This is a genomic window from Massilimicrobiota sp. SW1139 (assembly GCF_012027715.1).
Taxonomy (GTDB): Bacteria; Bacillota_I; Bacilli_A; order Erysipelotrichales; family Coprobacillaceae; genus Allocoprobacillus; species Allocoprobacillus merdigallinarum.
This window is the reverse complement of sequence record NZ_SJOR01000013.1, coordinates 1-54,717: the sequence shown is the minus strand read 5'-3', so window position 1 is coordinate 54,717 and position 54,717 is coordinate 1. Positions and strand designations below refer to the sequence as shown.

The following is a 54,717-nucleotide window of genomic DNA, read 5'->3' as shown; positions in this document are numbered from 1 at the left end:
AAAAAAAGAGATTTCCCGTAAAACTTATTCGTTTTGGGAAACCCCGTGACTTCTTAGACTATCTATTTTTTATACAATGATATGAAGTAGTATATAGACTAAAAAATAAAATTAAGACACAAAAATAATGAGATACACCATCATATTTTTTATGTGATGCCCTATATAGATTGTGATTATTGATTGAAAATGTCATAATATTATTAAAGACAGAACTGTAAATAGGAGGAATATTTATGTCAGTAGAAAGAGGTGTAGCCATTGCTATTGGTTTTATGATGATTTGTGTATCAATCTATTATTATTTTTCTAAAAAACCTGTAACTATATATAACAATTCAAATCCGCCAAGAATAGATCAGATAACGAATATTCGATCATATAATCATGCAACATCACGTTTGATGTTGATTTATGGTATGGTTTTCATTTTTGAAGGATTGATGATTCATGACAAGTTAATCTGTTTCTTTCTTGTTATTTTGACAGTCATGCCAGGAATAGTCATAGTCATAGCTATCTATGAAAGTGTTATTTTAAAAAAATATTTAAAAAGACGATAATGAGAATGAAAAGTTTGCATGTAAAAAAAGAATATAAAAGATAACACAAGAAAAATTATGATGTCATGATTTTTTTCTAAAAGTATCCTAACCCTTGAAATGTTTCCTGTTCATTATTTTTATATCACATTATAATAAATATGAAGGGAGAATGGTATTATGGATCAAGAAAAAATAGGAAGATTTATTGCTGAATTAAGGAAAGAAAATAGTTTAACCCAAAAAGAATTGGCAGAAAAATTAAATGTATCTGATAGAACTGTGGGGAACTGGGAAAGGGCAGAAATCTACCTGATCCTTCATTGTTCGTTCCATTATGTTCGATATTAGGTATAACCCTAACTGAATTATTCAATGGAGAAAGAATTGAAACAGAACATATTATTGAGAAAACAGATAAAGTATTAACAAATGTTATTGAAGAGAATAAAATGTATAGCATTATACTCATTATTTCTTCAATCATAATGAGTATAAGCATAGTCATATTTTTTATTCCAGTATTGATGGCGTTAGATAAGACACCATCTATCATTATCATATCAATCGGTTTATTTTTACTGATGCTAGGTTGGTCATTAAAACTGACTGTATGGAAAAGAAAAAATAATAAGGTTATAGAGAATACTGGAATGGGATTTTCTAGTGCATTGACATTAGTATTCATTACTTTAAAACTGACAAACTATATTAACTGGCCATGGATATGGGTGTTTTCACCATTATGGATTGGTATAGGTTTAATAATACTCTTTTTTATGGTAATACTGATAATTGGAAGAATAAAAAAAGGAAAATGGTGGTAGCTTTTATGTAACAATAATAATGACTGTTATTTTATCAATAAAATGTATATGGAATAGATTGATAGTATGCTATTTGAGGAGTTTCATAGATATATGAAGACTCTTTTTTTGTTGTTATAGGATTTTATGAAATCAAGAGAAGATATTTATTATAAAAAATTGCTTTTAGCATATAAAAATAATTTGCTCTATGCTATAATTTTATATATCATATATGAAAGGAGATAGCCTATGGGCACATGTATTAATATTGTTGATAAAAGTCGAGGTATACCAAAAGAAAAGCAAGAAGAATTTAAAGAAAGATTGATAACATTGTTTCGTCAAGGAGGTATGATGGAACAACAAATACAGTCATTATTTGGTAAAAAGATCATCACAATCAATCCAGTAAAATATGATAAATATCAAAATATTGATTTTATCTATAATTATTTTGAAGACTCATTATGGGAAAACTCTGGTTTTAATGGGAAGACTGGTCATGTTTATTCACGTAAAGTAGGATGGAGTTTTTTTAATTTTGTCATGGAATCAGCATATGTATTAGAAAGTTTATACAGTGATGGTGATTTTGTTATTCTTGAAAATGGCGATCCATTAATAAATGAAGAAAGAGATTGTATTGCCTGGATTAATTCATTGTTTAATGAAAATTATGCCTGGAAAAACTGGGATTTTATTAAAGTATGGAATTTAATAAAAAGTGATGAAAATGATTATGATACATATTTGAAAAGATATAGAGGATTTGGTTATGAATATGATCCGTTTGTACCATGGTTAGAAATGCGAGCATTAAAATATGGAATTAATAATATGAGGGAAGATGTAGATGAAGAGAATCAGAAGTTTGTTGATAGACTGATATTTTTTTCACAAAAAAATAAAGAAGCAGTTCAAAGTTTTAAAGACAATAGTACAGAAACAGAAAAACAACAAATCCAAAGATTGATTCATATGATAAATCACTTTATAAATCATCATGATGAAGATTATCCAAAAGAGAAAAGCTTGTTTCATTTTGTAGTATCATTAATATGGATGAATTCTCCTTATTTAGCACTTTTGTCTATATCAGAAGTTTATGACATTGATTTTTTTGAAATATATCAGTTATTAGATCATTATAATAGTGTTATTATTTCTGGAATGAAAGATATGATGTGTTCTGTTTCTGCTAGAGAATTATCAGATTTCTTTGATATTTATCCAGAGAATATGATTTATTTTTGGAAAGAAAGTCAATTTCAACAAATACCATCTTATCTACAAAATTGGTTTTTGCAATTAAAAGAAATGTATAATCATTATATGCAAAACTCGATAGATATAGAAAATCCACTTTCATGGATTATGGACATGCTTGTTTATGCTGAAAATAATTATTACCAAATTTATGTATTTTCTGATTTTTTTGAAGAAAGTATTGAAAACATAAATGATCAAAGATATCTGATATTATGGAAAATATTTGAAGATATGATTTATAATGAAAAATTTTATAAAATAGGAGAAGTCATATTTGAATCAGAAAATAAAGAATACCTTAATAATGATTGGACACTCATGTCTAAAGATAAAAAATGGAATAGCGCAAGATTGAAATTAAGAGGATATTTAGGATTGATTGCTAATAAAGAATTGAGAAGAAAAGTATTTGGTTTTTAATAAAAATAAAAAGGAGATCTGATAATCATGAAAAATTATCAAGAAAAGATGTTGAAACTTCAAAAAGAACTTCTGGAAGTGGAAAAAGATAGAATGAAAGGGAATCAAGGATATTCTATAAAAGAGATTGTTCAAATGATGGACAACGCTATTAATGAAAAAGTAGATGCTGTTTTTATAAATATAGAAGTATCTGAAAGAAAAGAACAGTTACTAGATTTACGTGTAAGTGTCTTAGAAGCTGAAGAAGAAAGACTAAATGGAGAGTGTAAAATAAATATTTCTGAAGATAGAAAAGCTCTTGTAAATAGAAGAAACATATTACGTATAGATAATAATCAATAGAAAGAGGTGGCATTGTCATCTCTTTCTATATATAATAAATTTAGTGTATATATTAGATAAAGTTAATGAAGGGATATGGTAAATAATGGAATTTGATTTTAACAAATTAGAATGGACTAGGAAACCTCAAAAATATGATATTCAAGATCAGAAGATTATCATAACAACAGAACCTGAAACAGATTTATGGCAAAGAACATACTATGGTTTTAGAAATGATAATGCTCCTGTATTACAGATGAAAACAAGTGAAAAATATTTTTCATTTATTGTAAAAACTGAATTTAATAGTAAAAGAAGATTTGATCAATGTGGTGTTGTCATGTATTTAAATAGTGATAACTGGTTAAAAGCTTCTATTGAATATGAAAATGAAGAGTTTCAAAGACTAGGGAGTGTTGTAACGAATCATGGTTATTCAGATTGGGCCACAACAGACATTGATGCTTCTATTCATTCTATGTGGTATCGTTTGAGTCGAAGAGAATCAGATTATTGTATTGAATGTTCAACTGATGGCGTGCATTTTAAGCAGATGCGTATTTGTCATATGTGGGAAGGGACAGATGAAATTGAGTTTGGTATTTATGCATGTTCACCAGAAAACTCATCTTTTGATGCTGTATTCTCTCATATGGAAATGATAGAATGTCAATGGCAAAAACATCAATGAGGAGGAAAATGGTATGAAAGATATTGAATTGGTACTTGTGGATATAGATGGAACATTATTGAATGACCAGGGAATGGTGACACCTCAAACAATTGAAGCTATCAAAAAACTTAAAGACAAACAGATTTTATTTGGGATTGCAACAGGAAGAACACCATTTGCAGTCAAACATCTCATTAAAAAGTGGGAAATTGAACCTTATGTGGATGTGATTATGGGATTTAATGGTGGATGTTATTTAGATATGAGAACACAAAAGATGTCATCTTGTTATTTGTTGGATGGAAAGTTTATTCCTGTTATACTAGAAGCATTTCAAGAATTTGATTTTAATGCAGGCATCTATGATCAGGAGTCCTTCCATGTTTTAAAAGAAGATCATTTTGCGATTGAGATTGCGAGAAAGAATCAATTACCATTGGTTGTAGATGGCTTAACACCGTATTATCATAAACAAATAGAAAAGATGATTTTCATGGCTGATAAAGAAGAAATTCAAAAGATCAGTCAACATTATCATCATATTGACCATCCACATTATCGAGGAGTGCAATCAACACCGATATTATTTGAATTTTTAAATCCTGAACTTTCTAAATCAAAAGGTATTGAAAAAATGTGCCAAGAATTAAACTTATCTACAGATTGCATTTTAACATTTGGTGATGAACTCAATGATTATGAAATGATAAGAGATTATATTGGAGTGGCCATGGCAAATGCAAATCCAAAAATTAAAGACATTGCGCAATATATAACAACATCTAATAATGAAGATGGTATTGCAGTATTTTTAGAAAACTATATTTTATAAAAGAAAAAACATGAGATTTTTCTCATGTTTTTACATACTTTTTTTAAAGATTTGAATGATTTCATCATGATTAAGAACTTTATAACCACCTTCAAGAACAATTGTTGATCTTGCAAGACCTTCTAACATATCTTCAGTAACACCTAAATCAGTGATATTCATGACAAGCCCTAATTCTTTCATCCATTCTTCCATTGCATCAAGTCCAGCTTTCGCAATGTCTTCTTTTGATTTTCCTTCTGGATTGACATTCCATACATTTGTCGCAAATCTGACAAATTTATCTAATCCATAAGGCATAATATAGCGATAATATGGTAATGAAACGGCAGCTAATGTCATACCATGAGTGGCATCTGTATAAGCTCCAACAGCTTGACCTAACATATGCACCATCCAGTCAGTAGATTTCCCTTTCGCAATTAATGTATTTAATGCCCAAGTGGCAATCCACATGATGTTGCTTCTTGCTTCATAGTTTTGAGGATCTTTAATCGCAATACGACTAGAATGAATCAATGATTTCATTAGACCTTCACTGATATAATCACTTGTATTATCATCATCACCAGAGAAATACTGTTCACAGATATGATTCATAATATCATAGAAACCAGCAACCATCTGATAATGTGGTAAAGTTAAAGTATATTTTGGATTCAAAATAGAAAATTTAGGCATCACATTGTCACCGAAAACATGACCAATCTTTAATTTCTGTTTTGGATTTGTAATAACAGCACCACCATTCATTTCTGAACCAGTACCAACCATAGTTAAAACACAACCGACAGGAACGATTTGACATGTTGGTTCTTCCATTCTTAAATAATATTTATCCCAAGGATCTTCATCACAATGGATAGATACAGAAACAGCTTTGGCATAGTCACAAACAGAACCTCCACCAACAGCTAAAATAAAATCAATTTGATTGTCTCTAGCGATTTGTACACCTTCATAAAGTTTATCAATAGTTGGATTAGGCATAACTCCTGAAACTTCAAAAACGTCTTTGTTATTGTCTTTTAAAATAGTGATGACTTCATCATAAATTCCATTTTTCTTAATAGAACCACCACCATAAATGAGTAAAATACGAGAACCATATTTTGGTAATTCAGTATTTAAATATTTTAATGATTCATCTCCAAAATACAGTTTTGTTGGATTGCAAAATTCAAAATTTCCTAACATTTTTATTCCTCCTTTAGCTATCATTATTATATGAAAAGAATAATGATATATCAAATACCTATAATCAATGGATAGTTATGCTTTTTGAGTATAGTTAAAAAGTATTTTTCATCATACTTGGAAAGTATTGGACATAGAGATGGAAAAAAATTAAAATAAACCTATATGATAGGAGGTGTTTATTCATGATAGAAAAATTGAATGTTTATATACAGCCACTTGAATCGTGGCGTACTATGCATATCTATTTACCTCAAAATTATCATAATAGTGATGAAAGATATCCTGTTATGTATATGTATGATGGACATAATCTCTTTAATGATCAGGATGCAACTTATGGAAAATCATGGGGACTAGGTGAGTTTTTAGATCGTTATGATAAGCCATTTATTATTGTAGGAATGGAATGTAATCATGAAGGAAATGAAAGATTAAATGAATATTGTCCATATGATGTTGAAAATGGATTTTTTGGTCCTATTACTGGAAAAGGTCAAATCTATATGGATTGGGTTGTGAACGAATTAAAACCTATGATCGATCAAAAATATCGTACTATTCCTTTTAGAGAATGTACTGGTATTGGTGGAAGTTCTATGGGTGGATTAATGGCTTTTTATACTGTCATCCATTATAATCAACTCTTTTCTAAAGCAGCCTGTTTATCTCCGGCACTTTCTTTATGTATCCATCAACTACAAGAAGAAATGAATCATCATGATTTGAATAAAGATACACGTGTTTATTGGAGTTTTGGAACAGGTGAAGTTTCCAATGTTCAATATTTCTTAAAAAACATTCAGTTATTTAATGATGAAATTGTCCGCCGCGAGGCTCAAAGTTATATACATATAGTGAGAAATGGTGGACATAATGAAGCAACTTGGGGAAAACAAAATCAATTGTACTTTGATGTGTTGTGGAAATAATTATGTGGAGCCTGTTGATTGGCTCCACATATTTTTTCTTTATAGCTATATGTTTTTATTGACTCAATTCTTGAATGGTGTCTTGAACAATATTTAAGAAATATTGAGATGCTCTTGTGAGAATTTGATATTTTTTCCATATAAAATAATAAGGAACTTCAATATGTGGAGAAAGTGGTCTAAAACAAAGTGAAGAATCTCCAGTTGTATTGATAAGTTTATCAAAACAAATAGCGTATCCGAGTCCATCTTCTACCATTAATGAAGCATTATACAACAAAGTATAGGATGAAATAATATGAAGATGTTCAATATCGTTATGTAACCATTCAACCAAATCTGATATCTGTTGTAGTTCTTTAGATACAATCAATGGTTTATCTCGAAGATCTTCAAATGTAATACTTTCTTTTTGCGCTAATGGATCATCTTTCAACATAAGGACACCCCAATGATGTGAAAGTGGCAATAACATATGATTATAATCATTAATCTTAGAATTGGGTGTCAATAATGCAAAATCAATCAAACCATTATCTAATTTTTCTATCACATCAGGAGCATTACCACTATGTATATGAAATTGAATATCAGGATATTGGGCCTGTATCTTTTTGATAGCTTTAGTAATGATTTTTAAAGCGTGAGATTCACCAGATCCAATATAAATTTCACCTTTTAAATGAGAATCAGTAGACATTATTTCCAGTTCCGTTTTATCTACCAGATTCACAATTTCTTCAGCACGTTGACGGAGTATCATGCCTTCTTCTGTTAATGTGATTTTTTTATTACTTCTTACAAATAAAGTTTTCCCTAGTTCATCTTCTAATTCTTTGATTTGACGAGATAAAGTGGGTTGTGTGATATGTAATTGTTGCGCTGCTCCTGATATTGTTTCCTCTCTAGCAATAGCTAGGAAATATTGTAAAACTCGTAATTCCATAATTGTTCACTCCTTTAGCTATATTATAACACTATATGCTTAGTAAGCATATAACTATATAAAATATAAGTATTTGTTATAGGGGAGAGGGAGTGATATGATACAAATAGGAAAAGAGGGAAGAAGAATGCGTCGAATACTTATTGTTGTTGGAAGTGGAAATATAAATGGACATACGGATCAGTTGGCTAGAGCTTTTGAAAAAGGAGCTATTCAGGCTGGGCATGAAGTGAAACGAATTGTATTATCAAAAAATTTACAGGGATGTCAAGGATGTGGTGCTTGTCAGATCAATCAACATCACTGTGTCATTCAAGATAGTATGCAGGAATATTATGCCATGTTTGAATGGGCCGATACATTGGTACTGGCTTCACCCCTTTATTTCTGGTCTATTTCAGGAAGATTAAAGTGCTTTATTGATCGTTTATATGCGATTTCTCAAAACGATGAATATCCATATCAAGAAACATTCTTATTGATGAGTGCTGGGGATGATCATTTTTGGACTTTTGAACAGGCCTTATCTTTTTATTCTTTTTATACAAAGGCACTAGGCTGGAAAAGTTTGGGATCTGTTCTCGCTGGAGGTTGTCATGATGAATCACATCAACCCTATATTCCACCTTTAAAATTACAGGAAGCATATGAAAAAGGTTTATCTTTATAAAGGCGTTTTGATATAAACGTCTTTTCTTTTTATGATAAAATAAGAATAGAAGATTTACACAAATTTTACACAAGTTCTTTTTATGATAAAAGTAAAGAAGGTGGGAGTATGTATCAGGTATTGCTTATTGAAGATGATTTTGATATCAGGCATATCATAAAAACTTATTTTGAAAAGCGAGAAATCCAGATTATTGAAGCCTGTGATGGACATCAGGGATTATCACTTATGAATTCTCAAATTCAGCTTGTTTTATTAGATATTATGATGCCTGGTATTGATGGTTATGAAGTTTGTCAACAGATTCGCTATCAATATCAATGTCCTATTATTTTTATAAGTGCTTTAAGTGAGGAAGACAATCAGCTTCAAGCGTATCAGTTAGGTGGGGATGATTATATAACCAAACCATTTTTACCATCTATTTTGTATGCAAAATGCTTAGCTATCTGTAAAAGACAAGATCCACAAGCATCCAATATCAAAACTTTTCATCATTTACAGATTGATTATACCAATCATCAAGTTTACATTGATAGTCAACACATAGAATTCACTCATAAAGAATATTTATTATTAGAATATTTAACGAAAAATCCTTATCGTTTATTAGAAAGAGAACAAATTTTAGATGCTATATGGGGATATGATTACTATGGAGAAGCGAGAGCCGTAGATACATATATCAAGAAAGTAAGAAAAAAGTTGGGAAAATATCAATATTATATTCAAACAGTTTTTAAGGTTGGATATTTATTTAAGGATGGTGAAGAAAATGAAGACAAAGATTAGTGTTAAGATTTTTCTTTTGATCATGTTGGCTTTTATTATGATTTTAGCTGTATCTGCTAAAATGAATATTCAAAATCGAATTGATTCTACAAATCATTATCTTCTTCAACGTATCATTGATTTTGATGATCTTGATAACCTCCAACAACAATTAGGTATTGAATATGATAGTTATCCAGAATATGATGAAGTGATTCAAAAAATAAATTCTATTGATTATATCAGTGAAAACGACAATCTTTATCAATGCATTATCAGACAAAATGATGAAGTTGTTCGTTGGCTATCTCCGAGCCCATATTTAGATAATTATATTCATATTTATGATGAAACATCAATTTACATATCTATTGCTGATTTATCTATACAACAAAGACAAAGTTTAAAGACATATCTGATGCAAAAATTAACTGATTATCGTTATTCTATTCCTGGTGAAGCTGAAGTCAAATATGTATTAGACGATGAACAATTGATTTATCTTCAATGGGGTGAAGACAGTTATGGTCAATTGGATCAGCATCAAGTCCAATCAGCAAATGTTAATCAGTTTTGTATAGATGGTGAAAAAACAATACAGAGTCAATATGATTCTCAATTGTTTTTAAGCCAACAAAAAGATCTTGAACAAGTCCTTCAACTTAAACACCATGGGTACATGATGGCCTATTACACAAGCTATCATGGACATTACTATTATATTGGTATGACAGGACTCACAGATTGGGAAGACCAAGACCAGGATTTATATGCAGTCCTTATTGGAGTAGAAGATCAGGCACATATAGATAGACTTATGGCACAACAGTATTTTGAAGACAATTGGGGATTGTTTTTAGGAGCACTAGTCATAGTTGTGTGCATATCTTTATTGGTATCTTGGACGATCAGTAGACCTATCAAGCAATTGGATAAAGTCGCTTTAAAAATCAAAAATAACCAGTTTGATGAAGAAATCAATATCCATTCCCATGATGAAATTGGTTCATTAGCGAAAAGTATTCAAAGTATGTCTTCTCAGTTAAAAAACACAATGGAACAGTTGAATCAGGAAATTGAACATGTTAAAAAGCTGGAAGGATTGAGAAAAGATTTTGTGAATCAGTTTACGCATGAAATGAAAACACCCCTAGGTATTATTAATGGTTATAGTGAATTAATTGAAGAAGCAACAAGTCAAGAAGAAAGAGAAAAATATTTATCAATCATTCATCGAGAAACAGAAAGATTGAATCAGCTGATTCAATCCATGTTGTCACTTTCAAGACTTGAAGCTGGAAAAGTAGAGCTTCATCAAGAAGAATTTGATTTAGAAAATAGTGTAACGGAAATTGTTGATGAATATGAAGTCTTATTGATGAAAAAGCATATTCAAGTGGATATCAAAGTTCTACATCCTATGATTCAAGGTGATCGTAAGCTATTAGAAACAGTGATACATAATTTTTTATCCAATGCTTTAAAACATACTCCAGAACAAGGACATATTTATATAACGATTGATCACGGATTTTCTATCATCAATGAAGGTTCACATATTGATGAAGAACACTTATCAGATATCTGGTATACTTTTGTGACACATGATCATCAGGGGAGTGGTTTAGGTTTAGCTATATGTCAGGCTATTTTACAGCTTCATCATTATGATTATGGTGTTCAAAATGTTGAATCTGGTGTAGAGTTTTATTTTTCAGATTTAAAGTATGATTGTTGATAGTATATAAAAAGGAAACAAGAATATGCATTTTACATATTCTCATTTCCTTTTTTCTTTTTCTTTTCAGGTAAGACTAAACTTAATAATAATGATACAACAAAGACTCCTGCAACTGCATTTCCATTAAAGATTTCTCCAACAACTGATGGGAAACATGTAAAGAAATTTCCTGAAGTTTGAGTGACACCAACCCCAATACAAAAGGCAAGTGAAACAATGATCATTGTACGTTCATCAAAAGTATTATCTTTTAACATTTTAATACCTTCATACATGATAGAACCAAACATCATCACTGTACATCCACCTAAGACTGATTGAGGTAATGATTGAAAGAAAGCCCCTAGAGGTGGAAATAATGATGCAAGTATAAGGATTAAAGCTCCCATGAAAATAGTAAAACGGTTGATGACTTGTGTCATTGTGACTAAACCAACATTTTGACTAAAAGATGTTAAAGGGAGACAACCAAAACATCCAGAAATAGCACTTGAAAATCCATCTACAGCTAATGAACCTTGAAGTTCTTCCATTTTAATATCACGATTTAAAGCTCCTTTACAGACAGCTGTTGTTGCGCCAGTCGTTTCAGCAGCTGAAACTAAAAAGACAATCGCAATAGTAAAGAAAGCTCCTAAATCAAAGACAGGCATATGTTCTGTAAAGAATACTAATTTTGGAATACTGAAATATCCAATTTGATGAATTGTTTCCGCAATATTAGAAAAGTCCACCATTGGCGCAATTCCTGTGACTGTCAAAATAACAGATAATAAATATCCAAAAATTAAACCAACAAGAATATTTAAGTTTTTATAAATACCTTTTAAACGATAATGTGATATTAAACATACAACAAGAGTAAAGGCCCCAACAAGAAGATGGTACCAGGCACCAAAGTCTTCAACACCAGAACCACCACCCCAAGAATCCATTCCTACTGATAGCAGTGATAGCCCAATCGCAATCACGACACAAGCTGAGACAACAGGTGTTAAAAATCTTTTCCAGTATTTTGCACTTAATCCAACTAACCCTTCAAAAATACCACCAAGAATAACAGCGCCAATCATACCTTCATAACCTAAAGATGGATTTGTTGATATGACTAATAAACTTCCTAAGAATGTAAAACTCACTCCCATGACAATAGGTAATTTAGAACCAATTTTCCAAACTGGATAGAGTTGCATACATGTTCCTATACCAGCCGCAAATATAGCACACTGTAAAATAGAAGTAATTTCAGCTGATGTCAAATGCTCACCAGAACCTCTGACAACAGCTGCTCCACAAACAATAATAACAGGCGCAAGATTTGCGACAAACATAGCTAAAACATGTTGTAAACCAAAAGGAATAGCTTTTTTAAGTGGAACACGTCCATTAAGCTTATAAATATTTTCATCACTTACAGTCGTTACATTTTCTTCTTTATTCATTTTTTCCTCTCCTCATCTATTAAAACGTCTTGATTTTAACATAAATTGTCATAAAATGTCACGTTTTTGTGAAGACTTATAACATTTATATTTTCGATTCCACTTCAATTCCACAAAAGCATGTTAAGATGAAGCTGAGGTGAAAAAGATGTATAAAGTACTAATCATCGAAGACGAATTTCATATTCGTCAGATTATAAAAGATTATTTTTCATTAAAAGGCATTGAAGTCGTTGAAGCAACACAAGGTTATGAAGCATTAAGTATGATCAATGAGACGATTGATTTAATTTTACTAGATATTATGATGCCTGGTATTGATGGTTATGAAGTTTGTAAACAATTAAGATTAAAAACAGAAAAACCTATTATTTTTATGAGTGCTTTATCACAAGAGGAAAATCAGCTGATGGCATATCAGTTAGGAGCAGATGATTATATCATCAAACCATTTCAATTATCATTACTGCATGCCAAAGTTATCGCAATGATTAAACGTGATCAGAAAAAAGAAGAAAATATATTAACTGTTGGCCATCTTCAATTAGACCGTATCAATCGTATTTTAATTATAGATCAACAAAAAATCACATTAGCACATAAAGAATATGAATTGTTAGAATATTTATGTATGCATGTAAACCAGTTATTGACACGTCAACAGATTTTAGATCATATATGGGGATATGATTATTATGGAGATGGAAGAGCGGTTGATACATATATCAAAAAATTACGTAAGAAATTTGGAAAATATGCTTGTTATATTCAAACTGTCATCAAAACAGGATATATGTTAAAGGTGGTGAACGTCAGTGAGAAAGATACTGAGATGGACTTTAGGTAAAAAGATTTTTATATTGATATTATTGTGTTTTAGCTTGATTCAAGTTTTGAATGTGACTCTTGATTTTCATCGAGAAAAATCTCATATTTATACTCAAAATGATAATATATATAATATTGATGTTTTAAGCCAGCAATTATCTATTCTTTATAATCAAAAATATAATGATTTAAATTCTTCATTTTATGAAGATATAGAACAGACTTTAGAAGCAGAAGATGGTTATAAAATAGACTCAGTCTTTGTATTGAATCCAGATTTAGAGATGGTCTATAATCTACGTGAACACAATACTCCTTATTTAACGTTAAGAAATGAAAATGAGGGAATAACAACTTATCTCCAAATCAATCTCTCTCAAATTCCTATAGATCAACAAAAACAAATAGAAAATATTCTTCGACAACATGTCGAAAATAATCAGCTCCCTGTGGATATGGCTTCTCCTATATATGCTCTTCAAGATAACCCCAATGTTTCTATGACGATTGAAGATCTTTCTTATTTGTCTATTAATGGCCAGATTTTCTTAGATCATAGACAAAATAATGAAAAGATTCACACAATGCATTTTGAATCGTATGAAAGTGCGAATTGTCTTTTATCTGCCCAGGGATTGTATTTAGATGAATATGATGATTCTCATGAAGATAATTATCAAAAACATGATGCGTTTATTAGAGATTGTGTATCTTCGATGTTTCCTCAACAGGGTGAAACCTTTTCATCAGGTATAAGTAGCTTGGAGGAAAAAGATGGCACTTTTTATTCTATTCATTCTATACCATTAATTTCTAAAAATGCCAAACCAGTTGAGGCGGATATGTATGAAGAATATGACGTTCAAGATGTAGATGGATATCTTGTTTTCTATACACATGAGCTTAATGCAATTAGCAGAATTACACAACAGGTTATTTATTCTAAAATGATTATTTATGTGATATCTTTTATTGTCTGTATTGTAATATCTTTACTGATTTCTTATATACTGACAAGACGTATTAAGAAGATTAATCAATGTACTTTGGCTATTGCGAATAATGATTTTGATATTCATCTCAATGAAAAATCTAAAGATGAATTAGGTGTATTATCACATAATATTAATCAGATGAGTCAACAATTAAAAACAACAATTCAACAGTTAAATGATGAAATAGAATATGTTAAAAAATTAGAAGGTATGAGAAAAGAGTTCATTGCGAATTTTACTCATGAAATCAAAACCCCATTAAGTATTATTAATGGTTACATAGAATTAATTGAAGCAGGGAAAGATGATCTTAAGAAACAACAATATTTGAGTGCGATTCATCAGGAAATAGAACATATTAATCAATTGATTATGGCAATGTTAGATTTATCAAGATTAGAATCTGGTCATGTTGAATTACATAAGGAAGATATTGATTTAGAGGATTTATTAATGTCAATTGTAGAAACATTTGCGCCTATTCTAAAAAAGAAACATATTCATGTTGTGATGGAAGATGAATTTCCACATATTCAAGGAGATATCAAAGAACTTCAAACTGTTTTTCAAAACTTTATGAGTAATGCAATAAAACATACACCACAAAATGGACATATTTATATTAAGTATCATCAAGGTATTTTAAGTTTTGAAAATGAAGGAAAACCTTTGAGTCATGAACAAAAAGAAACAATTTGGGATACTTATGTTTCAAGTGATCGTCAAGGAACTGGGTTAGGTCTTGCGATATGTCGTTCTATTTTAGAATTACATGGTTTCCAATATGATGTGTGTAATAGTGAAAAAGGCGTTGAATTTCAAATTCATATTCTATAATTATAAAGAAGGAAAAAGACTTCCTTCTTTTTTGATGAAAAGATGATAGACAAGTAGAACTCTTTTCACATCTTAGACTTGAAACGACAAGATATGTCAATTATAATGATAGAAAAGATGAGGTGTTTGGGATGAATAAAATTTTAGGGATGGTTATACCATATATCATCATTATAGGTGTTATTTTGATGCAAAGTGTTGTCATGGAAGAAATTATTGTGGCTATTGTTATAGGATTGTTAATTGGGTTAGAATTTTTAAGTTTAAAAAAAACTGAAGGAACAGTGCTTATGAAATTTGGTAAGATTCTTACTATTTGTATTTTTGTAGTTGCTTTCTTATTAGGACTATTTAATCAGCATTTAATGATTTTGCCTGATTTGATTCGTGTATTGGCTTTACTTATACCTATAGAGTGTATAAATCTTTATATGATTTATCAAAATCATCCTCGTTATACAATGACATATAAGTATTCATTTAGAAATAAAAGAAGAAGATATTTTTAAAATAATAACAATCTTTATAGAAGAATCAACCAAGTATATATTGAATTGATTCTTTTTTTATCAATGAAATTCATTTGATCATGAATGACCAGCACAAGAAATAATATTGAAAGAAAGCCAATTTTATATTAAAATTATATATATACATTATATTCAGAAAGGGGCTTGACAAGAATGGAAGCAAGAGTGATACTACAAGCAAGCAAGCAAGCAAGCAAGCAAGCAAGCAAGCAAGCAAGCAAGCAAGCAAGCAAGCAAGCAAGCAAGCAAGCAAGCAAGTTAGTATAACTGCGCCCATTTTTTTGTTAAGCATCAAACAACATAATATTTTAAGGCGTATTCTGCTCTTTTTTATAAATGGGTAGGGTACGCCTTTTATATTTGTTGACTGAAAAATTATAAACAGAAAGGGTGAGAAAAGTTATGAAAACAAAAGCAAAAAGTAAAGTGCTGGGAGTTTTGCTTGCTTGTATGCTTGTCATTGGTTTATTTCCAACAACTGTTTTGGCTGTGGGTGGTACAAGTGTCAAAATTAATGGGCAAGAATTAAAAAGTGGAGAATCGTATCAATACGGCGAAGGAACAGCGTTGTTTGACTCTCAGACTAATACATTAACGTTGGAAAATGCCACAATTGAAGGAAATGGTGTTAAGCTCGGCGTCCTTAGAATAAACGGAGATTTGACGGTTGAACTTAAAGGTAACAATACAATAAGTTCAACTGATGAACGAGTAATTTATGCGGGAATTTCTTCTGGCGGTACTGCGGATATTACAATTAAGGGGACTAATGAGGATAAACTAACCATTACATGCGATTCGGCTGCCATACAGACAGATGGTGGTAATATTACCATTGACGGCTGTACTTTAGATGTAACGTCACATAATTGGGGAGGTATTGGAGCATATGAAGTAAATAACGGCAATGATATAGTCGGTGGGAAACTTTCCATACAAAATCATGCGAATGTAACCGTCAACAGTAATGAATTGGCGCTTGTGGGTGAAAAGGGTATTAGCATTAGTGATAGCACAGTGGTGGCTACTGTAAATGGACAATCCAATGCGTTGTATTCAAAAAACAATATGATTGATATTAGTAATTCCACAGTAGAAGCATATGCTGTTTCCGACAATTCATATCCTGCTATTTGGGCAAATGCACTGACGGTTTCAAACAAAAGTAATGTGACTGCGGACAGCAACGGGAGCAACGGTATATATATACTCAATCAATGTGAAATTTCGGATTCTACTTTAAAAGTCCAAGGATACTATGATGCTATTTTCGGAGACAATGATATTAATATTGTTAATAGTAAAATAGAATCTACTTCTACTGGAAACCAAAGTAATTATGCTATTTACTCAAATGATCACATAATTTCTGTTACTGGAAACTCGGATATTACTGCAAATGCTGGTATGGATGCTGACCAGATTGTCATCTCTCCAACCACAGGACAAATGCTAGAAGTAAAAGTAGGGAATATGGCTGAAGGAGAAACAGGCGCAGAACATTTTAATGATTCGCCATACACGGAACCTGCAACCTTTACTGGTGCTGACGATTTATGGACATACACATATGTACACATTAAACCACATACTCATACAGGAGGGACAGCGACTTGTACAGATCCAGCAATATGTGACGATTGCGGTAAACCATATGGAAATGCGCTTGGTCATAAAGCAGTAAAAACTGAAGCAAAAGCCCCAACCTGCACTGAGGACGGAAATATCGAATACTGGTATTGCGACGCCTGTGGCAAGTATTTCAGTGATGAAGCATTGACAGAAGAAATCATCAAAGAAAAAATCGTTATCAAAGCAACCGGACACGGCGAAACAGAGTTGAAAAATGCCAAAGAAGCTACTTGCACAGAAGAAGGCTATACTGGCGATAAGGTCTGCAAAGTGTGCGGTGAAGTGCTTGAAAAAGGTACAGTGATTGAAAAGATTGCACATACCTTTGGCGAATGGACGGTAACAAAAGAACCGACTGCAACGGAAAAAGGAGAAAAACAACATACTTGTACGATTTGTGGATATGTCGAGAAACAGGAAATCCCAGCAACTGGAACACCAACGAATCCTTCTGAGGGAAACGGAAATTCTCCAATAGGAACAACAGATCCAAAGGATCCAACTACTGATAATCAGACTGTTTCGGATACTAGCAACAAGACAAATAACAAAGATGTCTTGAATACGGGTGATGATAGTAGTATTGCTCTTTGGGTAACTGTTATGTTAGGTGCTGGAGCAATCTTAACAGGTACAGTTCTTTATAACAGAAAGAAAAGATACAATAAATAATGGATAGTTTTATGCTCTGTGTGAAAAAACACAGAGCATTATTTGATTAAAGAGTGAGAATATATAAATAAGTATAAAGAAAAGGTCATCATTGAGATGACCTTATGAGATGATTATGATTTTTAAAATTCTACACCATGGTTGATATGTAAATAATAGACAATAGCTTTGACATCTTGATGGTACATATCCATCAAGACTTTTTTATAATAATCTAATTGAATCTGATGTTTTTGTATTAAAATATCATCAGCACTATTTTGTGAAACACGGTCAGTCTTATAGTCTAAGACATAAATTTGATTTTGATAAATAAATACTAAGTCGAAAATACCATGAATGGTTTGTTGGAGTGCTTCATCATAATAGGCAAAATGTTTTTCTTTATAGATATAATCTGCTTTTTGAATCATTTGATAATAAGGGCTATCAATGAATCCTTGTATTTTATCTTGATATTGATCAAGTATATCTTTTCCATCATCATCAATTAATTTTTCTAGATAAAGTTGTTGAATCAATGTTTCGATATGATCTTCTTTGAATGTCAGATAACTTAAAAGTAAGTGAACTAATGTTCCTTTATCACTGGCACTCATAGAAAAGCTTTCATTGTCGTCTGTTATTGAAGCGTGACTTTGATCTTGAATATGAGGGAGTTTTGTCACTGCTAGAGTTAATGGTTTGCTTGTATCATAAGGGTATTGGAATGATTGATATCGTTCTTGTATTTGACTATCAATCATTTCATTTTGTTTGGATGTTTGAATTATTTTTTCTTCAATGTCTTGATCATTTGTTAGTGTCAAGGAGAACATAGCATGTTCAGTTGAATCAAAAGTCAGATATTTTTCAAAATGATATTGTTGAAGTTTTGTGGCTAAAGGCTTTAATTCCTCATGATTGAAGCATTGTTGAATGATTTGAGGATGACGGAAAATAGCAGCTAAAATCCATGAAAGATAATTGTTTGTTTTACGCATACGATTATAAAGTAGTACATGTTCAGCATTTTTCTTATGATAAATATCAGGATGTTCATTGATGATTAATTTGTTCATTATATCTTTGATTTCATTAATGCTTTTGATGACACCAGTTAAAATGAGCTTTTGAGAAGCACGAGTCAAAGCAACATATAAAATACGCATCTCTTCATTGATAGATTCATCTAATTGATGTCTGGCAATCATATTACGATAACAGTTTTCATATTCAACTGTGATTTCTCCATATTGTTCACTTGGAACACGACATCTTGGTTTTACTGCAATACCTAATTGTTTATCAATCATAAAGCGTTCTTTACTGTCTTGTGTATTAAATTGTTTGTGTGTCTGACAGACAAAAACAATCGGAAATTCTAAACCTTTAGATTTATGAATTGTCATGAATTCAACATAATCATCATTTTGTGAAGCGACAATAGCTGGTGCTAAATCAGCTGATTGTTCAAACATATCAATGATATCATGAAGATAAGGATATTGTTGTTGATATTGTTTTACAACTTCCAATAATAACTGTAAATTTGCTTTTCTTTGTTCACCATTGACAAGCTGACAGACAAAGAGTGGATAGTCTGTGACTTCATAAATCTTTTTCAATAAATCATAAGGTGAATGTTGATAGCTAAAAGCTCTGAGTTCTTCAAAGACTTCTAAAAATTGGATGATTTGTTGATCAGATGATAATTGTAATGTTTCATAAAGAGATATATCTTTATGGTTTGCACGTAATGATGCAATCTGATCTAAAGGAATATAGGAACATGTATAAGGCTGATTGAGTACGCTTAATAAGGCAATATCATTGCGAGGATTATCAAGGGCCTTTAAAAATGTCAGCATATTTTCAATTTCATTTGCCTTTAAAAATCCTTGTGATAAAACGATATGATTAGGGATGTGGTATTGATCAAAAACTTTTTTAAATGTTAAAAAGGAAACTGTTGATCGCATTAAAACAACCATATCTTTATAAGATACTCTTTTTCCATCTAAACGCATCGTTTCTTTAAGTTGCAATATTTTCTGTGCAACCATATGAGCTTCATATTGTTCTTTATCTAAAGAAGATTGAGAATTATAGATATCAATCAATACTTCTGTTTGACGCATATCATCTTGAAAGAAACGTTCACGTGCTTCTTTTTGATGTCCTGCTTCTTTGCCATCATAGTCATAATTTAAACGGGCACTGTCATCTAAATAATATTCCAAACCACCAATTTGTGTATCCATAATTTGATTAAAAATAAAATTAATGGAGTCTAAAACAATTTTAGAAGAACGATAATTAAAGACAAGATCAATTCTTCTTGTTTGACTATTTAAACATTCTTCATCAGTTAATGAAAAATGATTATATTTATCAAGAAAGATTTGAGGATCAGCTTGTCTAAAACGATAGATAGACTGTTTCATATCACCAACCATAAATAGAGGAATATAAGGTTTTTGATATTTAGAAATCAGTGAAATGAGTGATTCTTGAATCTGATTGGTATCCTGATACTCATCAATCATGATTTCTTTTAAGCGATGATACAAAATATCCACAATACCATATTCAGGCAATAACAGCTGATGTGTATAACTTTCCAGATCAGCAAAATCTAACTGATTAAGCTCTTTTTTTCTTTGTTGATAAGCTTGTTGGAATTGATCCAACAGTTGACCTTTAGAAAGCAACATATCAATAGCCTGATAGCTGATTTGAAGTTTTTGGATCAAATCTTCACTATGATCTTCTAAATAGGCATCAGCTGATTTTTGATAAGAAGATAAAATATCACTTTTCAATTTGGTAAAAGTTTTTTTGATCTGAGGATCGACTTCTTTCCAAGACATATTATAAGCTTTATCAACAGGAGCTTTGATTAAAGACACCATAGTATCATAAGTCATAGCATGTGATAATGCCTGAAGACGTTCATCTAAATAATCATAATAAGCATCAAAAGGAACCTTTAATAATTGATTTTTTTCAGTCTGTTCATCAGGTCTTTCATAAAAATCAGTGAGATTATTTTGTTCACAGAATATTTGGAGTTCAATCAATTTATTCATAGCCATTGTGACTTCATCATAGAAAATATTTTTTAAATAGGGAAACAAAGGCCAATTTTCTAAAGATGAGGAAAGACTATCATAGTTATTTGTTTTCATCTGATCAATAAAATCATAAAAATGATCAATAGAATGAGAAATATTATCAATAGATAATAATAAAGATTGAAAATCATCTAAAGAATAACCAGGAAAATATAAGGAAAGAAAATCACGAATATTTTCATCTTGAATCCATTGTTCTAAACATTCTGTAAGAACTTCTTTTTTGATGATGGTAGGATCACTGTTGATTTCAAATCCAGGCATAACGCCAACAAGATATCCATATTTCATCAATAATAAATTACAAAAACCATGAAAGTTTGTAATATAGGCATGAGGAAGATTAAAAATTTGATGTTGTAAATGTGTTTTTAATTTCTCATCAATAGGTGAAGATACAAGTTCATTGAGTTCTTCAGTCAGTCTTTGTTTCATCTCATGTCCAGCTGCCTGTGTAAATGTCACCACCAGGAAATCTGAAATTTCATATCCTTCTTTTAATAATTCAATAATACGACTGACAAGAATTTTCGTTTTTCCACTTCCCGCAGGAGCACTAACTAAAATAGAAGAATCTCTTTGTTGGATAGCTTTTAATTGTCCAGCATTAAACGGCATCGTCTTCACCTCCTAATATTTTTTCAACATCTAAGAATTCAACAAGCTGATAATCATTATAGAAAACATCAAAACCACAAATACTATGATATGGACAATAAAAACAAGGATTCACTAATGTATGTGTTGCTTTTTGATCACTACCTTTTGGCGCAATATCAATATGTCCATCCATCATATTTTGATAAAGTTCATAAATATGATCGCTGATCTTTTCAAATAAAATATGAAGTTGTTCAGTAGAAAGAATTTGTCCCTTATATTCATCTCTGCTTTTGACATAAGAGACTGGTATCAACGCAGAACGTCTATCAAAAGTAGGGTCTAAATTCAAAAGACTTTGATGACTGCCATCATCAACGATATAACCATTGTAACGAAATTGTTTGATCCAGTCATCTTCATTAATGGCTTCATGCATACTTTGTTGTACGCTTAAAATACGTTTTTTTGTATTGAAATATAAAACAGCACCTGGATTTTTATCCATCATTTTTGTCACCATATCTAAATAGACAAGCATCTGAATATGAAAACCTTGCATAGCAAGATTGAGATCAATGCTTTTGGCACTTGATTTATAATCAATAATAGAAACATAATCTTCATAGACATCAATACGATCAACAATACCTTTAAAATTGATATCATGAATTGTATTTTTGACTTTTTTCTCTTTATATTGAACATGGAAATTGCCTGTATTTAAGAATTGTTTAAGTACTTTTAGAGTGATTTGCAGATCTTGAATTAATTGTTCAATAAAGTATTGATTGATATGAGAGTGAGCTATTTTTTGTGAAAGTGTTTCATGGTCTTGAAGATATTGATCAACAAGATGAGAAATATCATAAGACTGGTCTATATTCATAGATAAAACATAATGAATGAGAGAACCAAGTTCATTTGGTAATAATTTTTGATCTTGAATAGGATAAATGCCTAAACCATATTGAATAAAGTAGAGGAAAGGACATTGATTATAGGTTTCAATTTGACTGACTGAAAGATATGAACTATATAAAGACTGTGTCAACTCAGGTGTTAATGAATCTGGTTGATTATGTGATGATAAATAATGTGCAATGTTTTGATTCAAAGTTTCTTTATGAGTTGCTTTTCCATTGGCTATATAGTATTGATCTAAAGGTAGAAATTGAAGTGGAGGAAGTTTTTGGAAGGTATACATTTGAGTCAGTTGTTTGTATAAAGAAGAAGGAAGCAAGGTTTCTCCAGACAATGAGTTCATCGCTAATGAAACAGTTAATGTTGAAAATGGTGTTGTCAGTATTTTAAAAATATCATTTTCATGAACACCTAACTGTTCACTGGTTGTAAGAGGGGTTGAGATATTTTCTTTTCTTAACAATTCAATATCTTCATCTAATAATAAAGATGTATCTTTAATACTTTGAGGTAAAATGGTTTCATTCATTCCTAAGATAAATAAATGTGTTGAAGGCATCGCTTCACCTTGTCCAATCATATAAACATGAATTTCATCTTGTCTTTTTTCTAAAGTCTGTTTAGATTTTGGAAATGTCATTTGGAAAAACTCTATGAATTCTTGTGGAGATATTTGACCATCAAGCTCGCTTATCTTTTTGAGATAGTCCTGATAGTCTTTGTCAAGTTCCAATGCAAGCAATTCGACTGCAAGTTCATGGAAAGTATCTCCTTGACATTGTTTGAATTGTTGCAAAATCAGTTGATAACTTCGCTCATAACAACGCTCTTGTTGATAAGGTAAGGAATGAGGTATATGCAATTCATCAAGAATAGTTAATAAATCATCCTGATAATTTTGATTAGGATAAATGATTGTAAAATCCTGGTAATGAAGATTTTCATCCACAATCTTTTGATAAATTGTATATACAACACGTTGTATTTCCTGATAAGGTGTTCCTGCAACAAAGCTGTACATGTGTTGTGTTTCCTTTGTTGAAACGGGTTCTTGACTAAAAAGATGTTGTGTGAAATCAGTCGGTTGATCAATGACTTGACTTGTTTGACATAAATGATGATAAGGTAAATTGAATAAACGCTCATCATGTTGATAAGTATAAAGACAAGTGACATCACATGTTTTTGATAAACGCTGAATAATATCTTGACGTTGTTTTTGATAAAGGTGGTCAGCTTCAATGATGAGATGGTCTTGTTCATGAAAAGTGACATTTTGAAATAAACTTTCTAATGTCAAATGTGTATAACTGTCAAGACGTGATAAAAGTGATTGGTAAATATGCCAGAAATCTTGAAGTTTTGTATGGTGAATATCTTGGTAGCTGATTTGATAAAGTTCGTAATCTTTGATAAGTGGAATTAATTCATTGATGAAAGGTAATGGATTTTCCATATCAAAACAATGAAATGTTTCTTCATTAAAGATATTTCTTAAGTGATAAACCCATTCTACTTGAGAAAGTAAATGATGTTGCGTTAAATGATATTGAAGCTGTAATTGTTTTAAATATTGATTCCAGCTCATAATTTGAATATTGACCAAACAATGCGTATATTGAAAAAATATTTTTTCAATAAAAGCTGGTTGGTCACAGATATAAATATATTGTTCAAAAGGATGATTTTGAGCTTCTTGAACATACTTTTGAATGATTTGATGACGTTTATAATCTTGATTTAAGCCACTGATGATTTGCATTCTTTTCACCTCGTTTTCTATTATACATGAAAAGATGGGAAATGAAAAAGTAAATACTTTTGATATCTTGTTTTTTCATTTGTGATTATTGTATAATGAAAAAAATGGAGGGATAGAGATGGTGCTTTTTCGAATTTGATAAAAACAATTTCTATTTTAGATTTTTCTACATTTTGATGTAGATGTTTTTATCATACTGAGAAAGGACTATTTGATTTATGAAAAAAAGAAATATCTATCTCTTGTTTGCGATTGAATGGCTACAAGGAATGGTTTTTTATAGTTCTGTTGCAACTTTATATCGTCAAAATCATGGATTGACATTAGTTGAAATGGGATTGATTGAAAGCCTGTTTTCAATACTTGTTTTTATTTTGGAAATCCCTATGGGATATTTATGTGATCGTTTAGGATATAAGAAAACAATGATGAGCTGTTATGGAATCTATCTTTTATCAAAGATTGTATTCTATCAGGCTTATGGATTTTCGATGTTTTTATTAGAAAGATTATTATTAGCAATAACAGCATCAGGACTTTCTGGCTGTGATAGTGCATTTTTGTATCTGTCAACTGGCAAGATAGAAAATCCACGTGTTTTTGGATATCTGCATGCCTGTGGTGTAGCAGGCATGATGATGTCATCAATGGCTTTTTCATTGTGGATTCATGATATGGAATTAGCTGCTTTATATACCATTTTGCCTTATTTTATAGCGTTTCTATTATCTTTCTTTTTGGAAGATATTCCTATGGAAGGAAGTTCTCATATGGGAATCAAAGATGCATTTTCATTATTGTTTCAACAAAAAAGACATATTCTTTTTTTGATTGCTTCAGCATTATTATTAGAAACAACACATACAATCAGTGTGTTTTATAGTCAGCTGCAATGGAAAGCTAGTCATATTCCAGTTGTCTATTTTGGACTCATTTCTATTTTTATGACAGCTATACCTCTTTTAGGAGCGAGTTTAGGAAAAATAGTCGAATATATTCGTGAAAAGACATTGATGTTTTTATTGGTATTTGTTTCAATGATCACTTGTATTATATTGGCGTTGAGTCATCATCCTTATATATCTATTGCAGGGATTATGATTTTAACTTTAGTAGAAGCTTTTTACTCTCCTTTATCACAATCGCTTATGAATCAACGTGTTGAGGGTGCTTTAAGAGTCACTATGTTATCAATTTATTCAATGATTATGAATATGGTAGGAATTGTGATGAATATGAGTTTTGGAGTAGCAGGTGATATGAATATTCAATGGGTGATGATTTTAGGAGGATGTTTTTGTTTTTTGAGTCTATTGTGTTTAAAAAAAGAAAGTCAGAAAAATAAGGAGATTTAAATGATGGAACTGACAAAGGATGTTTTATTAGGTATTTTAGATGCATATGCTTATGAAATTGTTTTTGTAGATAGAAATCATATTGTGCAATATATGAATAAGACTGCTAAACAAAGATATGGGCAGAGAGTTCAAATTGGTCAAAGTTTATTTCAGTGTCATAATGAAAATTCACGTTACAAGATTGAAGAATTTTTAATGAGGGCTGATCAAGGTGAAGAAGAAATGTTTGAACTTTATAATCAAAAAACAGGTGAAAGAGAATTTTTTGTGCCTGTCAGAGTTGATGGACAAGTGATTGGTTACTTTGAAAGACATGAAGCCCCATGGGATCAAGAACATCCTGAGGTTCCTGTAGGTGAATATTGGAAACGTCGTGAATGATGATGGAGGAAGATTTTAAAAATAGATTGAAATCTTCCTTTTTTGCATTATAAAAAGTGATGTTTCCATCACTTTGTTTATAATTGTTCACATTCTTGTAACCACAATGCAACATTAGCGTCACTAGGCATTCTTAAATCTCCGCGAGGTGATAAAGCAACACTACCGACTTTTGGACCATCTGGAATACATGAACGTTTAAATTGTTGTGTAAAGAAACGACGATAGAAAGTTGTCAGCCATTTCTTGATTGTTGGGGCATCATACTGATCTTGGAAAGTATGACAGGCAATACGATAAAGTTTTCTTGGTTCATAATGGAATCTGGCATGATGATATAAGAAGAAATCATGCAGTTCATATGGACCCACAATGTCCTCTGTTTTTTGAACGATTTCATTATCCTTGGCAGGAAGTAATTCTGGTGAAACAGGAGTGTTCAAGATATCCTGTAATGTATCATGAAGAGGCTGCCCTTCATACAATGAAGATACATAATCTACTAAATATCGAACTAATGTTTTAGGAACTGAAACATTGACCGCATACATGCTCATATGATCACCATTATAAGTAGACCATCCTAAAGCGACTTCTGATAAATCTCCTGTCCCGATGACAATACCACCTTCCTGATTGGCAATATCCATCAAGACTTGCGTTCTTTCTCTCGCCTGACAGTTTTCATAAGTGACATCATGAATATTTTCATCATGATGAATATCTTTGAAATGCTGCTTAACAGCATCCCCAATATCCACTGTTAAGGAAGTGACATTTAATTCTTCCATCATTTTTAAAGCATTGTTTTTAGTACGAGATGTTGTTCCAAAACATGGCATTGTCACTGCAATAATATCCTTAGATGGATATCCTAATTTTTGATAAGCCATATTAGCAACAAGTAATGCAAGTGTAGAATCTAAACCACCTGAAATCCCAATGACGACTTTTTTGATATGTGCAGCTTTTAATCTTTGAATCAAACCATGAATTTGAATATCAAAAACTTCCTGACAACGCATTGCACGTTGATCCTTATTGCTTGGTACAAAAGGATGTGGATCATATGTGCGTGTCAGTTCAATATCTTCATCCTGTAATGTAAAAGGTATGATCTGATAATGATCCTGACGATTATCATAAGTTGTCATTTCCACACGTTCACTGACTATTTTTTCCATATCCATATCAGCAAATATGATACCTTCACTATATTGTTGAGATTGAGCTAAAAGACTTCCATTTTCAGCAATCAAATGATGATTACTAAAAACAACATCAGTAGAAGACTCACCTAATCCAGCATTACAATAAGCATAGCCACAAATGAGTCTGGCACTATGAGAAGTGACCAATAGACGACGATAATCTGATTTTGATGTCAAATCATTGCTGGCAGAAGGATTCAAAATTAATGTTGCTCCATTAAGACAATGTAAGGTACTTGGTGGTAAAGGTGCCCATAAATCTTCACAGATTTCAATACCGATTTTTAATTCAGGATGACTTTGACATTCAAATAATAAACGTGAAGAAAATGGATAAGCTTGACCATTGATTGTAATGACTTCATCATTATCTAAAGCACTGGCAAAATGACGACCTTCATAAAATTCATGATATGTAGGGATATATGTTTTAGGAACAACACCTAATATCTCTTCATGACATACTGTTATAGCACAGTTATAAAGTTTGTTTTTCAAAACCATTGGACAACCAAAAGTAAACAATATATCTAAATCTTTTGTCTGTTCACATATAGTAGTGATTTGTTTGTTGACTTCGTTTAAAACACGTTTTTGATAAAATAAATCTTCAATTGTATATCCAGTTAAACAAAGTTCTGGAAAAACAAGAATTTTGATATGTTTTTCATTAGCTTCTTTAACATAAGATATGATTTTTTGTGCATTGTGTTGAACTTGACCTAACGATACTTCGAAATTTGCACAACCTACTCTTATAAATCCATCTTTCATGAATATTCCTCCATTTAATTGATTATATGAAAAAGATATTTATATCTTAGCATTTATTGATCAAAAAGTCATCATGTGTAGGTATTGTATTTTTCATTGAATGGATAGTCATGAAAGATATAATAAGATATAATGAAAATAAAGAGGTGGAAAAAATGAATAATAAAAAATGGGTGAATTGGGCTATTGAATTACAAAGTCTGGCACAAGCAGGATTAACTTATGGTCATGATGTTTACGATCAGGAAAGATATGAACGTATAAGAGAAATATCGGCTGAAATCATGGCGTATCAAAATGATATTCCTTTAGAAAAAGTGAAAGATTTATTTTGTAATGAAAGTGGATATCAGACACCTAAATTAGATACGCGTGCAGCTATTTTTAAAGATAATCAAATTCTTTTAGTGAAAGAGAATAATGGAAAATGGTCACTTCCTGGTGGATGGGTAGATGTGAACTTATCAGTTAAACAGAATACAATAAAAGAAGTGAAAGAAGAAGCTGGTTTAGATGTGATTGCTGATAGAATTATTGCTGTACAAGATCGTGCTCAACATAATGTTCCAGTTTATGCTTATGGCGTTTGTAAAATTTTTGTGCTTTGTTATGAAATAGGTGGAAAGTTTGAGAAAAATGTAGAAACAGTAGAATCTAGATATTTTGATGAAGATCATTTACCTGAGCTTTCTACTGAGAAAAACAATGAAGAACAAATTCATATGTGTTTTGAGGCCTATCGTCATCCTAATTGGAAAACTTTATTTGATTGATATAAGAGATAGTGAAAAGCTATCTTTTTTTGTGTGTGAATATTGACAAAAGAATTATACTGTGTTACTGTATTAGTGTATTAATACAGTAAGGTGGAATGGCTATGAATCATTTTCAAACAGATACGCCTATTTATTTACAGGTTGTTGAAGAAGTCAAATCAAAAATTCTTGGTGGACAGTTACATCCAGGTGATAAATTAGAATCAGTCAGAGAAATGGCATCAAGATTGGAAGTCAATCCTAATACCATTCAAAGAGCTTTTTTGGAATTAGAACATCAGGGATTTATTGTGACACAAAGGGCAGTAGGAAGATTTGTTAGTGAAGACATTGATTTTATTGAATCATGTCGTCAAAACAAAATACAAGAAACGATTCAACAGTTTGTTAAAGAAATGGAGCGTTATGGCATTACAAAAGCAGATATTATTGCTTATTTAAAGGAGGAAAATCATGAGTGAACTTATAAAAATCCAAGATTTAAATAAAAAATATGGAAAGAAACAAGTTTTAAAAGATGTGAATTTAACTTTACATGGTGGACAGATTGTGGGTTTACTTGGGCCTAATGGAAGTGGGAAAACAACACTGATTAAAGTTTTAAATGGTTTATTGAAAGAATATGATGGAGATGTTCAAATTGATCAGCAAGCTATAGGTATTCATTCTAAAAAAATCATTTCTTATTTACCAGATGAACCTTATTTTGAAAACTGGATGACAACCAGTGATGCATTGAATTTATTTGTTGATATGTATGATGATTTTGATTTGAATAAGGCATTATCTTTAATGGAAAGAATGGATATTGAAAAGAAAGTGAAGATTAAAGAATTATCAAAAGGAATGAAAGAGAAGTTTCAGTTGATATTGGTTATGTCTAGAAAAGCAAAGATTTATATTTTAGATGAACCATTAGGTGGTATTGATCCGGCTGCAAGAGAACTTATTTTAGATACTATTTTAAATAATTATGCTGAAGATGCACTTGTTTTATTATCAACACATTTGATTGCGGATATTGAAAAGATATTTGATGAAGTGATCTTTATTAAAAATGGTGAAATTATCTTACATGAAAATAGTGAGGACTTAAGAATGAAAAGACAAGCTTCTATTAATGATATTTTTAAGGAGGAATTCAAATGTTAAAATTAATGAAATATGAATTTATTCATTCTATGCGTTCCTTTTTCATCTCGTTTTGTGTTTTCTGGGGTGCATGTTTATTATTACCATTTTTTACAGAAGGACTAATTCCAGATATTCCTATTTTAAGCTTTATGATGGCTTTTGGATTTACAGTTTTGGTTATGGGAATTAGTATTGCATTATTTGTCAGTATTTTTACACATTATTATCATTCTATGTTTAAAAGACCAGCTTATCTGACATTGACTTTACCTGTATCATCTTTGCATTTAATTATTTCTAAGCTTATTGTTTCATTTGTATGGCTTATTCTTGGTGGAATTGCATTGATGTTTGGGGTTTTATTGATGGGAGTTATGATGTCATTGTTGACACATAATATGTCAATCATGCAGATTTTTCAGGGAATTCCAGAAGTGTTCAAAGGATTAGGACAGATGTTCATGAATCAGCCTGGTGAATCATTATTAAGTCTTATTTATATGATTGTAGAAACATATGCGCTTATTATATCTATTTATTTTGCTTTAACGTTAGCACATACAGCTTTATGTCGTCATCATCGTTTGGCTGTCGGGATTTGTATATGGATAATTTTGGGAATCATTTTCTCATGGATACAATTTGTTTTATCAGGTATGAGTATCACATCTATTGAATGGTATGGAATTCCAGTTACGTTTATGTTCATTGATCTATTTTTCAATGTGATTTTAACTTTCGTTACAGTCTATATTTTAGATTATCATATTGAAATTGAATAAAAGAATACCTCTTCATGAGTGAAGGGGTATTTTTTATCTGAGAAAATTTTTTCTGTTTCTGTAAGGAACTTTTCTTTTCAAGTGTTTTGTAATAAGATAAACATAAAGTTGAGGAGGATGGTTATGTTAAAGGCAGTTATTTTTGATATGGATGGGCTTTTGATTGATAGTGAAGTCATTTCATATAAATGTTATAAAAAATTGATTGAGAGTTATGGATATTCATTTACAATGGATGATTATGTCAAAGATTATCCAGGGAAGCAATTGAAAGTCTCTTTACAGTTTATTAAGGAACATTATCATCTGGATTATGATATTGAAGAAAAATTTCAATTATTTCATCGTTTAGAAACACAATTCATGCAAGAAGATGGGGTTGCATTAAAAAAAGGAGCAAAAGAATTATTACAATATCTTAAAGATCATCATTATCAAATCGCTTTAGCTACATCTAGTCTCCCTTCAAGAGCTTGCCATATTTTAGACATACACCATATTCTTTCTTATTTTGATGAAATCATTTGTGGCAGTGATGTCCAAAGAGGGAAGCCATATCCTGATATTTTCTTAAAAGCCTGTGAAAGATTAAATGTTTTGCCGTCAGAGGCTATTGTTTTAGAAGATAGTGAAGCAGGTATACAGGCGGCTTATGATGCGAAAGTGCCTGTCTATTGCATTCCTGATTTAAAGCAACCAGGTGAAGACTATGTACAAAAGGCACAAGGTGTTTTGGCATCATTATTGGATGTTATAACAATCTTAGAAAATATGTGATGACATAAAAAAACTATAATCAACCGGATCTGATTGATTATAGTTTATTTTTTATAATAAATGAATGTGATTTTCTTTACATAATTTCATAGTTTCATCATCCCATAAAGAAGCTTGTACTTCTCCAATATGAGCTTTTCTTAAAAAGAACATACATAAACGGCTTTGACCAATTCCACCACCAATACTTAATGGAAGAACATGATTGATTACATTTTGATGGAAAGGTAAAGATAAACGTTCCATTGCATTGGCTTTTTCTAATTGTTCTTTTAATGCGTGTTCATCTACACGAATACCCATACTTGAAATTTCTAATGCATCATCTAATTGCGTGTTATAAACAAGGATATCCCCATTTAATTTCCAATCATCATAATCAGGTGCACGTCCATCATGTTTTTTTCCTGATTTTAAAATATCCCCAATTTGTAAGATGCAGACAGCTTTTTTATCTTTTGTGATAGCTTTTTCTCTTTCTTTAGGTGAAAGATCTGGATATAAATCTTCTAACTCTTGAGAAGTGATAAAATAGATTTCATCAGGTAAAATAGATTCACCAAGTTGTGGATAGTGTCTGATCATGAGAAATTCAACATCTAATAAAGCATTATATATTTTTGAAACAATTGCTTTAAAATAATCTAAAGTACGATCTTCCTTGGAAATCACCATTTCCCAATCCCATTGGTCCACATACATAGAATGAATATTATCTAATTCTTCATCTTTTCTAATTGCATTCATATCTGTATATAAACCTGTATGTTGTTCAAAACCATAGCGATAAAGAGCATCTCTTTTCCATTTGGCTAAAGAATGAATGATTTCGATTTCATCATTATGATTCAATTCAAATGAAGTAAATGAAACAGGTTTTTCAATTCCGTTTAAATCATCATTAAGCCCAGTATTTTTTAATAGAAATAAAGGTGCAGAGACACGTGTTAAACGAAGCTGTTCAGCTAATCTTCTTTCAAATGTATCTTTAATCATCTTAATAGCAACTTCAGTTTCAATTAAATTAAGATGTGGTTGATAATCTTTTGGTATAATGATTTGACTCATTTTTGCTTCCCCCTTCATATAATTATTGCTATTATAGTATATTATAGAATATTAGTCAAAATGATATTTTCAAAATATCATAAAATATTTGTTATTTTTAGATATTTTATAAAATAAATAGGAACTATACTTAAATATTCTAATAATATTGACTTGTATTTTAAAATTGTATACAATGTAACAAATATGGAAAGCAGGTGTATATCATGAATGAAAAGAAATATGTGAGTACAAGAGGTCAACAAAGACCATTGGATTTTTGTGATGCTATTTTACAGGGAATTGGTAGTGATGGAGGATTGCTTGTTCCTGATTTTGAATTGGATCAGAAAGATTTAAAAGCATTACAACATTTATCTTATGTAGACATGGCAACTGAAATTATGACTTCTTTTGTGGGAGAACAGGAAAAAGAAGAAATGAGAGCGTTATGTCAAAAAGCTTATGGACAAAATTTATTTCCCCAGGAAGTTGTTCCTGTTAAACAGGCAGGAGATGTTTTTATCGCTGAATTATTCCAGGGACCAACAGCCGCTTTTAAAGATATGGCATTGTCATTATTGCCACATTTTATGACATATTCACTTAAGAAAAAAGGTGAACAAAGAAAAGTAATGATTTTAGCTGCAACATCTGGAGATACTGGAAAAGCTGCTTTAGAAGGATTTAAAGATGTAGATGGAACATATATTCAGGTTTTCTATCCTGTTGATGGGGTTTCACCTATTCAAAAACAACAAATGGTAACACAGACAGGAAACAATGTTGATGTGGTTGGAATTCAGGGTAATTTTGATGATGCTCAAAGAGCAGTGAAACAGGCTTTTCAATCATCAGCATTAAAAGATTTATGTGATGAACATCATGTTTTCCTTTCTTCAGCTAACTCTATTAATATAGGGCGTTTGATTCCACAGATTGTGTATTATTTTTATTCATATATGACACTTGTTAATAAAAATGAGATTCGTTTAGGTGAGAGTGTTCATTTCACTATACCAAGTGGAAACTTTGGGAATTGTTTAGCTGGAGTTCTAGCGAAAAAGATGGGTTTACCAATCCAAAAATTTATTGTAGCGTCTAATAAAAATAATATTTTGACTGATTTTTTCCGTACTGGGAAATATGATGCACGTCGTGAATTTTATAAAACAAATGCACCTGCCATGGATATCCTTGTTTCAAGTAATTTAGAAAGACTTGTGTATATGATGGCACAGGATAGTCAAAAGGTAAAATCATATATGGATGATTTGAATCAAAATGGTGTTTATGAAATTTCATCTGATTTATTAGAAAAGATACAGGATGTATTTAAGGCAGGATGGCTTAATGAAGATGAAGTACTAGATACAATCAAAACATGTTTTGAACAGACAGGTTATCTTTTAGATACACATACTGCTATTGGTTATGGCGTTTATAAAGAATATCAAAAGGCTTCGGGAGATGAAACAAAGACAATTATTTTAGCGACAGCTTCACCATATAAATTTGCTGATTCTGTTTATAAAGCTTTAACAGATCAAAGCTTATCTGAATATCAAGCGATTGAAGCTGTTTATGAAAAAACAGGTGTTGATATTCCAAAACCATTAGTTCAACTTGATCAAAAAGAAATTTTACATCAAAAAGTTATAGATAAAGATGATATAATTCATGAGATTTCTCAAAAAATAAAGGAGATGTCATTATGAAAGTCAAAGTGAGAGTTCCGGCGACAAGTGCTAACTTAGGACCGGGATTTGATGTTGCAGGTCTTGCTGTGACATTATACAATACATTTGTTTTTGAATTGCTGGATCAGGGCTTAGAAATTACGGGCTGTCCGCAACAATTCTGTAATCAGGACAATTTAACTTATCGAGCATTTGTTGAAGGTGCAAAAGCTTGTGGATTGCAGTTTCAAGGATTACGTATTGAATGTAGTGGAGATGTCCCTTATACAAGAGGTTTAGGAAGTTCTTCAACATGTATTGTTGCAGGTATTGTCGGTGCATATGCGTTCATGGACCGTAGTGAAGATCGACAGGAAATATTAGAACTGGCAACACAAATAGAAGGACATCCAGATAACGTAGCACCAGCCATCTTTGGTGGATTGACAGTGTCAGTCATGAATGAAGAACATGTCACAACATTGAATATTCCTGTCAAACATGATTATCGTTTTGTTGCTTTCATACCTCCATTTACTTTATCAACAGAAAAATCTCGTGCTGTTTTACCACAACAGTTGCCTCGTCAGGATGCTATTGCGAATGTTTCTCATTTAGCATTAATGGTTGCCTCTTTAATCAATGGATATGATGATGGACTTAAACTCGGTTTCAAGGATCGCCTGCATCAACCTTATCGTGGAACTTTAATTCAGGGATATGATGAAATTATGTCTGTTTTGGAACAGGATGAACATGTGCTGGGATGCTATTTATCAGGGGCTGGTCCAACGATTATGGCATTGATTAGAGAAAGTGATAAAAAAGGTGTTGTAAGAATGAAAGAAGAGCTTGGTGATTTGTTGAAAGATTGGCAGGTAGAAAAATTAGAATTAGATATGCGTGGTTATACATGTGATTATGAATAGGTATCTTCATAAGATGCCTTTTTATTTTCAAATGATTCAATTTACGCTATAATTATCAAGAAAAGGAGCTGAGTCATAGTGAAGAATTATCATACTCATACAAGACGTTGTCAACATGCTATAGATAGTGAAGAAGATTATATTCTATCAGCTATTCAATCTGGTTATACAGAACTTGGATTTAGTGATCATACCCCTTGGATTTATGATTCCTCATTTCATCCAACGATGCGTATGGAAGCCTATGAGATTGATGATTATGTATCAACTTTATTAAAATTAAAGGAAAAATATAAGCATCAAATTTCTATTAAAATAGGATTGGAATGTGAATATTTTGAAAAATATATGGATGGTTTAAGAGACATGTTAAAACAATATCCTATTGATTATATTATTTTAGGTCATCATTATGATGGCAGTGATGAAACAGGTATATATTTTGGACATCCTCTTACAAAATCACAATTATCTCAATATGTTGATAGCTGCATAAAAGCTATGGAAACTGGATTATACAGTTATGTGGCACATCCGGATTTGGCACGTTATGATACATCGGATCCATTCTATAAGCAGGAAATGCTTAGATTATGTATCAAGGCAAAGGAAATGAATTTACCATTAGAATTTAATTTGTTAGGATATAAAACACATCGTCATTATCCTAATGATACTTTTTTCAAAATAGCTAGAGAGGTGGGCAATCGTATCATTATTGGAACTGATGCTCATGAAAGCCAATCTTTACTGGATATGAAAACGTATCATCAGGCCCGACAACATTTAGAAAACTTAGGTTTATCCATAACTGAAGACATAACTTTTTTAAGATAGCTGTGTGAAAAAGAGATGTAGAGAAGATAGAACAGAGCTATCTTTTTATATGAGAAATGATGAAGAAAAGCATCATAAAATGACTTAAAAAAAAGACAGAATTGTCTATAAAAAAGACATATAATCATGTTATAATGATGAATAAGAGGAGTGTTAAAATATGGAACATGTGACAGATATAGATAAAAAGAATTATATAGATGATTGTAAAGAAATTGTAAGAACAACTATTGCTTTGGAAAAAATAGAATTATCAGATCATGAATTAACTTTATTGACTGAAGAAATTATGGATACTTCATTATCTATAGGAGGAGATTTTTCTAAAGAAAATATACGTTACATTGCCGTGCAGTATGTACGTAATCAGTTTTTACCACGTTTTCAAAAAGCTCATAAAGGAGGATAAAATATGACGTTTGATAAAGCAGTCATGGAAAAATTCATGGCTGATCATCAATCACAGTATGTAGGAAAATATCGTTATCATAGTGGCTATCGCACCGAAGAACATACGTTTAAAGTTCATTATTATATGTTGGATCAGAATTTTAGACAAATTGATATTTTTGTTGAAATTCATTGTCAGGATGAAATTACGTATACTTTTTCAGAAGATCTACATGAACAGGAAAAGCTTTATATTGTTAAAGATGCTCTTTCAAGAGTACTGGCAAAACTAGGATATAAACGTGTTTTGCATTATTCATTGTATGAAAATTTTATCAAAACAGTATCAAGTGAACTGAATATCTTAGCGCCTATTGATTTCTGTGATATTTTAAGTTATATGAAGTATCATCATGGAATTAACCAACAAACAATGGATGATTTCTATAAAATTTTCTTACCATGTTTAAAGATGAATTTGAAACATAAGAATTATAAAAACTTTATTGATTCAGTGAATCTTTTATTTGAATCTGTGCTATATCAATATGAGTGGGATGGTACCAATTCAAAATATTTAGATACTGAATATCAATATCATCTTTATTATATTAGAAAAATCATACGCATTGTTTATCGTCATTTAGATAAATTTTATAAGAATGTTCCTGATGAACTTTTTAAGGCTATTCGTACACTATGCTTAAATTCACGATTTACATTTGCTATTATGACTGATTTTGGATCAATGGTTTTATCACAATACCATGTGACAAAAGCTATTATAGATACATTTAAAGATGAATTTACATTAATAGAGAAAGATTTTGTATTGGTTGATAAAAAGAAAGATGAAAATCAGGGGAATCTTGTTTTTTCGTATATTTACTATATTTTTTATAGTGATTATGATCATTATTATGAAGTTTTAATGAATGTATTGCGTAATATTATTCATTATATGTTGACTTTTGCAAATCATGATTTGGATCTGGCGTTAGGAAATTCTATTATTCAAGCAGAGGGATATCAGATCTTACTGGATTTATTCCATAGAGATTATAATACCTTTGTCTTTACTTGTTTTCCAATTGAATCTTTCCCAGATAACATGAAACCAAAAGTGAGAGATGAATTGGTGACAGCTATACAGTATTTTGCAGCAAGAATGGAAAATGAAAGTTATCGCCTCAGTTCATTTGAACAGGTTACAAATATTAATAGATTATTAATGGATAATTTTAAGGAGTGGTATAAATGAAAAAGAAGGTAGCCATTACAACAGCAGTTGCTTCTACTTTAACGGCTTCTACCTTAACAGCAAGCTTAGCTTTAGCTAATCAGTTTGCTAAAAAGGTATTATATCGTGAACATTTAAATAAAGAAGATCAAGGAAACTGGTATGAAAAAATCAATGCTCAAAAAGTCAAAATACAAAATCATAAAGGTCTATATCTTCAAGCTTATCTGATAGAAAAACCAAATGCGACAAGAACAATTGTTTGTTTGCATGCATTAATGGCATCAGCGAAGTCTTTAACACAGACTGTTGAATATTTAGAAAGCGTTTTTGAAAATGATAATATTTTAATGATTGATGCACATGCTCATGGTTTAAGTGATGGATATATTCGTGGTTTTGGCTATCGTGATGTTTTTGATTTAATGTATTTCAATACGTATTTATTACAGAAGTATGGAGATCAGCATCGTTTGATTATGTATGGAAAAGGAATGGGAGCCAATACGATTTTAAATGCTTCTGGACTTGGTAAATTAAAGAATGTAGATTTGATTATCAGTGAAGGAGCTTATGATAATGTTTATCACTATTTAACATTGAAATGTCAAAAAGAGATGAAAGTAACGAAATATTTAGCGGGTATGATGATTAGAAAAGTCGTGAAAGATGAGTTAAAGCTAGATATTAAAAAATTAGATACTGTAGAACTGGTTAAGAAAAATCAGATTCCAACAGTTTATATTCATTCTAAAAATGATCAGGATGTGCCATTCCATATGGTATTTCCATTATATAATCATGATGCTTCTAATAAGTTACTGTTTCCAATCAAAGAAGAACATCTTTATGATTTAAAAGAACAACAGGATTCATATTCATTATCTCTTATTGAGTTTATGAATGAGAATATATAAAAAGGAGGACTTATATGTATTTTGAAAAATCAAAAGGTTTCCCTCAAGACTTTTTATGGGGAAGTGCATCTGCTGCCTATCAGGTAGAAGGTGGATGGGATGCAGATGGAAAAGGTGTTTCCAATTGGGATAAGTTTGTAAGAATTCCAGGAAAAACTTTTAAAGCAACAACAGGAGATAAAGCTGTTGACCATTATCATCGTTACAAGGAAGATGTTAAATTAATGGCAGAAATGGGATTAAAAACGTATCGTTTCTCTATTGCCTGGACAAGAATCTACCCAAATGGAAATGGTGAAGTGAATGAAGCAGGACTTCAATTCTATGATGATTTAATTAATGAATTATTAAAATATGGCATTGAACCTATGGTGACAGTTTATCATTGGGATATGCCTCAAGCTTTAGAAGATCAATATCATGGTTGGGAAAGTCGTCAGATTGTTGATGATTATGTAAACTATGCAACAACACTTTTCAAAAGATATGGTGATCGTGTCAAATACTGGATTACAATGAACGAACAAAATATCTTTACATCATTTGGATGGTTAAAAGGAATGCATCCACCAGGAAAAGAAAACGATATGAAAACATTCTATCAGGTTAACCATCATGCTAATATGGCACATGCAAAGACAGTTTTGGCTTTAAAAGAAATGTATCCTGACGCCAAAGTTGGTGCTTCATTTGCTTACAGTCCATGTTATGCATATGATAGAAAACCTGAAAATGCGATGGCTAAAGCTGATTATGATGATTTACAAAATTATTGGTGGATGGATGTTTATGCTTATGGACGTTATCCAAGAAGTGCTTGGGCATATTTAGAAAGTCAAGGAGTCACTCCACAAATGGAAGATGGCGATGAAGACATTTTGAAAAAAGCTGCTGCATTAGTTGACTTTATGGGTGTGAATTATTATCAGACATGTGTTGCTGAATATAATGACATCAATGGTGTTGGTATGACAAATACAATGAACAACACCGGTGAAAAAGGAACAGCTCAAGTTCAAGGTGTACCGGGATTATATAAGAATCCAGCAAATGATTTCTTACCAACAACAGATTGGGATTGGACAATAGATCCAATGGGAATCAGAATGTGCTGTCGTGATATTACTTCACGTTATGATTTACCTGTTGTTATTTCTGAAAATGGTTTAGGAGCTTTTGATAAGGTTGAAGATGGACAGGTTCATGATCCATATCGTATTGCTTATTTAAAAGCACATATTGAAGAATTAAAGAAAGCTATTGATGATGGATGTCGAGTTTTGGCTTATTGTACATGGTCATATACTGATTTATTAAGCTGGTTAAATGGATATCAAAAACGTTATGGATTTGTATATGTTGATAGAGAAGAAGATGAAAATTCTGGAACATTGAATAGAATTCCAAAGGATTCTTATTATTGGTATAAAAAAGTCATCGAAACAAACGGTGAAGAATTATAGGATGAAGAAGGTATATATCATTTCATGATACATACCTTTTTTTGACCACTTACTTTGACATATGAACCACTTAGGCTAGGAGTATTTACTTTTTTGGTATTTCTTATTATAGTAAAGATATCAAAGGAGATTAGATATGAAGGTCAAAATAGAAATAGATGAGAGTTTACAGGAAGAAGAAGTGGTTATTAAAGCTCCATCTTTGAATGAAAAAGTGCAACGCATACAAGAAGTGATTCATGATATGTCTAAAAGTTCAAAAACAATGATTTTTTATAAAGGTCAAGTAGAATATTATTTATCATTGGACGATATTTTATTTTTTGAAACCAGTGATCATCATATTCATGCCCATACCAAAAATGATATGTATCAGATTAAGTATAAACTGTATGAACTTGAAGAAATGTTACCAGGAAACTTTATGAGAATATCAAAGTCGACTATTTTGAATGTCAAGAAAATATATGCTATTCATAAAACAATATCTAGTCCATGTCTTATTGAATTTGAAGATACACATAAGCAAGTGTATGTATCTAGACATTATTATAAACCACTAAAAATAAGATTAGAGGAAAAGAGGTTATAAGATGAAAAAAAGTAAAATGTTTTGGGGTGTTTTGTTTATTGCTTTGGCAGTCTTATTGATTGTGACACAATTAGGTCTTGTGAATATACATATGAGTATATGGACTTTATTACTGACAGTTTTTTTTGGTGTATCTGCTTTATCTAGTTTATTACATAAACGTGCAACAGGATTCTTGTTTTCAATAGCGTTTTTAATCATCATTTATGATGAGCCACTTGGTTTAGAAGCCATTACGCCTTGGACAGTCTTAATAGCTGCCTTATTAGCAAGTATAGGTTGTCATATATTATTTCCAGCATCAAAAAAACATACCCATTACGCACAGGATATTCAAGATAAAAAAACTGTAAAAGATGGGCATGTTGATATTAAAGAAAGCTTTGGAAGCTGTATTCGTTATATTGACTCACAAAATATGGAAGATATAACCATTACCAATAGAGCAGGAATGATGAAGATTTATTTTGATCAGGCTGATATAAAAGGACAGGAGATCAATTGTTATCTTTATATGAGCTGTGCCATGTTAGAACTTTATATTCCAAAGACATGGAAAGTGAAGAATTGTACAGATAGTGTACTATCATATATTGATATGGAAATGTTTGATCATAATATTGTTGAACATACAATGATTTTAAAAGGAAAAATAAATTTATCTGAAGTGAAGATTATCTATGTATAGCTATAATGTGAAATCATATTATAGCTTTTGATATGTCTTTTTTAAAAATTGAGCAACCCCATCTTGATCATTGGAAGGGATGATTTGAGTAGCAATCGCTTTTAATTTTTCATGTGCATTATCTACTGCATAGGCTTCATCAGCTAACTGAAACATCTCAATATCATTTTCTCCATCTCCAAAAACAACAAGACGATCATAATGATAAATATGTTTTAATTGTTCAATAGCATGTGCTTTAGATGTTCCTTGAGGCATAATTTCAAGCCATTGTTGATTTGTATAAATATCTTTTTGGAATAAACAATGATATTGTTTTTGATAATATTCATAAAACGGTTTGAGCTTATCTGTTTCATCAATCAATGTGACATAAAAAATTTGACCAACATAAAAGTCTTTGGGATGATGGATGATTCTGATACGTGGATCACCTTTTCTAGACTCAATAAATTCAAGCATCCCGGGTGTGCATTTTTCTGGAATAAAAGAAAATTTTTCTTCACCATCAATAAACGCATAGACAATAGGATAAAGATGATTGTTTAAAAAATGATCTAAAAGCAGATGAATATCTTCTTGGAAACAATGTGATAATAAGATCTCACCTGATACATTATCTCTCATACATGCACCATTATAAACAATTAAAGGAAAAGGCGCCTGTAATCCTTGTGTGACTTTCTTAGCTGTCCGATAAGATCTGGCTGTTGCATAAGAAAATAACATACCATCACTAACAAGCTGATTGATTGTCTGGATGGTAAAGGGAGATAATGTCTGATTGGAATTTAAAAGTGTACCATCTAAATCAGAAACATAAAGCGTTGTCATAATGATTCCTCCTATCTTTAAATATAGTTTAATTAATGGAAGAATAAATGAAAAGCTTTTTTTTAAGAAATATAAAAATATGGTATAATGAATAAAGAAGTGAGGTTGAGATATGAAAAGAAAAATACAAATAGTTGCGATAAATGCAATGATAGCCTGTATATATGCTGTTTTCACTTTGGTATGTTCTGCTTTTTCTTATGGTGCAATTCAGTTAAGATTATCTGAAATATTGATTTTCTTAGCTTTTTATAATCGTCGCTATATTCCGGGATTACTTGTAGGATGCATGTTGGCTAATGCGTTTTCTCCATTAGGCATTTATGATGTCATATTTGGTACACTAGCATCACTTATAACTTGTCTATCATTGACAATGATTTCTAACTTATTTCTAGGAGCTTTTTTAGGTGCTTTGTTTAATGGGATTATTGTTGGTGCAGAGTTATATTTTTTATTGGATTTACCATTTTTTATAAATGCTATGTATGTGTTTATAGGAGAACTGATTGTATTATTGATAGGTGTCTTTGTGTTTAAATTCTTAGAAAAGAATCCATCTTTGATGCAAAAATATATTATGGAAGATAAATAAAGAGTTCATAATGACAATATAAAATAAAAATGAGGTGATTGATTTGAAAACATCCATAAAAGTACGTGATTTGACATTAAAAAATATATTAATTATTTTGAGTTATGCCGCTTTACTTGTTTTAGGGGTGATTTATTTTGAAAGTATTTTTCAATATTTGGGGGAATTATTAAATATTATTCAACCATTTATTATAGGTTTTATTCTGGCTTTTATCTTTAATATTCCAATGAAGTTTTTTGAAAAGAAACTAGCTATACAAAATAAGAAAAAACGTAGAGTTGTTTCAGCGATTTTATCAGTGTTACTTATTTTATTAGTATTATTACTTGTTGTTATGGTTGTTGTGCCACAAGTTATAGAAAATGTAAGAACATTGATAGATAATTTACCTAGTATTTTTGCGCAGGCTGAAAAATGGTTGAATTATGTGTTTGAAGAAATTCGTTTATCACCAGATCTTCTTGATAAAATCAATGAATTTCAAACACGTTTTGCTCAAACATTCATTTCTACTTTAACGGCTTGGGCACCTAATATTGCTTCAGGTGTTTCCCATATCACAACAAGTGTCATTAATATTTTTATGGGATTTGTCATGGCTATCTATATGATTTTCTCTAAAGATAAACTGATCAGACAGGTGAAAAAATTTGCACATGCTTTATTCAATGATCAACATTATCAGTATATCAGCGAAGTTGTCAAATTAACAGGAACAACTTTTGAAAATTTCTTGGCTGGACAATTAACAGAATCAATTATCATTGGCGTATTGTGTTATATTGGTTGTATGATTTTAGATATTCCTTATGCGTCTATTGCGGCTATTGTCATTGGTTTTACAAATATTATTCCATATTTTGGACCTATTATTGGGGCAGTGATATCTTCAGCATTAATATTATTTGTATCACCTGTGAAAGCATTGATTTTTCTTGTTTTCAGTACCCTATTACAACAGTTTGAATCCAATTTAATCTATCCACATGTTGTAGGAAATTCAGTTGGTTTATCAGCTTTATGGGTGTTATTTGCAGTCAGTGTTGGTGGCGGATTGTTTGGTATACCAGGAATGGTTTTTGGATTACCAACTTTCTCAGTTATTTATGAGTTATTGAGAAGATGGACGAATTATCGTTTAGAAGTGAAAAGAAATTTAACCAAAAAACAAGAGGAGATTGTTGAATGAGTCACTTATTTGAATTTGATGCCATGATTCATAAAGTAGAGGATCGAGATGGTGCTTATGTGATTTGTCCCTATGATATAAGACAATTATATGGAAAAGGAAGAATGAAAGTTCATGTCACATTTGATGGTGTTCCCTATGATGGAAGTATTGTCAATATGGGAGTGAAAGATGAATATGGTCAAATCTGTTATATTATTGGGATGTTGAAATCTATTAGAAAACAATTAAACAAGCAACCTGGTGATTCTGTTCATGTGGTGGTTGAAAAGAGAGAAAAATAATCTTTTATTATATGAAATATTCTTTTTTCAAAGCTATTTTGTAGTATAATAAAAAATAGAAATGGAGGTAATTAAAAAATGGGATTTAGAAAAGATTTTTTATGGGGTGGAGCGATTGCTGCCCATCAAGCTGAAGGAGCATGGAATGAAGGAGGAAAAGGTGTTAGTATTGCTGATGTGATGACAGCAGGATCTAATGGTGTTGCAAGAAGAATTACAAATGGTGTTATTGATGGTGAAGATTATCCCAATCATGTAGGTATTGATTTCTATCATCATTATAAAGAAGATTTAGCTTTAATGGCAGAGATGGGATTTAAAGCTTTTAGAACTTCTATCGCATGGACAAGAATTTTTCCAAATGGTGATGATGAACAACCTAATGAAGAAGGATTAAAATTTTATGATGATTTATTTGATGAAATGCATCGTTTAGGAATTGAACCAATTGTGACTTTATCACACTTTGAAATGCCATATCATTTAGCTGAAAAGTATAATGGGTTTATGGATCGTAGATGTATTGATTTCTTTGTGAAATATGCCAAAGTTTGTTTTGAAAGATATAAAGGAAAAGTTAAATATTGGATGACTTTTAATGAAATCAATAATCAGGCTGAGTTAATATCAATGGGGGCACATCATCTTGCTCAAGAAGGTGCAGTTCTTGTTAAAGAAGGTGACGATATTGAATATATGATGTATAAATCAGCACATCACGAATTAGTTGCCAGTGCATTGGCAGTGAAAGCGGCACATGAAATTGATCCTGATGCAAAAGTTGGATGTATGATTGGTATGAATGCTGTTTATCCAGCAACATGCAATCCTGAAGATGTTTTAAATGCACAACAAGCAATGCATCAAAAATATTGGTATGTAGAAGTTCATGCCAGAGGACATTATCCTAAACACTTATTAAAGAAATTTGAAAGAAAAGGATATGATAACTTTATCTTACCAGAAGATGAAAAAGCATTGGCTGAAGGATGTGTAGATTATATAGGATTCTCTTATTATATGAGCTATGCGACAAAATATACTGGAAGATTTGGTCGTTCATTTGATTTCTCTGAAGAAGACTATGTCAGAAATACATACTTAAAAGCTAGTGATTGGGGATGGCAAATTGATCCAGTTGGTTTAAGATGGTGTCTCAACTGGTTTAATGATCGTTTTGAACTTCCTATGATGATTGTTGAAAATGGTTTTGGAGCTTATGATAAATATATTGATGATAATGATGAATATGTTGTAGATGATCAATATCGTATTGATTATTTAGCTGCTCATATTGCAGCTATGAAAGAAGCTGTTGATTATGATGGTGTTGATTTATTAGGATATACGATGTGGGCACCAATTGATATTGTTTCAGCTTCTACAGGTGAATATGATAAACGTTATGGATTTATCTATGTCAATTATAATAATGCACATGAAGGAGATTTTTCAAGAGCTAAGAAGAAATCATTCTATTGGTATAAACATGTGATTGAAACAAATGGAGAAGATTTAGATTAGAAGAAAACACAGGTCAAAATGTGACCTGTGTTTTTAAATGGTTTTTGTATATTCTTTTAACCATTGTTTTTCTTCATCATTTAAATATGGAGAAATTTTTTCATAAACTTCTAGATGATAGTGGTTAAGCCAGTTCTTTTCTTTTTGACTTAACATATTGACATCAATAGCATCTAAATCAATAGGTACAAATGTTAATGGTTCAAAATGTAAGAATTGTCCATATTCATTTTCATGACCTTTGACACATAATAATTCATTTTCAATACGAATACCATATTGTCCTTCTAAATAAATACCTGGTTCATCAGTAATATTCATTCCTGGTTCTAAAATGACATTTTCAGACATAGAACGCAATTTATAACGGAAGCTCTGTGGTCCTTCATGAACATTTAATAAATGACCAACACCGTGTCCAGTACCGCATTGATAATCAATATCTTCATCCCACATTGGTCCTCTGGCTAGAATATCTAGACTTTGTCCTGTACATCCATGTAAGAAATGTGCATTTTGTAAGGCTAACATCCCTTGTAAGACCATAGTAAAATGTTTCTTTTGGATATCTGTAATCTGTCCTAATACGAATGTTCTTGTAATATCTGTTGTTCCATCCATATATTGTCCACCACTGTCAATCAATAGCATGCCATCTTGATCAATCTTTGTAAATTGTGTAGATGTTGGATGATAATGCATTAAAGCGGCATTGTCTTTCCAAGCACAAATTGTTGTAAAACTTGGTTCAATAAATAAATCCTGTTGTTGTCTCAATTCTAAGACTTTATCAGAAACACTCATCTCATCCATATCAATTTTTCCATAATTATTTTTTAGCCAATACATGAATTTTGTCATGGCAACACCATCTTTGATATGAGCATGTTTTGAATTTTCAATTTCAACTTCGTTTTTAATAGCCTTCAACATTTGAGATGGATTCATTTTGTCAACAATTTCACAGTTTAAGCATTGGAATAAAGCATAATTAATATGGTTGGTACTGAGTAAAACACGACCTTTTAATTCCTGAGCATCCTGATAAATATCCTGATAATCTTTCACAAGGACGTTTTCTTGTTGTAATGCTTTTACCATATCTAAGTCATAACTTCCTTTTTGAAGGTATAAATATGACTGATCCAATGTAATTAAAGCAAACGCTAAGACAGTTGGAGAACATGGAATATCATTTCCTCTGATATTAAAAATCCAAGCTATATCATCAAGTGTTGTTATTAAATGTGATTGACAGTTATGATCTTTCATGTAGTCTAAAATCTTTTCAATCTTTTTATGAGTTGATAATCCATGATATTGAATATCATAAAGAAAAGCTTTTTCACATGATCTTTGAGGTCTATCTTTCCAAAATTCCTGCATAAGATCAACACACTCTATTTGATAGTCATCAATTTTAAGCTGTTTTTTCAAATCAAGAATAAATTGACAAGCCATTGTTTGACCATCAAAAGCAATCTTATCATGTTCTTGAATATGTTGGATAAGAAATTCTAATAGTGTAGGGACACCTTTTTGTCCCATTTTCATTAATGTAATACCTTCGTATAATTCCTTAGCTGCCTGAATGAAATAACGCCCATCAGTCCAAAGATAAGCTTCATCTTGCATCACAAGTAATGTTCCAGCACTACCAGTAAAGCCACTTAAATAAGCACGTGCCTGATAATAGTCACCTACAGTTTCAGACTGATGATCATCATCAGTAGGAACAATATAAAATTGAATATTTTTATCTTTTAATAATTGTTGAAAATCCTTTATCATTATGAACACCCCTATAATACTTTAGCACAATCTTTACATTTTGTAAGTAAAAATGTGTTAAAAAAGATAGTAATCCTTATTTGTAGCTTATTGTTGATAAAAACAATCTTAGATTAGTGGTTTATAAAGATCATTTCTACTCTGTTATATAGGAAAATAAGCGTAAAAAAGATGCAATAAATTGATTAATGAAGTCACTATGACTGAAAATAATAAGCAAAATATCATGAAATGATATAAAAAAATGCAAAATACATTTTATTTTATATTAAAAAAATGCAAAATGCATAATTTATTGATTATAAAAATATGCAATATCTATGTATTAGGTGTGGGTAAGTATCAAATAAAATGAATCTATCATAGATTTATTAACTATAATAGGACAGTTAGATGATAATAAAAAGAATATATCTCTTTGATGATTTGAGGACTTATTTTTTTAATCTATAAGAGTTTGAAGCAATCTTTACATTTTTGTGAGTTAAAATATGTTAAAATAAAGTAGCAACCCTTATTTGCAACTTCTAGTTGACAAAAAACAACTCTAGGTTGGTGGTTTATAGAGCTGATTTTGACTATGCTTAAGACAAGAGGTGAGATATATGAGTTTTGGAGAAAAGTTACAACAATTAAGAAAAGAAAAAGGTTTATCTCAGGAAGATTTAGCCTATCAATTAAATGTATCAAGACAGGCAGTCAGTAAATGGGAATCGCAAAATGGATATCCAGAGATGGAAAAGATAATTTTAATAAGCGAATTGTTTCAAGTGAGTTTAGATTATTTATTAAAAGAAGATTATGATGATTCTTTTCAAAAAACAGATACTTCTTATTATTTAATGTCAAAACAAAAAATAGACGACTATATACAAATCAAAAAAAGTTTTGCATTAAAAATGGCATTATCTGTATCATTCATGATTTTGGGACTTCTCATTCCTATTTTATGTTCAAATACACCTTATGAAACATGGAGTGGTTTTGGTTTCTTAATCATTATTGGTATAAGTATTTTTGTCATCATGGTAGCTGCTCTTTCTAAAAATCCATATCAGAATATTGAAGATCAGGAAATAAAAATGAGTTTTAGTGATTTACAAGAGTTACAGGAACAATATCATCAATTTCACTCTCATTTGACTTTAGCTGTTGCTGGTAGTGTTTTATTGATCATTGTTTCACTTGCATGTGTGGCGTTATTAACAGAAACACATTTTGTCAACTCACAATGGATACCTGCTCAATTTATGTTATGTGTTGCGATTGCTGTTTTCTTCTTTATTTATTATGGAATTTTAGATGGTGTGTATAAATTCCTTGTTCATAATAAAGAGTATGTTAAGGATAAACAAATTCAAAAGCAGCAAAGTAGTATTTTTGGAATCACAATGCCTCTAGCAGCAATGCTATATTGTGTGATGGGATTGACATGGAACTGGTGGCATCCAGGATGGATTATTTTTCCAATCACTGCTTTTATTTCATTAGGTATTGATTATTTGATTCATCGTAAGTAAAGAAGATGTAAGTCATCTTCTTTTTGTATTAAAAAATACGAAAAAAGTATATAATGAATATAAGTAAGGAGGTTATTATGGAGAAACGTTGGAATTTAGATCAATTATATTTATCTTTTCAAGATCAATCATTTTTAAATGATATTGAAACATTAACACATATGTTAGAGGATATGCAGGAATATTCTCAAAAGGAAAAAACAGAAGACAATTTAAAGTCATATTTAGAACAATCCAATCAATTTTCGGATCTGGTAGAAAAAATATATGCTTTTATATCATTGACAATGAGTAGTGATACAACGAATCAGGATGCTTTGAAATATTCATCTGTTATTGAAAATCTTTTAGCAAGTTTTGCAGATGCACAGGCAAAAATTGATCGTTGGATTGGTCAGTTTGATTTGAATCATATTCAAGATTCTTATATTCAAGAACATCTTTTTGTTTTAAAAGAAACACAAGAACATAATCGTTATTTATTAAGTGATGAGGGAGAAAAGATTTTGGCACAAATGAAAACAACTGGCTCAAGTGCCTGGTTGAAATATAAAGATCAGTTAATTGCTTCTATGAAAGTATCCATGGATGGTAAGGAGTATCCTTTGACAGAAGTTTTAAATATGGCTTATTCAAAGGATAAAGAGGTGAGAAAGAAAGCATATGAAGCCGAGATAGCATCTTATTTACAAGTAGAACAAGGTGTTGCGAGTGCTTTGAATGCAATTAAAGGTGAAGCCATAACAAGTGCCAATCTTCGAGGTTATGATTCTGTTTTACAGCGTACTTTGATAGATTCCAGAATGTCACAAAAGACATTGGATGTTTTGATTTCTACAATGAAAAAAGCTTTACCTATGTTTGAAAGATATTTCCAATTAAAGGCTCAAGCGTTAGGTTATACGGATGGATTGCCTTGGTATGAATTATATGCTCCAATTGTAGAAAGTGATATGTCTTATCCTTTTGAAAAAGGTAGTCAATTTGTTGTAGAACAGTTTTATACTTTTTCAAAGCATTTAGGAGATTATGCCAAGAAGGCTATTGAAAATCAATGGATTGATGTTTATCCAAGAACGGGAAAAGTTGGAGGGGCTTTCTGTCATAATTTACATTGTGTTCAGGAAAGTCGTTTCTTATTAAATTATGGAAATGAGTTTGGTGATACTATTACTTTAGGTCATGAACTTGGACATGGATTTCATGGTGAATGTTTAAATACACAGACAGCTTTAAATGCTGACTATCCAATGCCTATTGCTGAAACGGCTTCGACATTTTGCGAGACAATCATCAAAAAGGCAGCGCTCAAATCTGCTGATGCAAAAGACAAATTGTTTATTTTAGAAAATGAACTCTGTGATTGTGCACAGGTGATTGTGGATATTTATTCACGTTACTTGTTTGAAAGTCGATTGATTGAAAAGCGTCAAGAAGGACCATTAAGTGTTGAAGAAATCAAGGATTTAATGTTAGAAGCTCAAAAAGAAGCCTATGGTCATGGTTTGGATCATCGTTACTTACATCCCTATATGTGGACATGGAAACCACATTATTATGAAGCTGATTATGCGTTTTATAATTTTCCTTATGCATTTGGTTTATTACTTGCAAAAGGATTATATGGTTTATATCAAAAACAAGGTGCTACATTTGCTGATACGTATGAACATTTCTTATCATTAACGGGAAAAATGAGTTTAGAAGATGTGGGTAAGAGTGTTGGTATTGATTTACAGGATCCAGCATTCTGGCAAAATTCTATTGATATGATAAAAGATGATATTGATTTATTTGAAAAGTTATTAAAGCAATTGGTGTAACGAAATGTTACACCTTTTTTGTTGCAATTTTCATAAAATAAGAGTATATTGTTTAGTTGTAAACAATATACAAGTAAACTAATGAGGTGAGATATGAAAATGAACATTGAAACATTATTAGATTATTCAATACAGATTAGAAAGTATTATGCACGTGTTTTAAATGAGAGATTAAAAGATTTGAAATTATCACCTAATGAAATGAATATCTTAATTTTATTATCAAATAATCCAAGTATTACAACAAGTACACAGTTAAATGTCTTTTTAGGAGTTTCTAAGGGACTCATTAGTCGTAGTGTAGAAAGCTTGGTGAAAAAAGAGCTGATTCGTATAGAAAGTGATGTCACTGATCGACGTATTCAACATATTTATTTAACAGCCGATGCAATTGAGGAGATAAAGATTTTAAAAAAAGAAATTCGAAAAATTAATGAAGATATTTTATCAGAAATTCCAAAAGAAGATATTCAAAAAATGGAAGAAACGCTAATAAAAATAAGAGATCACTTTAAAGAAAAAAATGAGGAGGTATGTCTATGAAATTAAAAATGTCACAGGAAGTCGATTTGGGAAGAGAACCCGTAGGACATTTATTGTTTATTTTGGCTGTACCAGCTATTACATCGCAGGTTGTCAATGCTTTATATAACATGGTCGATCGTATGTATATAGGACATATTCCAGAAGTTGGTTCTGCAGCTTTAACAGGGGTAGGAGTCTGTTTTCCTATTATCATGATTATTTCTGCTTTTGCATACTTATTTGGTATGGGAGGAGCACCACGAGCTAGTATCTTCATGGGGAAAAAAGACAATGATACGGCTGAAAAAATTTTAGGTAACTGTACAACATCACTCATGATTATTGCCGTTTTATTGACAGTTTTGGTTTTGATTTTTCAAGAACCATTATTATATCTTTTTGGAGCGAGTGAAAATACAATTGGTTATGCCATGGATTATATGACTATTTATGCGATTGGAACAATCTTTGTACAATTGACATTAGGGTTAAATGCCTTTATATCAGCACAAGGATTTTCAAAAATCAGTATGTTAACTGTTGTTATTGGAGCTGTCGCAAATATTGTTTTAGACCCTATTTTCATTTTTGGATTGAATATGGGGGTACAAGGTGCAGCAGTTGCGACAGTCATGTCACAGGCTTTAAGTGCCATTTGGGCATTCTGGTTCTTATCAGGAAAAAATACGATTTTAAAATTAAAAAGAGAAAATTTAAAAATCAATTTTCATATTTTATTACCATGTATTGCTTTAGGTGTTGCTCCTTTTGCAATGCAGGCCACTGAAAGTGTTTTGGTATTATGCTTTAACTCATCATTATTAAAATATGGTGGGGATTTAGCTGTTGGCGCTATGACAATCTTATCAAGTGTTATGCAATTTGCCATGTTACCATTACAAGGTTTAACACAAGGTGGACAACCAATCATCAGCTATAACTATGGTGCTAAACAAGGTGATCGTGTTCAAAAAGCATTTAAACTTCAAACGATTTCATGTTTTTCATATTCATCTATACTATGGTTATTGATTATGATTTTCCCAAGTTTATTTGTTGCGATTTTTACAAGTGATCCACAATTAACAGAAATCACAATTTGGGCATTAAGAATTTATATGGCTGGAGTCTTATTAATGGGTATCCAAATTTCATGTCAACAGACATTTATCGCCTTTGGAAATTCAAAAAAGAGTGCATTTTTGGCAGTCTTTAGAAAAATCTTGGTTTTAATTCCTTTGATTTATATTTTACCTATGTTTATATCAGATCAAGTTTTTGCAGTCTTTTTAGCAGAACCTATTGCTGATACAATTGCTGTTTTAACAACATCAACAATGTTCTATTTTGAAATGAAAAATAAGATGAAAGAAATGCAAACAAAACAATCATAAGAAAGGAAAGTTACATGATTATTGAACAGTTTAAAGATGCATTTATTGATGAAGTGATGAGCAATGAGTGGCAGGAAGAAATTCTGCCACTTAAACAAATGATGGCTTATTATCGTTGTGCCATCATGGAAGTAGAAACAAAATTTAGAGTTTTAAATGAAGAACTTTCTCTTTGTTATGACCGTAATCCTATTGAATCTATTCACTCTCGCTTAAAATCTAATGCAAGTATTACAAAGAAACTGAAGTTAAAAGGTTATCCGATTAATGTTGAAACAATGGAAAAATATCTTTATGATATTGCGGGCTTACGTGTTGTCTGTTCATTTAAACAGGATATCTATCATTTGGCTCAATGTTTATTACAACAAGATGATATTCGTTTGGTCAAGAAAAAAGACTATATTCAAAATCCTAAAGCCAATGGTTATCGTAGTTTACATTTGATTATTGAAGTTCCGATTTTTTTAGAGAATGAGAAAAAATGGGTGAAAGTCGAAGTTCAGTTCCGTACTTTAGCGATGGATTTTTGGGCCAGTCTAGAACATAAATTGAGATATAAAAAAGTCATTGATGACGATAAAGAAAGTTATATAGCTTATCAGTTATTGGAATGTGCACAGATGTGTAATGATTTAGATGATAAAATGAGTTCAATTAAAGAATATTTAGAATAAGAATCGCTTTTATAAGTGATTCTTTTATTATTATGCTTTATAAGCATGATTGAATATGAAATATAAGTATTTGAAGAGAAGAAAGGGTTGATATAAAATAAAGATGAAAGTTGTGGTGGCATTATGCAAATAGAAAGATTTCAATGGAAAGAGACATCAAGAATTGTAGAAATGATCTGTCAGGTCTGGAAATTAGATCGCATGTTTAAAAGTTTAAAAAATGGTATGATTTTCTCACAAGAATATTTTTATGATGTTTTATTACATTCCACAGATTTATTTATAGCAACCAGACAACAGCGTATTGTTGGCTTTTTAGCATTATCTTTAGCTAAAAAAGATAAAATTCTGATTCCAAAAGAATATCAGAATAATCTCTATCATCAACATGATGATTTCCATTTGATTTCTTCCTATCGTCAAATGATGCAAAACTATCATCAAAACTGTGAACAGTTATTACCCAAGATGCATCAAAACTATGATGGTGAGATTGTTTTATTTATGGTTGATGAAACATATCAGCATCAGGGATTAGGAACGAAGCTTTATGAGTATGCAGAATATTTATTTAAAAAAGAAAACTGTTCCCATTATATTTTGTATACCGATACAAGCTGTTCTTATGAATTTTATGATCATCATCAAATGAAACGATTAGATCAGTATCGAAGAGATGATGATTTTACAATTTATTTATATGCAAAGGAGTTGAAATCCATGGAATATAGACAATTACCACATGGAAATGAAAAAATTAGTGTGATTGGTTTAGGAACCAGTTCACTTGGAGAATCAAATGATGAAGAAATCATTGCGACGATTCAAGAAGCTATTGCTCAAGGTGTGAATTATCTAGATTTAGCAAGTGGACATGCTAAAACATTTCAGGCAATTGGTCAGGCTATCAAAGGACAAAGAGAAAAAGTTTATTTACAGATTCATTTTGGAGCTAATTATGAAACAGGTGAATATGGATGGACAACAAATTTAGATAAGATCAAACAATCTATTCAATGGCAGTTAGAAATGTTGCAGACGGATTATATAGATTTTGGTTTTATTCATTGTATTGATGAAGAAGCAGATTTAAAAGCGATTGAAAAAGCGGGTGTT

Annotated in this window: 50 protein-coding genes; 41 read left to right on the top strand and 9 right to left on the bottom strand. The window is 31.0% G+C overall.

From position 1 onward, the window contains the following. Positions 1-236 precede the first annotated feature (236 nt). The 7 genes from E0K96_RS08300 to E0K96_RS08270 all read left to right on the top strand — a co-directional run bounded on the left by E0K96_RS08300 (position 237) and on the right by E0K96_RS08270 (position 4,872). Entirely contained in the window at positions 237-563 is a 327-nt protein-coding gene (locus tag E0K96_RS08300; protein WP_168082496.1) for a hypothetical protein, read from the top strand. A 159-nt stretch (positions 564-722) separates the two neighbouring features. Beyond that, positions 723-893, top strand: a complete 171-nt coding sequence (locus E0K96_RS12195; protein ID WP_168082494.1) for a helix-turn-helix transcriptional regulator — start codon at positions 723-725, stop codon at positions 891-893. Beyond that, positions 866-1,369, top strand: a complete 504-nt coding sequence (locus E0K96_RS12120; protein WP_240924477.1) for a hypothetical protein — start codon at positions 866-868, stop codon at positions 1,367-1,369. Before E0K96_RS12195 ends, E0K96_RS12120 begins: the two co-directional genes overlap by 28 nt. Before the next feature lie 231 nt (positions 1,370-1,600). Next, entirely contained in the window at positions 1,601-3,040 is a 1,440-nt protein-coding gene (locus tag E0K96_RS08285) for a hypothetical protein (protein WP_168082492.1), read from the top strand. Between the two features lie 27 nt (positions 3,041-3,067). After that, the gene (locus tag E0K96_RS08280; RefSeq protein WP_168082490.1) at positions 3,068-3,385 is read left to right on the top strand and encodes a hypothetical protein; all 318 of its coding nucleotides are present in this window, start codon (positions 3,068-3,070) and stop codon (positions 3,383-3,385) included. An 85-nt stretch (positions 3,386-3,470) separates the two neighbouring features. After that, the gene (locus tag E0K96_RS08275; RefSeq protein WP_168082488.1) at positions 3,471-4,058 is read left to right on the top strand and encodes a DUF1349 domain-containing protein; all 588 of its coding nucleotides are present in this window, start codon (positions 3,471-3,473) and stop codon (positions 4,056-4,058) included. Between the two features lie 13 nt (positions 4,059-4,071). Next, complete coding sequence (locus E0K96_RS08270; RefSeq protein ID WP_168082486.1) at positions 4,072-4,872, top strand: Cof-type HAD-IIB family hydrolase; 801 nt, start codon at positions 4,072-4,074, stop codon at positions 4,870-4,872. Between the two features lie 30 nt (positions 4,873-4,902). On the opposite strand, the gene E0K96_RS08265 is transcribed toward E0K96_RS08270, so the two are convergent. Beyond that, a complete protein-coding gene (locus tag E0K96_RS08265; RefSeq protein ID WP_168082484.1) occupies positions 4,903-6,069 on the bottom strand; it encodes an iron-containing alcohol dehydrogenase in 1,167 nt (388 codons plus the stop codon). A gap of 185 nt (positions 6,070-6,254) precedes the next feature. On the opposite strand from E0K96_RS08265, the gene E0K96_RS08260 reads away from it, so the two are divergent. Further along, on the top strand, positions 6,255-7,001 hold the full coding sequence (locus E0K96_RS08260) for an alpha/beta hydrolase (protein WP_168082482.1): 747 nt from the start codon (positions 6,255-6,257) through the stop codon (positions 6,999-7,001). Positions 7,002-7,056: 55 nt separating this feature from the next. On the opposite strand, the gene E0K96_RS08255 is transcribed toward E0K96_RS08260, so the two are convergent. Beyond that, the gene (locus tag E0K96_RS08255) at positions 7,057-7,947 is read right to left on the bottom strand and encodes a LysR family transcriptional regulator (RefSeq protein WP_087296900.1); all 891 of its coding nucleotides are present in this window, start codon (positions 7,945-7,947) and stop codon (positions 7,057-7,059) included. A gap of 97 nt (positions 7,948-8,044) precedes the next feature. On the opposite strand from E0K96_RS08255, the gene E0K96_RS08250 reads away from it, so the two are divergent. The 3 genes from E0K96_RS08250 (at position 8,045) to E0K96_RS08240 (ending at position 11,126) form a co-directional block, all read left to right on the top strand. Then, the gene (locus E0K96_RS08250) at positions 8,045-8,617 is read left to right on the top strand and encodes a flavodoxin family protein (protein ID WP_168082480.1); all 573 of its coding nucleotides are present in this window, start codon (positions 8,045-8,047) and stop codon (positions 8,615-8,617) included. 108 nt (positions 8,618-8,725) lie between these two features. Continuing rightward, positions 8,726-9,409: a response regulator transcription factor gene (locus tag E0K96_RS08245; protein WP_168082478.1), complete on the top strand. Its 684-nt coding sequence runs from the start codon at positions 8,726-8,728 to the stop codon at positions 9,407-9,409. Next, positions 9,393-11,126, top strand: coding sequence for a HAMP domain-containing sensor histidine kinase (locus tag E0K96_RS08240; protein ID WP_168082476.1), 1,734 nt, complete (start codon positions 9,393-9,395; stop codon positions 11,124-11,126). Before E0K96_RS08245 ends, E0K96_RS08240 begins: the two co-directional genes overlap by 17 nt. Positions 11,127-11,158: 32 nt before the next feature. Here the strand turns inward: E0K96_RS08240 and E0K96_RS08235 are convergent, their stop codons facing one another. Beyond that, the gene (locus tag E0K96_RS08235; RefSeq protein ID WP_168082474.1) at positions 11,159-12,571 is read right to left on the bottom strand and encodes a uracil-xanthine permease family protein; all 1,413 of its coding nucleotides are present in this window, start codon (positions 12,569-12,571) and stop codon (positions 11,159-11,161) included. A gap of 148 nt (positions 12,572-12,719) precedes the next feature. On the opposite strand from E0K96_RS08235, the gene E0K96_RS08230 reads away from it, so the two are divergent. From E0K96_RS08230 to E0K96_RS08215, 4 genes are all read left to right on the top strand, one after another. Continuing rightward, entirely contained in the window at positions 12,720-13,418 is a 699-nt protein-coding gene (locus E0K96_RS08230; protein WP_168082473.1) for a response regulator transcription factor, read from the top strand. Continuing rightward, positions 13,387-15,231: a HAMP domain-containing sensor histidine kinase gene (locus E0K96_RS12350; protein ID WP_168082472.1), complete on the top strand. Its 1,845-nt coding sequence runs from the start codon at positions 13,387-13,389 to the stop codon at positions 15,229-15,231. The genes E0K96_RS08230 and E0K96_RS12350 overlap by 32 nt, the downstream gene beginning before the upstream one ends. A gap of 131 nt (positions 15,232-15,362) precedes the next feature. Next, a complete protein-coding gene (locus E0K96_RS08220; protein WP_168082471.1) occupies positions 15,363-15,740 on the top strand; it encodes a hypothetical protein in 378 nt (125 codons plus the stop codon). Between the two features lie 423 nt (positions 15,741-16,163). Beyond that, positions 16,164-18,065 (top strand): hypothetical protein, encoded by a 1,902-nt coding sequence (locus E0K96_RS08215; RefSeq protein WP_168082470.1) that lies wholly within the window; start codon positions 16,164-16,166, stop codon positions 18,063-18,065. A 122-nt stretch (positions 18,066-18,187) separates the two neighbouring features. On the opposite strand, the gene E0K96_RS08210 is transcribed toward E0K96_RS08215, so the two are convergent. Further along, the gene (locus tag E0K96_RS08210) at positions 18,188-21,799 is read right to left on the bottom strand and encodes a UvrD-helicase domain-containing protein (RefSeq protein WP_168082469.1); all 3,612 of its coding nucleotides are present in this window, start codon (positions 21,797-21,799) and stop codon (positions 18,188-18,190) included. Further along, positions 21,789-24,467, bottom strand: coding sequence for a PD-(D/E)XK nuclease family protein (locus E0K96_RS08205; RefSeq protein WP_168082468.1), 2,679 nt, complete (start codon positions 24,465-24,467; stop codon positions 21,789-21,791). Before E0K96_RS08205 ends, E0K96_RS08210 begins: the two co-directional genes overlap by 11 nt. A gap of 218 nt (positions 24,468-24,685) precedes the next feature. Between E0K96_RS08205 and E0K96_RS08200 the strand changes: the two genes are divergently transcribed. Beyond that, positions 24,686-25,822: an MFS transporter gene (locus tag E0K96_RS08200; protein ID WP_168082467.1), complete on the top strand. Its 1,137-nt coding sequence runs from the start codon at positions 24,686-24,688 to the stop codon at positions 25,820-25,822. Between the two features lie 3 nt (positions 25,823-25,825). Beyond that, complete coding sequence (locus tag E0K96_RS08195) at positions 25,826-26,206, top strand: PAS domain-containing protein (protein WP_087303960.1); 381 nt, start codon at positions 25,826-25,828, stop codon at positions 26,204-26,206. 77 nt (positions 26,207-26,283) lie between these two features. Here the strand turns inward: E0K96_RS08195 and E0K96_RS08190 are convergent, their stop codons facing one another. Then, on the bottom strand, positions 26,284-28,191 hold the full coding sequence (locus tag E0K96_RS08190; protein WP_168082466.1) for an NAD(+) synthase: 1,908 nt from the start codon (positions 28,189-28,191) through the stop codon (positions 26,284-26,286). 155 nt (positions 28,192-28,346) lie between these two features. Here E0K96_RS08190 and E0K96_RS08185 point away from each other — a divergent pair, with 155 nt between their 5' ends. The 5 genes from E0K96_RS08185 to E0K96_RS08165 all read left to right on the top strand — a co-directional run bounded on the left by E0K96_RS08185 (position 28,347) and on the right by E0K96_RS08165 (position 31,660). Continuing rightward, the gene (locus E0K96_RS08185; protein WP_168082465.1) at positions 28,347-28,964 is read left to right on the top strand and encodes an NUDIX hydrolase N-terminal domain-containing protein; all 618 of its coding nucleotides are present in this window, start codon (positions 28,347-28,349) and stop codon (positions 28,962-28,964) included. 104 nt (positions 28,965-29,068) lie between these two features. After that, positions 29,069-29,428, top strand: coding sequence for a GntR family transcriptional regulator (locus E0K96_RS08180; protein ID WP_087245594.1), 360 nt, complete (start codon positions 29,069-29,071; stop codon positions 29,426-29,428). After that, positions 29,421-30,119 (top strand): ABC transporter ATP-binding protein, encoded by a 699-nt coding sequence (locus tag E0K96_RS08175; protein WP_087296916.1) that lies wholly within the window; start codon positions 29,421-29,423, stop codon positions 30,117-30,119. The genes E0K96_RS08180 and E0K96_RS08175 overlap by 8 nt, the downstream gene beginning before the upstream one ends. Beyond that, complete coding sequence (locus E0K96_RS08170) at positions 30,113-30,883, top strand: hypothetical protein (RefSeq protein WP_168082464.1); 771 nt, start codon at positions 30,113-30,115, stop codon at positions 30,881-30,883. The genes E0K96_RS08175 and E0K96_RS08170 overlap by 7 nt, the downstream gene beginning before the upstream one ends. Positions 30,884-31,006: 123 nt before the next feature. Then, entirely contained in the window at positions 31,007-31,660 is a 654-nt protein-coding gene (locus E0K96_RS08165) for an HAD family hydrolase (protein ID WP_168082463.1), read from the top strand. A gap of 51 nt (positions 31,661-31,711) precedes the next feature. Here E0K96_RS08165 and asnA read toward each other — a convergent pair whose 3' ends face one another. Beyond that, on the bottom strand, positions 31,712-32,728 hold the full coding sequence (gene asnA, locus E0K96_RS08160) for an aspartate--ammonia ligase (RefSeq protein WP_087303926.1): 1,017 nt from the start codon (positions 32,726-32,728) through the stop codon (positions 31,712-31,714). Positions 32,729-32,934: 206 nt separating this feature from the next. On the opposite strand from asnA, the gene thrC reads away from it, so the two are divergent. The 9 genes from thrC to E0K96_RS08115 all read left to right on the top strand — a co-directional run bounded on the left by thrC (position 32,935) and on the right by E0K96_RS08115 (position 41,442). Then, entirely contained in the window at positions 32,935-34,425 is a 1,491-nt protein-coding gene (gene thrC, locus E0K96_RS08155; RefSeq protein ID WP_087303927.1) for a threonine synthase, read from the top strand. Beyond that, positions 34,422-35,315: a homoserine kinase gene (gene thrB, locus E0K96_RS08150; RefSeq protein WP_087936341.1), complete on the top strand. Its 894-nt coding sequence runs from the start codon at positions 34,422-34,424 to the stop codon at positions 35,313-35,315. The genes thrC and thrB overlap by 4 nt, the downstream gene beginning before the upstream one ends. Before the next feature lie 78 nt (positions 35,316-35,393). Then, complete coding sequence (locus E0K96_RS08145; protein WP_087303929.1) at positions 35,394-36,152, top strand: histidinol-phosphatase; 759 nt, start codon at positions 35,394-35,396, stop codon at positions 36,150-36,152. Positions 36,153-36,312: 160 nt separating this feature from the next. Continuing rightward, complete coding sequence (locus E0K96_RS08140) at positions 36,313-36,561, top strand: hypothetical protein (protein ID WP_087244459.1); 249 nt, start codon at positions 36,313-36,315, stop codon at positions 36,559-36,561. Positions 36,562-36,564: 3 nt separating this feature from the next. Continuing rightward, positions 36,565-37,803: a hypothetical protein gene (locus E0K96_RS08135; RefSeq protein ID WP_168082462.1), complete on the top strand. Its 1,239-nt coding sequence runs from the start codon at positions 36,565-36,567 to the stop codon at positions 37,801-37,803. Beyond that, the gene (locus tag E0K96_RS08130; protein ID WP_168082461.1) at positions 37,800-38,699 is read left to right on the top strand and encodes an alpha/beta hydrolase; all 900 of its coding nucleotides are present in this window, start codon (positions 37,800-37,802) and stop codon (positions 38,697-38,699) included. Before E0K96_RS08135 ends, E0K96_RS08130 begins: the two co-directional genes overlap by 4 nt. 14 nt (positions 38,700-38,713) lie before the next feature. Then, positions 38,714-40,162, top strand: a complete 1,449-nt coding sequence (locus tag E0K96_RS08125; RefSeq protein WP_168082460.1) for a glycoside hydrolase family 1 protein — start codon at positions 38,714-38,716, stop codon at positions 40,160-40,162. 136 nt (positions 40,163-40,298) lie between these two features. Then, positions 40,299-40,754, top strand: coding sequence for a LytTR family DNA-binding domain-containing protein (locus E0K96_RS08120; protein ID WP_087244463.1), 456 nt, complete (start codon positions 40,299-40,301; stop codon positions 40,752-40,754). Between the two features lies 1 nt (position 40,755). After that, complete coding sequence (locus E0K96_RS08115) at positions 40,756-41,442, top strand: LiaF transmembrane domain-containing protein (RefSeq protein WP_168082459.1); 687 nt, start codon at positions 40,756-40,758, stop codon at positions 41,440-41,442. Positions 41,443-41,460: 18 nt separating this feature from the next. Here the strand turns inward: E0K96_RS08115 and E0K96_RS08110 are convergent, their stop codons facing one another. Then, the gene (locus tag E0K96_RS08110; RefSeq protein WP_168082458.1) at positions 41,461-42,276 is read right to left on the bottom strand and encodes an HAD family hydrolase; all 816 of its coding nucleotides are present in this window, start codon (positions 42,274-42,276) and stop codon (positions 41,461-41,463) included. 112 nt (positions 42,277-42,388) lie between these two features. On the opposite strand from E0K96_RS08110, the gene E0K96_RS08105 reads away from it, so the two are divergent. From E0K96_RS08105 to E0K96_RS08090, 4 genes are all read left to right on the top strand, one after another. Continuing rightward, positions 42,389-42,871 carry a QueT transporter family protein gene (locus E0K96_RS08105; RefSeq protein WP_087296928.1) on the top strand — a complete coding sequence of 161 codons (483 nt, stop codon included), beginning with the start codon at positions 42,389-42,391 and terminating at the stop codon, positions 42,869-42,871. A gap of 43 nt (positions 42,872-42,914) precedes the next feature. Continuing rightward, positions 42,915-44,063: an AI-2E family transporter gene (locus E0K96_RS08100; protein ID WP_168082457.1), complete on the top strand. Its 1,149-nt coding sequence runs from the start codon at positions 42,915-42,917 to the stop codon at positions 44,061-44,063. Next, on the top strand, positions 44,060-44,347 hold the full coding sequence (locus tag E0K96_RS08095; protein ID WP_168082456.1) for a DUF1905 domain-containing protein: 288 nt from the start codon (positions 44,060-44,062) through the stop codon (positions 44,345-44,347). The genes E0K96_RS08100 and E0K96_RS08095 overlap by 4 nt, the downstream gene beginning before the upstream one ends. Before the next feature lie 78 nt (positions 44,348-44,425). Then, positions 44,426-45,871, top strand: coding sequence for a 6-phospho-beta-glucosidase (locus E0K96_RS08090; RefSeq protein WP_087244469.1), 1,446 nt, complete (start codon positions 44,426-44,428; stop codon positions 45,869-45,871). A gap of 33 nt (positions 45,872-45,904) precedes the next feature. Here E0K96_RS08090 and E0K96_RS08085 read toward each other — a convergent pair whose 3' ends face one another. After that, positions 45,905-47,662, bottom strand: coding sequence for an aminopeptidase P family protein (locus tag E0K96_RS08085; protein ID WP_168082455.1), 1,758 nt, complete (start codon positions 47,660-47,662; stop codon positions 45,905-45,907). Positions 47,663-48,267: 605 nt separating this feature from the next. Between E0K96_RS08085 and E0K96_RS08080 the strand changes: the two genes are divergently transcribed. The 6 genes from E0K96_RS08080 to E0K96_RS08055 form a co-directional block, all read left to right on the top strand. Then, on the top strand, positions 48,268-49,182 hold the full coding sequence (locus tag E0K96_RS08080) for a helix-turn-helix domain-containing protein (RefSeq protein WP_087244471.1): 915 nt from the start codon (positions 48,268-48,270) through the stop codon (positions 49,180-49,182). Positions 49,183-49,259: 77 nt separating this feature from the next. Further along, positions 49,260-51,005, top strand: coding sequence for a M3 family oligoendopeptidase (locus E0K96_RS08075; RefSeq protein ID WP_168082454.1), 1,746 nt, complete (start codon positions 49,260-49,262; stop codon positions 51,003-51,005). A 93-nt stretch (positions 51,006-51,098) separates the two neighbouring features. Next, a complete protein-coding gene (locus E0K96_RS08070) occupies positions 51,099-51,548 on the top strand; it encodes a MarR family winged helix-turn-helix transcriptional regulator (protein WP_168082453.1) in 450 nt (149 codons plus the stop codon). Further along, positions 51,545-52,924, top strand: coding sequence for an MATE family efflux transporter (locus E0K96_RS08065; protein ID WP_087303937.1), 1,380 nt, complete (start codon positions 51,545-51,547; stop codon positions 52,922-52,924). Before E0K96_RS08070 ends, E0K96_RS08065 begins: the two co-directional genes overlap by 4 nt. A gap of 14 nt (positions 52,925-52,938) precedes the next feature. After that, entirely contained in the window at positions 52,939-53,601 is a 663-nt protein-coding gene (locus E0K96_RS08060) for a GTP pyrophosphokinase (protein ID WP_087303938.1), read from the top strand. A 123-nt stretch (positions 53,602-53,724) separates the two neighbouring features. Continuing rightward, on the top strand, positions 53,725-54,717 hold a 993-nt coding region (locus E0K96_RS08055; RefSeq protein ID WP_168082452.1), incomplete at its 3' end, for an aldo/keto reductase.

What these genes read in the sequence shown, in the direction of transcription:
- E0K96_RS08300 (WP_168082496.1), top strand. Translation starts at nt 237, where the DNA reads ATGTCAGTAGAAAGAGGTGTAGCCATTGCTATTGGTTTTATGATGATT.
- E0K96_RS12195 (WP_168082494.1), top strand. Translation starts at nt 723, where the DNA reads ATGGATCAAGAAAAAATAGGAAGATTTATTGCTGAATTAAGGAAAGAA.
- E0K96_RS08285 (WP_168082492.1), top strand. Translation starts at nt 1,601, where the DNA reads ATGGGCACATGTATTAATATTGTTGATAAAAGTCGAGGTATACCAAAA.
- E0K96_RS08280 (WP_168082490.1), top strand. Translation starts at nt 3,068, where the DNA reads ATGAAAAATTATCAAGAAAAGATGTTGAAACTTCAAAAAGAACTTCTG.
- E0K96_RS08275 (WP_168082488.1), top strand. Translation starts at nt 3,471, where the DNA reads ATGGAATTTGATTTTAACAAATTAGAATGGACTAGGAAACCTCAAAAA.
- E0K96_RS08270 (WP_168082486.1), top strand. Translation starts at nt 4,072, where the DNA reads ATGAAAGATATTGAATTGGTACTTGTGGATATAGATGGAACATTATTG.
- E0K96_RS08265 (WP_168082484.1), bottom strand. Translation starts at nt 6,069, where the DNA reads ATGTTAGGAAATTTTGAATTTTGCAATCCAACAAAACTGTATTTTGGA.
- E0K96_RS08260 (WP_168082482.1), top strand. Translation starts at nt 6,255, where the DNA reads ATGATAGAAAAATTGAATGTTTATATACAGCCACTTGAATCGTGGCGT.
- E0K96_RS08255 (WP_087296900.1), bottom strand. Translation starts at nt 7,947, where the DNA reads ATGGAATTACGAGTTTTACAATATTTCCTAGCTATTGCTAGAGAGGAA.
- E0K96_RS08250 (WP_168082480.1), top strand. Translation starts at nt 8,045, where the DNA reads ATGATACAAATAGGAAAAGAGGGAAGAAGAATGCGTCGAATACTTATT.
- E0K96_RS08245 (WP_168082478.1), top strand. Translation starts at nt 8,726, where the DNA reads ATGTATCAGGTATTGCTTATTGAAGATGATTTTGATATCAGGCATATC.
- E0K96_RS08240 (WP_168082476.1), top strand. Translation starts at nt 9,393, where the DNA reads ATGAAGACAAAGATTAGTGTTAAGATTTTTCTTTTGATCATGTTGGCT.
- E0K96_RS08235 (WP_168082474.1), bottom strand. Translation starts at nt 12,571, where the DNA reads ATGAATAAAGAAGAAAATGTAACGACTGTAAGTGATGAAAATATTTAT.
- E0K96_RS08230 (WP_168082473.1), top strand. Translation starts at nt 12,720, where the DNA reads ATGTATAAAGTACTAATCATCGAAGACGAATTTCATATTCGTCAGATT.
- E0K96_RS08220 (WP_168082471.1), top strand. Translation starts at nt 15,363, where the DNA reads ATGAATAAAATTTTAGGGATGGTTATACCATATATCATCATTATAGGT.
- E0K96_RS08215 (WP_168082470.1), top strand. Translation starts at nt 16,164, where the DNA reads ATGAAAACAAAAGCAAAAAGTAAAGTGCTGGGAGTTTTGCTTGCTTGT.
- E0K96_RS08210 (WP_168082469.1), bottom strand. Translation starts at nt 21,799, where the DNA reads ATGCCGTTTAATGCTGGACAATTAAAAGCTATCCAACAAAGAGATTCT.
- E0K96_RS08205 (WP_168082468.1), bottom strand. Translation starts at nt 24,467, where the DNA reads ATGCAAATCATCAGTGGCTTAAATCAAGATTATAAACGTCATCAAATC.
- E0K96_RS08200 (WP_168082467.1), top strand. Translation starts at nt 24,686, where the DNA reads ATGAAAAAAAGAAATATCTATCTCTTGTTTGCGATTGAATGGCTACAA.
- E0K96_RS08195 (WP_087303960.1), top strand. Translation starts at nt 25,826, where the DNA reads ATGGAACTGACAAAGGATGTTTTATTAGGTATTTTAGATGCATATGCT.
- E0K96_RS08190 (WP_168082466.1), bottom strand. Translation starts at nt 28,191, where the DNA reads ATGAAAGATGGATTTATAAGAGTAGGTTGTGCAAATTTCGAAGTATCG.
- E0K96_RS08185 (WP_168082465.1), top strand. Translation starts at nt 28,347, where the DNA reads ATGAATAATAAAAAATGGGTGAATTGGGCTATTGAATTACAAAGTCTG.
- E0K96_RS08180 (WP_087245594.1), top strand. Translation starts at nt 29,069, where the DNA reads ATGAATCATTTTCAAACAGATACGCCTATTTATTTACAGGTTGTTGAA.
- E0K96_RS08175 (WP_087296916.1), top strand. Translation starts at nt 29,421, where the DNA reads ATGAGTGAACTTATAAAAATCCAAGATTTAAATAAAAAATATGGAAAG.
- E0K96_RS08170 (WP_168082464.1), top strand. Translation starts at nt 30,113, where the DNA reads ATGTTAAAATTAATGAAATATGAATTTATTCATTCTATGCGTTCCTTT.
- E0K96_RS08165 (WP_168082463.1), top strand. Translation starts at nt 31,007, where the DNA reads ATGTTAAAGGCAGTTATTTTTGATATGGATGGGCTTTTGATTGATAGT.
- asnA (WP_087303926.1), bottom strand. Translation starts at nt 32,728, where the DNA reads ATGAGTCAAATCATTATACCAAAAGATTATCAACCACATCTTAATTTA.
- thrC (WP_087303927.1), top strand. Translation starts at nt 32,935, where the DNA reads ATGAATGAAAAGAAATATGTGAGTACAAGAGGTCAACAAAGACCATTG.
- thrB (WP_087936341.1), top strand. Translation starts at nt 34,422, where the DNA reads ATGAAAGTCAAAGTGAGAGTTCCGGCGACAAGTGCTAACTTAGGACCG.
- E0K96_RS08140 (WP_087244459.1), top strand. Translation starts at nt 36,313, where the DNA reads ATGGAACATGTGACAGATATAGATAAAAAGAATTATATAGATGATTGT.
- E0K96_RS08135 (WP_168082462.1), top strand. Translation starts at nt 36,565, where the DNA reads ATGACGTTTGATAAAGCAGTCATGGAAAAATTCATGGCTGATCATCAA.
- E0K96_RS08130 (WP_168082461.1), top strand. Translation starts at nt 37,800, where the DNA reads ATGAAAAAGAAGGTAGCCATTACAACAGCAGTTGCTTCTACTTTAACG.
- E0K96_RS08125 (WP_168082460.1), top strand. Translation starts at nt 38,714, where the DNA reads ATGTATTTTGAAAAATCAAAAGGTTTCCCTCAAGACTTTTTATGGGGA.
- E0K96_RS08120 (WP_087244463.1), top strand. Translation starts at nt 40,299, where the DNA reads ATGAAGGTCAAAATAGAAATAGATGAGAGTTTACAGGAAGAAGAAGTG.
- E0K96_RS08115 (WP_168082459.1), top strand. Translation starts at nt 40,756, where the DNA reads ATGAAAAAAAGTAAAATGTTTTGGGGTGTTTTGTTTATTGCTTTGGCA.
- E0K96_RS08110 (WP_168082458.1), bottom strand. Translation starts at nt 42,276, where the DNA reads ATGACAACGCTTTATGTTTCTGATTTAGATGGTACACTTTTAAATTCC.
- E0K96_RS08105 (WP_087296928.1), top strand. Translation starts at nt 42,389, where the DNA reads ATGAAAAGAAAAATACAAATAGTTGCGATAAATGCAATGATAGCCTGT.
- E0K96_RS08095 (WP_168082456.1), top strand. Translation starts at nt 44,060, where the DNA reads ATGAGTCACTTATTTGAATTTGATGCCATGATTCATAAAGTAGAGGAT.
- E0K96_RS08090 (WP_087244469.1), top strand. Translation starts at nt 44,426, where the DNA reads ATGGGATTTAGAAAAGATTTTTTATGGGGTGGAGCGATTGCTGCCCAT.
- E0K96_RS08085 (WP_168082455.1), bottom strand. Translation starts at nt 47,662, where the DNA reads ATGATAAAGGATTTTCAACAATTATTAAAAGATAAAAATATTCAATTT.
- E0K96_RS08080 (WP_087244471.1), top strand. Translation starts at nt 48,268, where the DNA reads ATGAGTTTTGGAGAAAAGTTACAACAATTAAGAAAAGAAAAAGGTTTA.
- E0K96_RS08075 (WP_168082454.1), top strand. Translation starts at nt 49,260, where the DNA reads ATGGAGAAACGTTGGAATTTAGATCAATTATATTTATCTTTTCAAGAT.
- E0K96_RS08070 (WP_168082453.1), top strand. Translation starts at nt 51,099, where the DNA reads ATGAAAATGAACATTGAAACATTATTAGATTATTCAATACAGATTAGA.
- E0K96_RS08065 (WP_087303937.1), top strand. Translation starts at nt 51,545, where the DNA reads ATGAAATTAAAAATGTCACAGGAAGTCGATTTGGGAAGAGAACCCGTA.
- E0K96_RS08060 (WP_087303938.1), top strand. Translation starts at nt 52,939, where the DNA reads ATGATTATTGAACAGTTTAAAGATGCATTTATTGATGAAGTGATGAGC.